We start from the raw sequence: 55602 nt of genomic DNA on the forward strand, positions 1-55602 counted from the left end.
GGGTTGTCGGTGCACGGGTGCATTGTGGCGGTAAGTGCGACGAAAGAAGGGACGGCACCATGTGCTGGATGTGCGATCACCCCGGGCGCACCGTTGGCGAGTGGCTCGCGGAGATTCAGAAAATAAAGTCAAAACACGGTTGGGCGGTGCAATACGTAGAGAGTGACCGGGCGCCCTACGCCTACACGGTCGGCCTGCACGAACAGGGGCTGCCCGAACTGTTGGTCACCGGCCTGCCGCCGCAGCCGACGGCCCGACTGCTCAACACAGTTGCCACGTATCTCATGGATGGCGGACGACCAGTGCCCGGCGAATGGATCTCGGTACCTGATGGGCCGATGCTGGCGGTCGTCCAGGTGGAGCACCCCGACGCGCATATGAACGTGGCGGTCGCGTTCTACGGCCCAGAGCTGCGCGCCCTGCAGCTGGTGTGGGCCGATGACAGTGGCCACCGGCCGTGGTGCCCGGAATTCCGCAACGGTGGGATCCGGCAACCGGTGCTCGGGATACGCCCCGACCTGACCGCGTAGCGAGCCGGTCCCTACCATCAGCGGGTGGACGTCACCGTCGTCGGCAGCGGACCCAACGGGCTCGCCACAGCCGTAATCTGCGCCCGTGCCGGACTGCAGGTTCAGGTGTTCGAAGCCCAGCCGACGTTTGGTGGCGGTGCCCGAACCGCCGCCGACGTCGAATTTCCCGGCGTCTCGCACGACATCTGTTCTGCGGTTCACCCATTGGCTTTGGCGTCACCGTTTTTCGCCGAGTTCGATCTGACCGCGCGGGGTGTACAGCTGACGGTGCCCGAGATTTCGTACGCCAACCCGTTGCCGGGCCGGCCGGCGGCAATCGCGTATCGGGATCTCGAGCGCACCTGCGCGGAGCTCGACGACGGCACGTCGTGGCGACGCTTTCTCGGCTCGTTGGTGACGAATTCGGAAGCCGTCGTCGCTTTCCTGCTCGGCGACAAGCGATCGGTGCCACCTGCACTTGCCACCGTCGTCCGACTGGGGCTGCGGATGGCGGCCCAGGGCACCCCGGCATGGGGAGCATTACCCGGCGATGATGCGCGTGCGTTGTTCACCGGCGTTGCCGCGCACGCGATTACACCGTTGCCGTCGCTGGCTTCCGCCGGCGCCGGGTTGATGCTGGCAACGCTTGCACATGCCGTCGGGTGGCCAATTCCGGCGGGCGGCACCCAGACGATCTCGGACGTGTTGATTGCCGACCTGCGTGCGCACGGCGGGGAGCTGACGAGCGGCGTAGAAGTAACCGAGCCGCCCGGTCCCCCGGGTTCAGTGGTCGTCTTCGATACCGCTCCGAACGCATTGTTGCGGATATACGGGGACGCGCTTCCCCTCCGGTACGCTAAAGCGTTGCGCCGCTATAGGTTTGGATCCGGCGTGAGCAAGGTAGACTTCGTGCTCAACGACGACATCCCGTGGTCGGACTCCCGGCTGCAACAGGCGGCGACGCTTCATCTCGGCGGCACCCGCGAACAGATGGCCCAAGCCGAGGCGGACATTGCGGCCGGCCGTCATGCCGACTGGCCGATGGTGCTTGCTGCCCTTCCGCACATCACCGACCCCGGCCGAATAGACAGCCAAGGCCGTCGCCCGTTCTGGACTTACGCGCATGTGCCCTCTGGTTCCCCGCTCGATGCCACCGAGACGGTGACCGGGGTGGTCGAGCGGTTCGCACCGGGGTTCCGCGACATCGTGGTGGCGGCGCGCGGCGTGCCCGCAGCGCGAATGTCTGAGCACAACGCCAACTACGTCGGCGGCGACATCGGGGTGGGCGGAAACAACGTCTGGCGCGCGGTCGCCGGGCCGACATTGCGGCTAAACCCTTGGAGCACACCGATTCCCAGGGTGTACCTGTGTTCTGCGGCCACCCCGCCCGGCGCCGGCGTGCACGGCATGTCCGGTTACTATGCCGCGCGTACGCTGCTGCGCCGCGAATTCGGCTTGGGAATGCCTAAACTGGCGCCGTGACGAAACTCGCGATCATCTATTACTCGGCCACCGGCCATAACACGTCGATGGCGAATCGCGTGGCTGCGGCAGCCGAAGCCGCCGGCGCCGAAGTCCGCGTGCGACACGTCGCCGAGACCCGCGACCCGGAATCCTTCGCACGCAACCCGGCGTGGACGGCGAACTACGAAGCCACCAAGGACTTGCCGGCGGCTACCGCAGAGGACATCGTCTGGGCCGATGCCGTAATCTTCGGCTCGCCAACGCGGTTCGGCTCCGTCGCCTCGCAGTTGCGCGACTTCCTCGACTCGCTGGGCGGGCTCTGGGCGGAAGGCAAACTGGCCGACAAGGTGTATGCGGCGTTCACGTCGTCCAACACGTTGCACGGTGGGCAGGAAACCACCCTGCTCACGTTGTACGTGACCCTGATGCATTTCGGCGGCATCATCGTGCCGCCGGGTTACACCGATCCGATCAAGTTCGTCGACGGGAATCCGTACGGAGCCAGCCTGGCCTCCACGCATGACAACATCAGCGAGTTCGACGACGCGACAGCCGACGCTCTCGACCATTTGGCCCGCCGGGTGGTGTCGGTCGCCGACCGACTCACCCGGTAGCGCGAACAGACGCAAAATCACCCAACACGCCGAAGAAATAGGGGATTTTGCGTCTGCTCGCCGGGAGTCTAGGCCGTTTCGGTGATCGGGCGGTCCACCCAGCTCATCAGGTCGCGCAGCTTCTTGCCGGTGACCTCGATGGGATGTTCGGCGTTCTCCTTGCGCAGCTGCTCGAGCTGCTTGTTGCCGCCCTCGACGTTGGCGACCAGCTTTTTGACGAAGCTGCCGTCCTGAATGTCACGCAGAATGGCGCGCATTCGCTCCTTCGTATCGGCGTCGATGACCCGCGGGCCGGACAGATAGCCGCCGAATTCCGCCGTATCCGAGACCGAGTAGTTCATCCGCGCGATGCCACCCTCGTACATCAGGTCGACGATCAGCTTCAGCTCGTGCAGCACTTCGAAGTACGCCATCTCTGGCGGATAACCCGCCTCTACCATCACGTCGAAACCGGCCTTCACCAATTCCTCTGTGCCACCGCATAATACGGCCTGCTCGCCGAACAAATCGGTTTCGGTCTCGTCCTTGAAGGTGGTCTTGATAACACCCGCGCGGGTGCCGCCGATGGCCTTGGCATAGGACAGCGCAAGCGCTTCACCGTTACCGGTCGGGTCCTGTTCGACGGCGATCAGGCAGGGCACACCCTTGCCGTCGACGAACTGGCGGCGCACCAGATGCCCCGGCCCCTTCGGCGCGACCATGGCGACCGTGACGTCGGAAGGCGGCTTGATCAGGCCGAAGTGGATGTTGAGGCCGTGACCGAAAAACAGTGCGTCACCGGCCTTCAGGTTGGGCTCGATGTCGTTCTTGAAGATGTCGGCCTGCGCGGTGTCGGGGGCCAGCAGCATGATCACGTCAGCCCACTTGGCGACCTCGGCGGGGGTGTCGACGTCCAGGCCCTGCTCCTCGACCTTGGGCCGCGACTTCGAACCCTCCTTGAGTCCGACGCGCACCTGCACGCCAGAGTCGCGCAGGCTCAACGAATGCGCATGCCCCTGACTGCCATATCCGATCACGCCGACCTTGCGGCCCTGGATGATCGACAGGTCCGCATCGTCGTCGTAGAACATCTCTAATGACACTGCTGTATCTCTCCTTGTTCTGTTAGAGGCTGATTACTTGGCTGTGCCAATGGCGCGCGGGCCGCGGGACAGCGCCACCATGCCGGATTGAGCGATTTCGCGGATGCCGAACGGCTCCAATACTCGCAGCAGGGCTTCGAGCTTGCCGCGATTGCCGGTCGCCTCGACCGTCAGCGATTCCGGGGACACATCAATCACGTTGGCGCGGAACAGGTTTACTGCTTCGATCACCTGGCTGCGGGTGCCCGCGTCGGCGCGCACCTTGATCAGCACCAGTTCGCGGGACACCGAGTTGTCGTCGTCCTGCTCGACGATCTTGATGACGTTGATCAGCTTGTTGAGCTGCTTGGTGATCTGCTCGAGCGGAGTCTCCTCGGCGGACACTACGATGGTCATCCGCGACATGTCCTTCTGCTCGGTGCCGCCAACCGCCAACGACTGGATGTTGAATCCGCGCCGCGAGAACAGCGCCGCAACCCGTGCGAGAACACCGGGCTTGTCTTCAACCAGCACCGACAGCGTGTGTGTCTTGGTGAGCATCAGGCGTGGCCTTCGGTGATGTCGTCGAACAGCGGGCGGATCCCCCGGGCGGCCTGGATCTCGTCGTTGCTGGTTCCGGCGGCCACCATCGGCCACACCTGTGCGTCGGCGCCGACGATGAAGTCGATCACCACCGGGCGGTCGTTGATCGCGCGGGCCTGGTTGATGACGTCGACGACGTCCTCTTCGCGCTCGCAGCGCAATCCGACACAGCCCAGCGCCTCGGCCAGTTTGACGAAGTCGGGAATGCGGTGCGAGTGCGTGGCGAGATCGGTCTGCGAGTAGCGCTCCTCATAGAACAGGCTCTGCCACTGGCGCACCATGCCCAGGTTGCCGTTGTTGATCAGCGCCACCTTGATCGGCGCGCCCTCGATCGCACAGGTGGCCAGCTCCTGGTTGGTCATCTGGAAGCAGCCGTCGCCGTCGATGGCCCAAACCTCGGCGTCTGGACGGGCCAGCTTGGCTCCCATGGCCGCCGGGATAGCGAACCCCATGGTGCCCAGCCCGCCGGAGTTCAGCCAGGTGCGCGGGTTCTCGTACTTGATGAACTGCGCCGCCCACATCTGGTGCTGGCCCACGCCGGCGACGTAGACGGCGTCGGGGCCAGCGATCTCACCCAGTTTCTCGATCACATACTCCGGGCTCAGGCTGCCGTCGCTTTGCGGGCCGTAGCTCAGCGGATAGGTGGCACGAACGCTCTCCAGATATGCCCGCCACTCGGTCATTTCGATGTTCCCGGGGGTGTCATAGTGCTGGAGCATCGCGATCAGATCGGTGATGACGGCCTTGACGTCGCCGACGATCGGCACGTCGGCGTGCCGGTTCTTGCCGATTTCGGCTGGGTCGATGTCGGCGTGGATGACCTTGGCCTCCGGCGCGAACGAGTCGAGCTTGCCGGTGACCCGGTCGTCGAATCGGGTGCCCAGCGCGATCAGCAGGTCGCTGCGCTGCAGCGCCGCCACCGCCGCCACGGTGCCGTGCATGCCGGGCATGCCCAGGTTTTGTCGATGGCTGTCGGGAAACGCCCCGCGCGCCATCAGCGTGGTCACCACCGGGATGCCGGTCAGTTCGGCCAGTTCGGCCAGCTGCTCGGTGGCCTCGCCTCGGATGACGCCACCGCCGACGTAGAGCACCGGTTTGCGGGCGGCGGCGATCAGCTTGGCGGCCTCCCGGATCTGCCGGCTGTGCGGCTTGGTGTTCGGCTTGTAGCCGGGCAGATCCATCCGGGGCGGCCAGCTGAACGTGCACTGGCCCTGCAGCACATCTTTGGGAATGTCGACGAGCACCGCGCCTGGACGACCGGTGGCCGCGATGTGAAAGGCCTCGGCGATGACGCGGGGAATCTCGTCGCCGGAGCGGACCAGGAAGTTGTGCTTGGTGATCGGCATCGTGATGCCCGAGATGTCGGCTTCCTGGAAGGCGTCGGTCCCGATCAGGCCACGCCCGACCTGGCCGGTGATGGCGACCACCGGCACCGAGTCCATCTGTGCGTCGGCCAGCGGGGTCACCAGGTTGGTGGCTCCGGGTCCCGAGGTCGCCATGCACACGCCGACCCGGCCGGTGACGTGGGCGTAGCCGCTGGCGGCGTGACCGGCGCCCTGCTCGTGACGCACCAGGACGTGGCGCAGCTTGCGCGAGTCGAACAGCGGGTCGTATACCGGCAGCACGGCACCGCCGGGGATGCCGAAGATGACGTCGACGTCGAGTTCCTCCAGCGACCGGACCACCGCCTGTGCACCGGTAAGTTGTTCGGGCCCAACATGTTTGGGTTGGGCCACAGCTTTGCCGGCCGGTTTGCCCTGGCCCGGTGCGCCATTGGCCCCCGGTGGCTGAGAGTGTGGCTTGGTCGGTGCGCTCACTGTCCTCTTTGTCCTCTTGGTCCTAATTTGTCTGGGAAGTCGCGTTGCCGGGCAACAAAAAACCCTCGCTGCTGAGCGAGGGTTGCGCGCTGGTGCTGGATCGCTTCAAATGCTGAAGTGCCGGTCAGACACCAACGCGCCGACCGAGTACTACGAGCATTCCGGGCTTTCCGGCGGTATCCATAGCGTCCGACGGTAGCCTTTGCACTGCTCAGCCGTCAAATCCGCGCCATCGGGAACGGCCCTCGAACCCACCTGGGCAATGAATGCAATGATGCGAAGGTGGTCGCTGAATCGCCGCTGGTGCTGAGGATTTCCCCGATAGCGCACCTGGCGGTCGGATTCTTCACCCTCGGCCTGATGATTCCGGTGCTGGCGTGGCCACCGAGCGCACCTCTGCTCGTCATTCCGGTGGTGTTGTCGACGTTGATCGTCCGGTTGCGCACCGTCGCCGACGAGCACGGCGTGACCGTCCGGAAAGTGCTGGGAGCCCAGACGGTGAGTTGGGACGACATCGAAGGGCTGCGCTTCAGCAAGGGATCCTGGGCGCGTGCCCGGCTCAAGAGTGGCGCGGAACTGCGATTACCCGCGGTCACTTTCTCCACGCTGCCGCAGTTGACGGAAGTCAGCTCGGGTCGGGTGCCCAACCCGTATGCGTGACTAGCCCATCGGGTTGACGCCCTTGAGCAGCACCCATACGGCGATACCGGCCCCGACGCCGGCCAACAGCGCCAAGAACGACCCGATGAAGGGCCGATGCGCCCAGCCCCTTCCGGCGTCCAGACCGTAGCGGCCAGGACCACACAAGATCACCGCGACCGCAATGACGATCAGCGTGATCTGGTATTCGTGCCCGTCCGGCAGGAAAAACGAGAAATTGTGCGAATGCGGCTTGGCGTAAACTCCGGCGAGCAAACCGTTGATCAGAAAAGCCAACGCCCCCGCTGCGGCCACCGGGGTGAACAAACCGAGGACCAGCAGCGCGCCCGAGACGATCTCACCGCCGGCACCCACGTACGCCAGGATGTCGGCGTGGTGGTAGCCCACGTCCGACAGTGAGCTCTTGAACCCGGTTACTCCTTGACCGCCCCACCAGCCGAACAACCGCTGCAGTCCGTGGGCCCCCAACACCGCTCCCAGCCCCACACGCAGGATCAGCAGTCCGAGATGCTGGGTGCCGCGACGACCCAGATCGCCGTGGCGATCGTCATCCGCGTCGGAATCGACTGCGGCCGGCTCCGCGGCCGGTATGCCCGCCGGCTGCGGCGGATTGAATGCGTACGGCAGCGGCTCGGGCGAGTCGATCAGGTTATGCGTGTATCCAGGATTACTCGCCTGGTAGGCCGGCAGTCCGGTGGTGGTTCCGAATTCGTCTGGATAGCCGACCGGCGTCAGGTCATCCTCGGGGTCGACCAGACTTGCCGAGGCAGGGCGTCCGGGCAGTGGTTCCGGGACATCACCCGGCCGCCGCCAACTCGAGTCATGCGTTTGACTGGTCACCCGTGCCAGGGTAAGGGCAATTCGTCCGGAATCTGGGATTTGAACGGCGCTTTCACCAGACATTTCACCGGTTTGCTCAGCGACGGCTTCCGGCCGGCGCAAAAGGGGCCCGCCGACGCGCGTCCGGTGACGGAATCGTCGATTCCACGGGCGACCCACCCGGGTATGTGGCGGCGGCGTCCGCAAAGTCCGTAGCCTGTCGGTCATGCGGATACGGCGGTCGGCTCGACGTGCGCTCGCCGCGCTGTGTGCGGCGGCGCTGGTGTCGAGTGGGTGCGCGCGGTTCAACGACGCGCAGTCGCAGCCGTTCACCACGAATCCGGCGCTCAAGCCGCAGCCCAGCTCGTCGCCTCCCCCGCCACCGCCGCTGCCCCCCACGCCATTCCCGAAGGCCTGCCCGGCGCCGGGCGTCATGCAGGGCTGCCTGGAGAGCACCAGCGGCCTGATCATGGGCATCGACAGCAAAACCGCGCTGGTAGCCGAGCGGATCACCGGCGCGATCAAGGAAATCTCCCTGAGCGCCGAGCCGAAGGTGAAGATGGTCATCCCGGTCGACCCGGCCGGGGATGGCGGATTGATGGACATTGTGCGGTCGCCGACCTACAAGCAGGACCGGCTGATGTACGCCTACATCAGCACGCCGACCGACAACCGGGTCATCCGCATTGCGGACGGCGATATCCCCAAGGACATCCTGACCGGGATCCCCAAAGGCGCCACCGGCAACACCGGCGCGTTGATCTTCACCAGCCCCACCACGCTGGTGGTGCTGACCGGCGACGCCGGCAACCCGGCGCAGGCCGCCGACCCCGGGTCCCTGGCGGGCAAGGTACTGCGCATCGAGCAGCCGACCACCGTCGGTCAGGCCCCCCCGACGACGGCGCTCTCGGGGGTCGGTTCCGGCGGTGGCCTGTGCATAGACCCCGTGGACGGCTCGCTGTACGTGCTCGACCGGACTCGCACCGCGGACCGGTTGCAGCGCATCACCAAGAAGTCCGAGGTGTCGACGGTGTGGACGTGGCCGGACAAGCCGGGCGTGGCCGGCTGTGCGGCCATGGACGGGGTGGTGCTGGTCAACCTGATCAACACGAAGCTGACGGTGGCGGTCCGGATGGCAAAGTCGACCGGCGCGGTCACCGGCGAGCCCGACGTCGTCCGCAAGGAGACCCATGGACACGCCTGGGCGTTGAAGATGTCGCCGGACGGAAACGTCTGGGGCGCGACGATCAACAAGACCGCCGGGGACGCCGAAAAGCTCGACGACGTGGTGTTCCCGCTGTTCCCGTCCGGCGGCGGCTTCCCACGCGCCAACGACGACAAGACGTAGCCCGTCGGCGCCCGTCGGCGCCCTTAGGCCTGGTGGCCGGGTTCGATGTCGCCGACGTCGGAGAGACAGAGCAGATCTTCGGAGCCCTCGGCGATCCAGGCATCGAGCGGCTCCAACAAGTAGCCGACATGATCGCCGAAGTCGATGCGATCCAGTGTCTTGCCGACGAACCAGGCGATCGCGTCTTGCAGGATCGGCATGCCGTGCGGACCGGCGTGCCACGAGCAGCGCTCGAACTTGTCGATCCGGTCGCCGGTTTGCCCGCCGAATAGTTCGGCCAGGTCGTGCTGCTGCCGCGAGAGCACATGCACCGCCAGATACCCGGATCTGCTTGCCACGCTGCCGGTGTGGTTGGTCTTGGACATGCCGACCAGGAACCTCTGGGGATCGATGCTGGCCTGGGTGGCGAAGCCCACCAGGCAACCCGATGGGTGTCCGTCGGCCTGCGTCGTGACCACGAACATGGGGTAGTCCAGCATCGACATCAACTCGTCGAACCGATCACCCATGGTTGCAATCAGCCCTGGCCGCAGGCGGCCAAGACGAGTTCGCGTACCCGGGCCGCATCGGCCTGTCCGCGGGTGGCCTTCATCACGGCGCCGACGATCGCGCCCGCCGCGGCCACCTTTCCGCCGCGAATCTTTTCCGCCACATCGGGATTGGCCGCCAGCGCCTCGTCGACAGCGGCCTGCGTCAGCGAGTCGTCGCGTACCAGTTCGAGGCCACGGGCGCTCATCACCTCTTCGGGATCGCCCTCACCGGCCAGTACGCCCGCCACGACCTCGCGCGCCAGCTTGTTGGACAGCTTGCCCTTGTCGACGAGTGCCACCACCTGGGCGACCTGCGCCGGCGTGATGGCCAATTCGTCGAGTCCCACGCCGGCCTCGTTCGCCTTCTGCACCAGGAAGTTTCCCCACCAGGCCCGCGCCGCTTCGCTGGAGGCTCCGTGCTTGACGGTGGCGGTGACCAATTCGACCGCGCCGGCGTTGACCAGATCACGCATCACCTCGTCGGAGACGCCCCAGTCCTGCTGAATCCGCTTGCGGCTCAACCACGGCAGCTCGGGAATGGTTTGGCGCAGCTGCTCGACGAGCTCACGGCTCGGGGCGATTGGCTCCAGATCCGGTTCGGGGAAATACCGATAGTCCTGCGCGGTCTCCTTGGTGCGACCGGGGCTGGTGTAGCCGGCCTCGTGGAAGTGCCTGGTCTCCTGGGTGACGATGCCACCGGAGCTGAGCACGGCTGCCTGGCGCTGCATTTCGTACCGCACGGCAACCTCGACGCTTTTCAGTGAATTGACGTTCTTGGTCTCCGTCCGTGTTCCGAATTCCGTTGCACCGCTTGGCTTGAGCGAGACGTTGGCATCGCAACGCATCGACCCCTGGTCCATGCGAACGTCGGAAACATCCAGCGCGCGCAACAGGTCCCGCAAAGCCGTCACGTAGGCGCGGGCGATCTGCGGCGCGCGTTCTCCGGCCCCCACAATGGGTTTGGTGACGATCTCGATCAGCGGGACGCCGGCGCGGTTGTAGTCGATCAAGGACGCGGTGGCGCCTTCGATCCGGCCAGTCGCGCTGCCCAGATGCGTCAGCTTGCCGGTGTCTTCTTCCATGTGCGCCCGCTCGATTTCCACCCGCCACGTGGTGCCGTCCTCCAGCGGTGCGTCGAGGTAGCCGTTGATGGCGATCGGCTCGTCGTATTGGGAGATCTGATAGTTCTTCGGCATGTCGGGATAGAAGTAGTTCTTCCGCGCGAAGCGGCACCACGGCACGATCTCGCAGTTCAGCGCCAATCCGATGCGGATCGCAGACTCGACGGCGGCCCGGTTTAGCACCGGCAGCGAACCCGGCAGACCGAGGCACACCGGGCAGACCTGAGTGTTGGGCTCAGCGCCGAAAGTGGTGGAGCAGCCGCAGAACATCTTGGTCAGGGTGGACAACTCGACGTGCACTTCGAGTCCGAGCACCGGGTCGAAGCGTGCGACGACCTCGTCGTAGTCCAGTAGTTCCGCCCGCGTAACCGTCATGCGCACGATCCTAAACGGGCGCGGCTTGGCCGGGCGAAGCGCTCAGCGGCCAGGAAACATATCGGCCAGTGCGGCAGCCAACTCCAGGTAGCTGCGCCTGCTCTGCTTGCTCATCCGGTCGAGCCCGATCTCTCTGCCCTCATGCACATGCCGGTCGAACGGCAGCACCACGGTGGCGGCGACCTGAGCGGACAATCCCTCGAGTTCCTTGGCGGCCAAAGGGTCCAGCCGGCCGGGCTCGACGTGGTTGAGGGCAAGTACGGACGATTGCAGCAGTCGCTGATATCCGTTGTTGCACAACCACTCCAGTGTGGTTCTGGTTTTCCGAATAGCGTCCATGGCAGCGCTTGTCACTACCACCAGCGCCCGCGATTCCGGTAAGACCGCTTCCATCACAGTGGAATTCAGCGCCTTGACGCAGTCCACCAGAATGACCGAATAGTGGGCACGCAGGATCGAAAACGTCTTGACCACGTCGCGGCGCTCCGGTCGCCAATCGGTGTGCGCATAGTCGGGCAGGCCAAGCACTTCCAGGCCGAACGTATTCATGTAGGTGTGTGCCCGCACGTCGCTGTACCGCGTCGCCGCGGCGTCGGCGAGCAGGTCGGGCAGGGTGCGGGCACTACGACGGCCGTGTCGCGCGACCAGATCCCCCGCGTCGAGGTCGAGAGCAATTATCCGGTCGTTGCGTACGTCGGCGAAGGTCGAGCCGAGTGCCTCGACCACAGTGGTCTTACCGACGCCACCCTTGAGGCCCAAAACGGCGATCGGAACTGCGGTTCTTACCCCTGTTCGGATGCGTTCCCGCAGGCCACGCTCGTAGATCTCGTCTTTGCCCGGACCGAGATCAATGTGGGTAAGGCGGTAGACCAAATCCCGCCAGCTGAATCTGTCTTGGTCGTCGTGTCGCAGGTCAGGCCAGTCAAGCGCGGTTCCGCCGGGTGTGCGTTCGTTGTCGGCTGCCGCGGGCGCCGGCCCGATTCGGGACGGCGGGACTGGAACCGGAAACCATGGCGGTGCGGGCTGCTGCCGACGCCATAGCCCACGGGGCAACGTAGCGACGTCCGATTCGGGCTTCACCCGCCAACTGCGTGCGGACGGCCTCTTATCCCGCGGATCGGTCGGCTTCACGGACCGATCCGTCGGCTGAACGACTCGGCGAGAATCGCTCATGGTCGGGGGAATAGCCGATTTGCGGCCACAGAAAACCCCTATCCGGTACATATGGCGAAATTGTTGATGACAAGAAGGTTATTGCGCGCGAGCACAATACGGTCCGGTTCAGCCGAAGAAGGCGGCCGCGTCGTCGTAGCGGCTCTGCGGCACCAGCTTGAGTTGGCGCACCGCATCGGCCAGAGGCACCCGGCCGATGTCTTGCCCGCGCAGCGACACCATTTGGCCGTACTCGCCGGCATGGGCGGCGTCGGCGGCGTTGACCCCGAACCGAGTCGCCAGCACCCGGTCGTAAGCGGTCGGGGTGCCCCCGCGCTGGACGTGACCCAACACGGTCACCCGGACGTCTTTGTTGATCCGTTTCTCCACCTCGGCACCCAGTTGAGCCGCCACTCCGGTGAAACGCTCATGGCCGAATTCGTCAATTCCGCCTTCCCGCAACTGAATTGAGCCGGCAACGGGTTTGGCACCCTCGGCCACCACGCAGATGAAATGCGAGTCCCCGCGCTGGAAACGCCGTTTTACGAGCCGGCACACTTCCTCGATGTCGAAGGGCTGCTCGGGGATCAGCGTCATGTGAGCCCCGGACGCCAGCCCGGAGTTCAGCGCGATCCAGCCGGCGTGCCGGCCCATCACCTCCACCAGCATCACCCGCTGATGGGATTCCGCGGTGCTGTGCAACCTGTCGATGGCGTCGGTGGCCACCGTGAGAGCGGTGTCATGGCCGAAAGTCACGTCGGTGCAGTCGATGTCGTTGTCGATCGTCTTGGGCACACCGACCACCGGAACGTTTTCTTCGGAAAGCCAGTGCGCGGCGGTCAGCGTTCCTTCGCCGCCGATCGGGATGAGCACATCGATGCCGTTGTCGTCCAGGGTCTGCTTGATCTGGTTCAGCCCGGCCCGCAGTTTGTCCGGATGGACTCGAGCGGTGCCCAGCATGGTTCCGCCTTTGGCCAGCAGCCGGTCGTTGCGGTCGTCGTTGCGCAGCTGCATACGACGGTTCTCCAGCAAGCCCCGCCAGCCGTCCTGGAACCCGACCACCGACGAGCCGTACCGGGAATCGCAAGTGCGCACCACCGCACGGATGACGGCGTTGAGGCCGGGGCAGTCGCCGCCTCCGGTGAGAATTCCGATCCGCATGTCCTCATCTTGCCCTGTGCCCACTCAGTGGCGCGAGCAGACGCAAAATCCCCATAAACGGCACGTTTCAGGGGGATTTTGCGTCTGCTCGCCAACCGTTAAACGGCCGAGGGCAGCGGCCCACGGGCAGCCTCGTAGGCCGCCCCCACCCGGTAGAGCCGATCGTCGGCCAACGCCGGAGCCATGATCTGCAGTCCCACCGGGAGCTGGTCGTCAGGGGCAAGTCCGGACGGCACCGACATGCCGCAGTGGCCGGCCAGGTTCACCGGCAGCGTGCACAGGTCGCACAAATACATCGCCAGCGGGTCGTCGACCTTTTCCCCCAGCCGGAAAGCGGTGGTGGGGGTGGTCGGCGACACCAGCACATCGACCGAGCGGTAGGCCTCGTCAAGGTCGCGGGCGATCAGCGTGCGCACCTTCTGCGCCTGGTTGTAGTAGGCGTCGTAATAGCCTGCCGACAAGGCATACGTGCCAATCATGATGCGCCGCTTGACTTCCGGGCCGAAACCGGCGGCCCGGGTCAACGCCATCACCTCCTCGGCGCTGTGGGTGCCGTCGTCGCCGACGCGCAGCCCGTAGCGCATCGCGTCGAAGCGGGCCAGGTTGCTCGACACCTCCGACGGCAGGATCAGGTAGTAGGCGGCCAGCGCGTGGTCGAAGTGCGGGCAATCGACTTCGCTGATCTCCGCACCCAGCGCCGTCAACTGGTGCACGGCTGCCTCGAACGAGGCCAGCACTCCTGGTTGGTAGCCCTCGCCGCGGTGCAGTTGTTTCACCACCCCGATCCGGACGCCCGTCAGGTCACCTGCCGCGCCGGCCTTGGCGGCAGCAACCACATCCGGTTTCTCGGCGGCGACGGAGGTGGAGTCGCGGGGGTCGTGGCCGGCGATCACCTGGTGCAGCAGGGCGGTGTCCAGCACCGTGCGCGCACATGGGCCGCCCTGGTCCAGCGACGACGCACAGGCCACCAGCCCGTAGCGGGACACCGTGCCGTAGGTGGGTTTGACGCCGACGGTCGCGGTCAGCGCGGCGGGTTGGCGGATGGACCCGCCGGTGTCGGTCCCGATGGCCAGCGGCGCCTGGAATGCGGCCAGCGCCGCGGCGCTGCCCCCACCGGAGCCGCCCGGAACCCGCTCGACGTCCCATGGGTTGCGGGTCGGGCCGTAGGCGGAGTTTTCGGTCGACGAGCCCATGGCGAACTCGTCCAGGTTGGTCTTGCCCAGGATCGGGATCCCGGCCGCGCGCAGCCGGACGGTCAGCGTGGCGTCGTAGGGAGATCGCCAGCCCTGCAGGATCTTGGAGCCGCAAGTGGTCGGCATGTCGACCGTGGTGAACACGTCCTTGAGTGCCAGCGGCACCCCGGCGAGCGGCGACGGCAGCGGTTCGCCGGCGGCCACGGTTTTGTCGACAGCGGACGCCGCGCTCAATGCCTCCTCCGCGGCCACGTGCAAGAAGGCGTGGTAGCGGTCATCGGTCGCCGCGATCTGATCCAGGCAGGCCTGGGTGATCTCGACCGACGACAGCTCCTTGGCGGCGATCTGCGCGGCCAGCGTCGCGGCGTCGGCTCGGACGATGTCCGTCACTGGCTCTCCCCGAGGATCTGGGGGACGACGAAGCGGCCCTCGGCGGCTGCCGGCGCCTGGGACAGTGCCTGCTCTTGGGTCAGGCACGGCGCCGGCTCGTCGGGCCGCATGACGTTGACGTCCTTGAGCGGGTTGTCGGTGGCTTCGACATCGGTGACGTCGACGGCCTGGATCTGGCTGACGTGGGTAAGGATGGCGTCCAGCTGACCGGCGAAGCTGTCCAGCTCGGCGTCGGTCAACGCCAGCCGGGCCAGCCGGGCCAGGTGGGCCACCTCGTCGCGGGAGATCTGGGACACGAGCGAAAAGCCTAGTCGGATCGAAATGCGGCGCTGGCGCCACGTTGGCCACCGAGTGTGACGCTGGCGTGACGTTCGTCGTCGAGCGTGACGCCGGCGTCACGTTGGGCGCTGCGGGCCGCCCGAAATGCTGCTACCCCGTCGCTGTGCGAAAGTGTTGGCCGTGCCTTCCTACCTACTGCGCATCGAGCTGGTCGATCGCCCCGGAAGCTTGGGCTCGCTGGCCGTGGCGCTCGGCTCGGTGGGCGGCGACATCCTGTCGCTCGACGTGGTGGAGCGCAGCTCTGGATACGCGATCGACGACCTGGTGGTCGAGCTGCCACCGGGAGCGATGCCCGACACGCTGATCACCGCCGCCGAGGCGCTGCCCGGCGTCCGGGTGGACAGCGTCCGTCCGCACACCGGTCTGCTCGAAGCCCACCGGGAGCTGGAGCTCCTGGACCACGTCGCCGCGGCCCGCGACAACGCGTCCAGGCTGCAGGTTCTGGCCAACGAGGCCCCCCGGGTGTTGCGGGTGGCGTGGTGCACGGTGTTGCGCGCTACCGAGGCCGGACTGCAAAGGCTGGCGGGCAGCCCCGGTGCGCCGGAGACTCGGGCGGTGTCGGCGCCGTGGTTGCCGATCGAACGCGCCGCCCCGCTCGACGGCGGCGCCGACTGGGTGCCGCAATCCTGGCGCGACATGGACACCACGATGGTCGCGGCGCCGTTGGGCGACCCGCACACCGCGGTGGTGCTGGGCCGCCCGGGTCCGGAGTTCCGGCCGTCGGAGGTGGCCCGACTGGGTTATCTGGCCGGCATCGTGGCAACTATGTTGCGCTAGCACCAACCGGGTCGTCGTCCTCCCAGAGCAGCAGTTGCCGAACCGCCGGACGGGGCCCGTACGGCCGCAGCATGGTGCTGGCCGGGCGGGGACGTACCCGTTGCGGCCACCAGAACCAGCGACCCAGCAGCGCCGCGATGGACGGCGTCATGAAAGACCGCACGATCAGCGTGTCGAACAGCAGCCCCAGGCCGATGGTGGTGCCGATCTGACCCAGCACGACGAAGCCGCTGAACACGAAGGCGCACATGGTGATTGCGAAAACGAGTCCGGCCGATGTCACCACCGATCCGGTCCCGGCCATCGCGCGGATGATGCCGGTCTTGAGTCCGGCACCGATCTCCTCCTTGAACCGCGAGATCAGCAGCAGGTTGTAGTCGGATCCGACGGCCAGCAGCAGAATCACCGCCAGCGCCAGCACCACCCAGTACAGCTGGACACCAAAGATGTACTGCCACACCAGAACCGACAACCCGAAGGACGCGCCCAATGAAAGAGCCACCGTGCCGACGATGACCAGCGCGGCAACCAGGCTTCGCGTGATGAACATCATGATCAGCAGGATCAACGAGATTGCGGCGATCGCCGCGATCATCAGGTCCCAGGTGGCGCCGTCCTGGATGTCTTTGTACGTGGCGGCGGTGCCGCCGATGTAGACCTTGGCTTCGGCCATCGGGGTGCCCTTGACCGCCTCGTGGGCGGCCTTCCTGATCGGCTCGATGTGCGAAATGCCCTCGGGCGTAGCGGGATCGCCCTCATGCGTGACGATCATGCGCGCGGCCTTGCCGTCGGGCGACAGGAACAATTTCAGACCTCGTTTGAAATCAGGATTGTTGAAGACCTCGGGCGGCAAGTAGAACGTGTCGTCGTTCTTCGCGACGTCGAACGCCCGGCCCAGCGCGGTGGCGTTTTCGATCGCCGACGCGGTCTGGGCGTAGATGCCCGACAGGGTGGCGTAGTTCGCCATCACCAGGTCGCGATTGGTCTGCTGACTGTCGATCTGGGGCGGTATCAACGCGACCAGCTTCGGCTGCAACGCGTCGAGTCGGTCCAAGGTAGCCGTCAGGTCCTCAAATTTCTGGCTCAGGGCGTCGATGCCGTCGAGCGCGTCGAAGATGGACCGCAACGCAAAGCACACCGGGATGTCGTAGCAGTGCCGTTCCCAATAGAAGTAGCTTCGGATCGGCCGGAAGAAGTCGTCGAAATTCGCGATCTTGTCGCGCAAATCGTTGATCGTGGCGATGGTGTCGCGGAAGTTCTCCGCCTCGCTGTGCGTGGTGGCGGCCAGCTCCTGCTGCAGGGTGTACTGCTGCTTCAACAGGTCGATCGTCTTCGCGAGCTCGTTGGCCTGCCTCATCAAGTCGTTGGCCCGATCTCGTTGGTAGGTAAGGTTTTCGGTTTGGTTGGCGCTTTGCGCGCTGATCTGGAACGCGAGTGAGCTGTGTACCAGCGGGGTTCCCAGCGGCCTGGTGATCGCCTGCACCTGGGCGATGCCCGGGGTGTGAAACACGGCCTTGGCCACCCGGTCGAGGATGAGCATGTCGGCCGGGTTACGCATGTCGTGATCGGTTTCGACCATCAACAGCTCGGGCTCCAATCGGGCCCGGGAGAAGTGCCGCTCGGCGGCGGTGAACCCGACGTTGGCCGGTGCACTGGCCGGCATGTACGGGCGGGTGTCATAGCTCGTCTTGTACCCCGCGAGCGACAGCAGGCCGATCAAGGCCAGCGCGCATGCCACGGCAAGGATGGGACCGGGCCAGCGGACGATGCCGGTGCCGATCCGGCGCCAGCCACGGGTTCTCATCGCCCGCTTGGGTTCGAAGAAGCCCGCGGCGGCGCCCAGTGTCAACACGGCCGGAGCCAGCGTCAGCGCGGCGGCGAGCGCGACCAGAATGCCCAGTGCGGCGGGGATGCCGAGGCTCTGGAAATACGGCAGCCGGGTGAAGCTCAGGCAGAATACCGCGCCGGCCACGGTCAGGCCCGATCCCAAGACGATGTGGGCCGTTCCGCGAAACATGTTGTAGAAAGCGGCTTCTCGATCTTCGCCGGCGCTGCGGGCCTCTTGATATCGGCCGACGACGAATATGGCGTAGTCGGTTCCCGCGGCGATGACCAGCAGCGTGAGCAGGTTCGTCGAGTATGTCGACAGCCCGATGATCCCGGCGTTTCCGAGGAAAGCGACGATCCCGCGGGCGGCGGCCATCTCGACCAGGACCGTCAACAACACCAGGAGCATGGTGAGGAAAGAGCGGTAGACGAACAGCAGCATCAGCGCGATCACCCCGACGGTTATCGTGGTGACCTTCGCGGTGCCCTTGCTGCCCACCTCGAACTGGTCCGCGATCAGCGGTGCCGCACCGGTGACATAGGCCTTGACTCCCGGCGGCGCCTTGGTGTGATCGACGATGTCGCGGACGGCCGCGACGGACTCGTTGGCCAGCGCCGAGCCTTGATTGCCGGCGAGGTTCAGCTGCACATACGCGGCCTTGCCGTCGGTGCTCTGCGATCCCGCCGCGGTGAGGGTGTCCCCCCAGAAGTCCTGAACGTGCTCGACATGCTTGCGGTCGGCCTCTAGCTTGCGGATCAGCGTGTCGTAATACCGGTGGGCGTCCGCGCCGAGCGGCGAAACACCTTCCAGGACAACCATTGCCGAGCTGTCGGTATCGAATTCGTGGAACACCTGACCGATGCGTTTGGTCGCTTTCAGCGCCGGTGAATCCGGTGAGCTCAGCGCCACGTTGTGGATTTTGCCGACGTCTTCCAGTTGCGGCACCAGCGCATTCGTCACCGCGGCCAGGGCCACCCACAGCACCAGGGTCGGCACCGACAGGCGCCGGATGGTGTGCGGTATGCGCGGCGGTCGGGGGCTGCTCATCCTGACTTGTCCAGGCAGAAGGTGTAGGCGTCCGGTGTGTTGACGGTCCGTTGGTCTTTCACTTCGCCGTTGACGATGATGCGGCAGCCGATGGTGTCGCCGTTGCCCTGCGCCACCACGTTGCCAAGGACCGCGGGCTCGGTCGTGGTGATAGTGAACGACCAGGGCAAGGGCGCGTCTTTGACCTGCTGCGGCTGAGCGTTGACGTCCAGGTAGTTGATCGTCGCCACCGCCCCCGGCGCGCCGAAGACTTCCAGAACCACGTGTTTGGGGTTGAACGGGACGATCTGGTTGGCGAGGCCACTGTTGGCGGATACGTCGTTGTGCGAGCCGAAGATTCCATGCAAGCGATAGATGCCAAAACCCGCGGCGGCGACGACGGCCACCGCGACCAATGCCATCCATCCTCGCTTGACCAGGGGCGCAACTGAAACCCTGCTCACCCGTTCACCTTTCGACAAGGTCGAGCGACTCAACCACATTCCTGCGACACTTCGGCGCGGTTAATGGGTATGACAGTACGGTACTGGACCGTACTGCACAAGAGACGTGACCGTACACTTTATGTTCGAGCTGGCGGCCGGGCCGCATCACCTGGTGCAGCGCGTCAGGCCGGGAATGATGAAGTTGTCGACCAGCGCTTCCACCGTGCTACGGGTAGGCGGATGGTCCGGGACAAGCGACCGGAAGATCAGATATCCGGGCAACAGGTCCCACAGGTCGTCGGTGATGGCGGTCTTCGCGATCTCACCCCGCGCGACGGCTTCGCGGAGTACCTGCTGCATCAACGCTTTGCGCTGATCGATGAAATTGTGCTGAAAGGCGTCGTTGAGTGCGGGGTGGCGGGCCACTTCGACCAGCACCGCACGGATGGTGCTGGCATGCTGGCGTGCCTGCTGACAACAGATCTCGCCGAGCTTGAGCAGATCGCCGCGCAGCGTGCCGGTGTTGGGCGGGACGGCCACTTGACGCACGCCCTCGGTGAAGGCGGCCAGGACGAGCTCGGCTTTCGAGGGCCAGCGCCGGTAGACCGTGGCCTTGCTGGCGCGGGCCGTATTGGCCAGCGCGTCCACCGTCAACCCGTCATAGCCGTGTTCCTGTAGCAGTTGCAAAGTCACCGCCAGCAGCTCGGCCTCGCGCGGCGACCACGGGGATGCGTCGGCGAACGCGTCGGCAGTCTGCGTCATAGCGCCCACCATAGAACTACAGCCGTCGTTACGGCATCGGTTTACTTTCCCGAGTCGGCAGTGGGGCCGTCGGCCAACAACTTTCGGAATCCGTCCTCGTCCAGAATGGGCACCCCCAGCTCGACCGCTTTGTCGTACTTCGATCCCGGCGAGTCGCCGGCCACGACATACGAGGTCTTCTTCGACACTGAGCCGGCGGCCTTGCCGCCGCGCGCAACGATCGCCTCCTTGGCCTGGTCGCGAGAGAAGCCCGTCAGCGAGCCGGTGACCACGATGGTCAGCCCGGACAGCGTGCGCGGGATGCTGTCGTCGCGCTCATCGGCCATCCGCACTCCGGCCGCTTTCCACTTCTCCACGATGTCGCGGTGCCAATCCACGGTGAACCACTCGGTGACGGCAGCCGCGATGGTGGGTCCGACTCCCTCGACCGCGGCCAACTGCTCGGTGGACGCGTCCCGAATGGCGTCGATGTCGCCGAACTCGGTGGCAAGTGCGCGCGCGGCCGTCGGCCCGACATGGCGGATCGACAGCGCAACCAGCACGCGCCACAGCGGCGCGGTCTTGGCTTTTGCGAGGTTGGCCAGCAGCCGCTTGCCGTTGGCGGACAGCTCGCCGGCCTTGGTCCGGAACAGCTCGGTGCGAAGCAGGTCGTCTTCGGTGAGCCCGAACAGGTCGCCCTCGCTGTTGATCACTCCGGCCTGCAGTAGCGCGACGGCGGCCTCATAGCCCAGCACCTCGATGTCCAGGGCGCTGCGGCTGGCCACGTGAAACACCCGTTCCCGCAATTGCGCCGGGCAGCGCTGTGCGTTGGGGCAGCGGATGTCCGCGTCGCCCTCCTTCTCCGGTGCCAGTGTGGAACCGCACTCGGGACATGTTGTGGGCATGACGAATTCGCGTTCTGATCCGTCGCGCAGGTCGACCACGGGACCCAGCACCTCGGGAATCACGTCGCCGGCCTTGCGGATCACCACGGTGTCACCGATCAGCACGCCTTTGCGCTTGACCTCCGAGGCGTTGTGCAGCGTGGCCTGCCCCACCGTCGACCCCGCGACTTTCACCGGCGTCATGAAGGCGAACGGCGTGACCCGGCCCGTGCGACCGACGTTGACCTTGATGTCGAGCAGCTTGGTCTGCGCTTCCTCGGGCGGGTATTTGTAGGCGATGGCCCAGCGCGGCGCACGCGAGGTGGAACCCAGTCTGCGCTGCAGCGCCAACTCGTCGACTTTGATTACCACTCCGTCGATTTCGTGGTCCACCTCGTGGCGATGCTCGCCCCAGTAGTCGATGCGCTCCTGCACGCCGGACATGTCGTCCACCAAGGTGGTGTGCTCGGAAACCGGTAGCCCCCAAGCCTTTAGGGCGAGATATCCGTCGTGCTGGGTGACCGGGCGGAAACCTTCGGTGTGGCCCAGCCCGTGGCAGATCATGCGCAGCCGGCGACGGGCCGTTACCGCCGGATCCTTCTGGCGCAGCGAACCCGCGGCGCTGTTGCGGGGGTTGGCGAACGGCGCCTTGCCGGCCTCCACCAGGCTTGCGTTGAGCGCCTGAAAGTCCTCCACCCGGAAGAACACCTCACCGCGGACCTCGAGCACCTTCGGAATCGGGTAATCGTCGGTGGCCGTGAGCCTTTCGGGAATGTCGTCGATGGTGCGGGCGTTCAGCGTGACGTCTTCGCCGGTGCGACCGTCACCTCTGGTGGCGGCCCGGGTCAGGCGCCCGTCCCGGTAGACCAGCGACAGTGCGACGCCGTCGATCTTGAGTTCGCACAGGTAGTGCGCGCTGTCGCCGATCTCGGCGTGGACGCGAGCGGCCCAGGCATTGAGTTCGTCGCTGCTGAAGGCGTTGTCGAGGCTGAGCATACGTTCCAGGTGGTCGACCGGCTCGAAGTCGGTGGCGAAGCCGGCGCCGCCGACCAGCTGGGTGGGTGAGTCGGGCGTGCGCAGCTCGGGGTATTCGGTCTCCAACGCCTCGAGCCGGCGCAGCAGCTTGTCGAACTCGGCGTCGGTGATGATCGGCGCGTCCCGCACGTAGTAGCGGAACTGGTGTTCGCGCACCTCCTCGGCCAGGTCCTGCCACGCTCGCAACACTTCCGGGCGCAACACCTCTGGGGAGCTCACTCTGGCAGGCTATCGGAGCGTACCGACAAGCTCGTGTGTGGCCGTCACAGCGATCGCGTCGGGCAGATGTTGCTCGTTGAGTGTGAACACTGGGCGTCGACTGTGAACAGATGGCTTTCGGTGTGAGCCTCGGACTGCATTCGGCGCCATATTCCCGCCCAGGCTGCACGCGCGAATGCCAGGATTCACACCCGACGCCCGAACCCGTCGGTCGGCAAATCCACCGCGACAGCGATTGCCCACCAAGCCAATTGAGCTAGCCGATCCAACACCGCCGGGAGGCTCAATCCTCGACATATGCTCGCAGCCGATCCACCGCGGCATCCCACCGGCGGGACAGCTGGGTGAGGTAGTCGCTGGCCCGGGCCAGCGGCTCGGTCTGCACCGTCCAGACTCGCTCGCGGCCGCGCCGGCTGCTGGTCACCAACCCAACCGACTCCAGCAGTAGCAAATGCTTGCTGGCCGCCTGCCTGGTCACCGGAACTACCTGTGCGACTTGCGAAGTCGAGCTCGGGCCGTCGTCGCACAGCCGCACGATGATGCGCAGCCGGTTGGGGTCGCCGAGCGCGTCGAACAGCGGCGCGCCGACGGCGGCAGCCACGCTCACCGGGTGAGATACCTGCGCACGAGATCGGCCTGGATTGCCCAGCCTTCCGAGTTGGCCTCGAAGGAGGCGTTGCGGCGGGCTTCCGGGATGGCATCGAAGCCGGATTCGACGATGGTGAGCCGCACCCCGTCCGGGGTTTCCGACAGGGTGAATTCGACCAGCGTGGTCGGCTCCTGGTCGTAGTCGACATTCGGGTCGACCGCAAACGGATGCCAGCGGTAGGCGAACCGACGCTGCGGCTCGATCGCGACGATCTGCCAGACGCTTTTCACCCCGGCATACTCTTGTTGGCGTTCGGCGACCGCGGCATCGACAGTGGTCGGAGCGATTGCCGCGGTGACCGTGCCACCCGAGATGAAGGGCCCGTCGAAGCGGACTCCGAACCATTGCCCGAACTCCTCGGCGTCGCTGATCGCGCGCCAAACCCGCTCCAGCGGTGCCCGCAAGACGACTTGCTTCTCAATGCGATCGGTACTCATATGCAACCTCCTGGTTGCGTTTCAGTCCAGCACAGTCGCCGCCAAAACGCAACCTTTTGGTTGCGTATCAGATCGCCTCGGGGTCCTCACCGAACGCGGCGGCGGCCTTGCGGGCCAGCCCGATGGCCACCCGTGCCCACTGCGGAGTGGCGCCGGCCAGACCACACGTCGGGGTGACCCCGATGCGGTCGCGCAGCGCCGTGCGGCCGAAACCGAGCCGATCGGTTACCGCGACCACCGCGCCGGCCACTTCCTCGGCCGACGGCCGTCGGGTCGGGGCGGTCGCAGGAACCACGCCCAGCAGCACGGCGCGGCCCGATTCCACGAATGCGGCCAGGCCGTCCAGGTCGGCGGCTTGCACGTTGCTCGCGTCCACCGAGATCGCACGAATTCCACTGTTCTGCACCAGGTTCCATGGCACCTCGGAGCCGCAGCTATGGAGCAGCACGTCGGCACCCACGCCGGCGACGCAGGTGTCCAGCAGCGCCGCGGCCACCGATTCGTCAAGCGCGGCAACCGGACTCAGCGCGGTGACCCCGCTGAGCCGTCCGCCCAGTGCCGCGGGCAGCGACGGCTCGTCGAGCTGGATCACGACCGGTGTGTCGAGCCGGCGAGCCAGCGCCGCGCGATGTGCGGCAACGCCTTCGGCCAGCGACGCCGCCAGGTCACGCAGGGCGCCCGAGTCGGTGATCGCTCGGTGTCCATTGGCCAGCTCCAGCCCGGCGGCCAGGGTGATCGGTCCCGGCGCCTGCACCTTGACCACCCGCCCGCCACCGCGCAGGCCGGCCGCTTCCCATGCCTCTTCGAGCGCGTCCATATCCTCGTCGAGCAGGCTTACCGCCCTGCGCGTCACCGCGCCCGGCCGCGCCACGATCCGGTAGCCACGTGGCATGGTGTCGATCGCAACGTCGACCAACAGCGCACCTGCGCGACCCAGCATGTCGGCACCGACTCCCCTGGCGGGCAGCTCGACGATATGGGCCAGCGCATCGGCCAGTTCGCCGACGACGACCTCGGCCGCCTGCCGCGCGACGGTACCGGGCCATGATCCGATGCCGGTGGCCTTGACCGCGGCCGATGCGAAATGACTCACCCGCCAACCGTATTCGATCTCACCTCGAACGCCGGTCGGCAGGGGTGTTTCGGGCTGGCGTGCTCAGGTAGGTTCGGGGAGCGGAAGGGTGTCTGATGGCAGGGTTGGCGCGGTCGCTGTTGTGGTGCGGCGCAGGATTGCTCACCGCCGCGTGCACCCAGGTGGTAGGGGGCACTGCCCTGCCCGGATTCGGCCCCGCCGCCAAAGGCATTCAGGGTGTCAACGTCGACCGGATCCTGCTGGAACAGCCTCGGATGGGCGCGATAACCGGCGCCGGCGAGCATCTCACGATCATTCCCACCATGGATGGCCGGTCACCGGTGGACATCGAAGAGCTCGCCCGAACCGCGCCGCGGGCGTGCCGGTTCATCTACGCGGAGACCGCAACCTTCGGGCCCGACGTCGAGGAATTCCACAAGACCACCTTCCAGGACCCGCCGGATGGCGCGCTCATCTCCGAAGGCGCCGCGGCCTATCGCGACGCGGCCGTCGCGCGGCGCGCCTTCGACACCCTGGTGACCACCGTGCACGATTGCGCGGCCACCCCGGACGGCTTGTCGTACACCGGCAGCTGGAAGGCCGATACCGATTCGCTGCATATGCGACCGGGTGGTTGTGGCCGTGACTACCGGGTCTTGTCGGTTGCTTTGCTGGAAGTCACCTTCTGCGGCTTTCCGCCGTCGGTGTCCGACATCGTGATGACCAACATTGCGGCCAATATCCCGCATTGAGGCCTGCCCGGATCCTCGAAGCGCGCAGTGCCCCTTGAGTCGCGTGATCGGTCGAATACGGCGATGCCCAACGACGGGTAAGCTTCCCGTCGTGGAACCCGGGAACCTGGAATCACGCGTCACCGCGCTGGAACACCAGGTCCGCGACCTGAGGATACGAGTGCAGGCGAGCGAACAAGACGCCGCGGCCGCCCGGGTGCTCGCGGGAGCCGCTGACCGCGACGTCGGTGAGTTCCGCGGCGAGCTCCGCGAGTTCCGCCAAGCCACGACGGCAAGTTTCAACGCCATGCGAGAGGACTTTGTCGACCTCCGCCAGGACTTTGTCGACCTCCGCCAGGACTTCGCCGGTCTCCGCCAGGACTTCGCCGGTCTCCGCGAGCATGTCGATCGAGGCTTCATCGAGATGCGGGGCAAATTCGATGCCACCGCGGCGGGCCAACAGCGAATCGTCGAGCTTCTGCACACCATCATCACCGATCACGGACATGACCGGCCGCCCGAATAAGCCGTAGCGCCTGCGCTCAGTCGCGCCCGCGGGTGCCGGCGATGGTCGCGCTGCCCAGCACCTCGTCACCGTCCGGGTCGGGGCGATACAGCACCAGCGTCTGGCCCCGCGCCACCCCGCGCAGCGGGGAACGCAACCCGACGACCAGCTCGTTGTCAACCAATTCGGCTACCGCACTGGCCGTTTCGCCGTGGGCGCGGACTTGAACCAGGCACTCGAGCGGGCCCGGCGGCGGAGCTCCGCCGGTGAAAACCGGCGATCGTCCGGTCAGCTCATACACATCGAGGTCTTGCGCGGCACCGACCCGGACCGTCGCGGTACCGGCATCGATCGCCGTGACGTAGCGAGGGCGCCCATCCGGCCCCGGCCCGGCGATGCCCAGGCCTTTGCGCTGGCCGATGGTGAAACCGTGCACCCCGTCATGCTCGGCCAGCACGGCTCCGTCGGCGTCGACGACGCTGCCCGGCCGGACCCCGATGCGCTCACCCAGAAAGGCGCGGGTGTTCCCGGACGGGATGAAGCAGATGTCGTGGCTGTCCGGCTTGGCGGCCACGGCCAGACCGCGGCGGGCCGCCTCGGCCCGGATCTGTGGCTTTGGGGTGTCCCCGACGGGGAACGCGGCGTGACGTAACTGCTCGGCAGTCAGCACCGCCAGCACGTAGGACTGATCCTTGTCCAGGTCGACGGCGCGGCGTAGCCGTCCCTGTGACAGCCGGGCGTAGTGGCCGGTGGCCACCACGTCGAAACCCAGCGCCAGCGCCCTTACGGCCAGCGCGGCGAACTTGATTCGCTGGTTACAGCGCACGCAGGGATTGGGTGTTTCCCCGCGGGCATAGGACGAGACGAAATCGTCGATCACGTCCGCCTTGAACTGTTCCGCGAAATCCCATACGTAGAACGGTATTCCGAGCACATCGGCGACACGGCGGGCGTCCGCGGCGTCTTCCCTCGAGCAGCACCCGCGAGAGCCGGTGCGCAACGTGCCGGGCGCGCTCGACAATGCCAGATGCACCCCGACCACGTCGTGCCCGGCGTCGACCATGCGCGCGGCGGCCACCGACGAGTCGACGCCGCCGCTCATCGCGGCGAGAACCTTCACCCGGACGACCCCGCGGCGGCCAGCGCGGCCCGGCGGGCGCGGTCGACGGCGCCCGGCAGCACTTGCAGGGCAGCATCGACGTCGGCGTCGACGCTGGTGTGCCCCAACGAAAGACGCAGCGACCCGCGTGCGCTGGCCGGGTCGGCCCCCATCGCGGTCAGCACGTGCGAAGGCTGCGCTACGCCGGCGGTGCAGGCCGATCCGGTCGAACACTCGATTCCGTTGGCGTCCAGCAACATCAGCAGCGCATCGCCCTCACAGCCGCGAAAGGTGAAGTGCGCGTTGCCCGGCAGTCGCAAGTCGCCGCGGGCGCCGTTGAGCCGGACGTCGTCGATCGCGGTCAGCACGCCTTCGACCAGGCGGTCACGCAGCGACCGCAGCCGCATGCTGTTGGCCTCTAGCCCATCCACCGCGATCTGCGCAGCGGTGGCCATCCCGACAGCGCCGGCGACATCGGGTGTACCGGAACGGATGTCACGCTCCTGCCCGCCACCGTGCGACAGCGGCACACAGCTGACGTCGCGGCGCAGCAGCAGCGCTCCAACTCCCGGCGGCCCGCCGAACTTGTGCGCGGCCACACTCATCGCCGAGAGCCCGCTGGCGGGGAAGTCGACCGGCAGCTGCCCCACCGCCTGAACCGCGTCGCTGTGCATCGGAACACCGAATTCGGCCGCTACGGAGGCTAGTTCGGCGATCGGCATGATGGTTCCGACCTCGTTGTTGGCCCACATCACCGATACCAGCGCGACGTCTTCGTAAGCCTCCAGCGCCGCGCGCAGCGCTGCCACCGACACCGAGCCATCGGACCCGGTGGGCAACCAAGTCACTTGAGCGCCTTCGTGTTCGGCGAGCCAGCCCACCGAGTCGAGGACCGCGTGGTGTTCCACTTCGGTGGTGATGATGCGGCGATGCCGGGCCTGGGCATCACGGCGCGCCCAATAGATGCCCTTGACGGCCAGGTTGTCGCTCTCCGTGCCGCCGGCCGTGAAAATCACCTCGGACGGGCGCGCGCCGAGCTTGTCCGCGATCAGCTCACGCGACTCCTCGATCCGCCGCCGTGCTGTGCGGCCGCTGGTGTGCAGCGACGAGGCGTTGCCGACCGTGCCGAGCACAGCCGTCATCGCCTCGACGGCGGCCGGGTGCATCGGGGTGGTGGCGGCGTGATCCAGGTAGACCATGACGCGCCCAGAATACCGGCCGGCCGGAACGACCAGCCCCCTCAGGCCACCAGCACGTGCTCGTCACCCGACTGCCGGGCGGTCCCCGGCTGCACCGCGCTCTGGCAGCGCCTGGCCAGCTCGCGCCGGTCGCTACCCGGTAGCTGCAGGGATTCCACCCGCACCCGCGCCAGTGTGCGGCCCACCGACAGTAGTCGGCCGACGGACCGCAGCAGGGTGTCGTCGCCGACGTAGGCCGGGGCGGTGGATACGGTTCCGTTGGCGTGGTGGTAGGTCAGCCGAAGCGGCTGCACCGGACGGCCGCTGTCGATCGCGGCCTGGAACATCGCGGGATAAAAGCTCCCGGCCCCGCGGTGGGATGCCCGTCCCGGGTCGTCGCCCACAGCACCGCACCAGGTGGTGCCCTCGGGGAAGACCACCACGGTCTGACCGGCGCGCAGCCGGCGGGCGACGGCGTCCACCACTGCGGGCAGTCGTCGCAGGCTGGCCCGCTCGATCGGGATGATCTTCAAGATGCGGGCGACCACCCCGGTCGCCGGCCCGGCGAACATGTCCGCACGGGCCACGAAGGAGCCGGGCAGCACCGCACCGATCGCGAAGGCGTCCAGCCAGGAGATGTGGTCACTGACCACCAGAACACCGCTGAGGTTGCGAATCGGGTTGCCCGACACCGTGATTCGGACGCCGAAGCACCGCAGCACCAACCGGCAGTACGCGCGTTGCACCCGGGTTCTGCCGGGCAGGGGCACCGCCAGCAGCGGCAGCCCCGGCAATAGCAGCAGCCCCGCCATGACCCGGCGCGCCACCCGCAGATGCACCATGCACCGCCGCCATCCGACCGCGTCGCCCGCACGCACACAGCTCACGTCGCAGGAGGCGCGCGGCAACCAGGCATGCCCGGCTACCGGGGAAAGGTTCACCGCGCCGCACCGGCGAGCTGCGCCGCCGCCGATACCGATCGCAACCGCTTCAGGTACCGGCTGTCGGCGTTCTGCTTGCCCAGCAGCACGCAGAAGTCGCCCACGCCGAAATCCGGGTCGTGGGCGGGCTCACCGCAGACCCGCGCCCCCAGGCGCAGGTAACCGCGCATCAGCGGCGGAACCGACGGCCGTCGCGGCGGTGGAATGTCGTCGAGGGCCCTGCCGTTCACCCGAACCGGACGGTACGGGCGCACCCGATACTCTTGCGCGGCGGCATGCCGGCTGAGCACGAAGTCCCGCACACCCCGCAGTTCGGCGCCCGGAACCTGGACACCGTCGACGTCGATAGGCACCGACACGCACCCGGTCACGTAGTCATAGCCGCAGTGGTCCAGGTAGGCCAGGATGCCGGCCCACATGAGCAGCACCACGCCGCCATTGCGGTGGCCTTCGCGTACCGCGGCGCGGCCCATCTCCACCAGCGAGGGACGCAGCGAGTCGAACGCCCGTACATCGAATTCGGTTGCGGTATAAAGTCCCCCGGCGGCGATGGCACCCGTCGGCGGCAGCATCCGGTAGCAACCCACCAGCTCACCGGAGTTGTCCTCGCGGACCAGCAGGTGGTCGCAGTATTCGTCGAACCGGTCGGCATCCCGTTGGCCGTCGCCCGCCAGGGTGAAGCCGGGTGAAGTGCTGAACACCTGGTAGCGCAGCCGCTGGGCCGCCTCGATCATGCCGGGGTCGGTGGTCAGCAGCAGGGAATAGCGCGGCCCGCCCGGCGAACCGGAAACCGCAGACGAGCCACCGGGTTTGTCGCCGGCAATCAGAACAGAAGCAGTGCTCATAGGCACCAACGTGGCGCAGACGATGATCCGGCCGGCATCGCTGCGCTGACATGTCGGTGCACGTCAGATGACTAATTGTGCGGATTCGAGCCGCCGATATGTGATGCGTTCGCCAGCACCGCGCCGGTGTGACGAAGATCGCTCCTCGGCGAGCGGCTGACGGCGCCTAGGGGCTAGCCTTTGCGGGCCTTGATCGCCTCCGTCAGCTGCGGCGCCACCTTGAACAGGTCGCCGACCACTCCGTAGTCGGCGATCTCAAAGATGGGCGCCTCCTCGTCCTTGTTGACCGCGACGATGGTCTTGGAGGTCTGCATGCCGGCCCGGTGCTGGATGGCCCCCGAGATGCCCAGCGCGATGTAGAGCTGCGGGGACACCGTCTTGCCGGTCTGGCCCACCTGGAACTGGCCCGGGTAGTAGCCGGAGTCGACGGCGGCACGTGAGGCGCCGACCGCGGCACCCAGCGAGTCGGCCAGCGCCTCGACCACGCTGAAGTTCTCCGCGCTGCCCACACCACGACCACCGGACACCACCACGGTCGCCTCGGTCAGCTCCGGGCGGTCGCCGGCGACGGCGGGCTCGCGGGCGGTGATCTTGGTGGCGTTCTCGGCGGGTTCGGGCACTTCCACGGTGACCTGCTCGCCCGCACCGTCGGTCGGCTCCGCCTCGACGGCACCGGCGCGCACGGTGATCACCGGAGTGTCGCCATTGGCCTGCGCCTCGACGGTGAACGCGCCACCGAAGATGCTGTGGACGCCCTTGCCGCCCTCCTTGACCTCGACCACGTCGACCAGCAGGCCGGACCCGATGCGCGCGGCCAGCCGACCGGCGATCTCCTTGCCGTCGGCGGTGGCGGCCAGCAACACCGCGGCCGGAGTCGACGACTCGGCCAACCCGGCCAGCACGTCGACCACCGGGGTGATCAGGTACTTGTCGACGACGTCGGATTCGGCGACGTAGATCTTGGCGGCACCGGCCGCCTTGAGCCCGTCGATCAGCGGCGCCGCGGTCCCCGGCGTTCCGACGACGACGGCGGCCGGCTCGCCCAGGGCGCGGGCCGCAGTGATCAATTCGGCGGTGACCTTCTTCAGCGCACCTTCAGCGTGCTCGACCAGCACGAGTACTTCAGCCATCAGTTATTCGCTCTTCTCGTCTCGGGAATGGTCTTGGAGGACTGGTTCAGATGATCTTCTGGGCGACCAGATACTGCGCGATCTGATTGCCGCCTTCGCCCTCGTCGGTCACCTTCTCGCCGGCGGTCTTGGGCGGTTTCGGCGTCGACGACAACACCGTCGATCCGGCGTTGGCCAACCCGACCTCGTCGGGCTCGACCCCGATATCAGCCAGGGTCAGCACCGTGACCTCCTTCTTCTTGGCGGCCATGATGCCCTTGAAGGACGGAAAACGCGGTTCGTTGATCTTCTCGTTGACGCTGACCACTGCGGGCAGCGTGGCTTCGAGAGTGAAGACGCCGTCATCGGTCTCGCGCTCGCCGGTCACCTTGCCCCCTTCGACCGACAGTTTGCGCAGGTGGGTGAGCTGCGGCAGGCCCAGGTACTCGGCGATGATGGCCGGGACCGCGCCCCCGACGCCGTCGGTGGCCTCGTTGCCGGCGATGACCAGCTCGGTGCCCTCGATGGTGCCCAGCGCCCGCGCCAGCGCCCAGCCGGTCTGAATGACGTCCGAACCGTGCATGCCGTCGTCTTTCAGGTGGACCGCCTTGTCGGCGCCCATCGAAAGGGCCTTGCGGATCGCCTCGGTGGCTCGCTCCGGGCCGGCGGTCAGCACGGTCACCGACCCCTCGACACCGTCGGCAGCCTCTCGTTCGCGGATCTGCAGCGCCTCTTCGACCGCGCGCTCGTTGATCTCGTCCAGCACGGCGTCGGCGGCCTCGCGGTCCAGCGTGTAGTCGCCGTCGGTCAGCTTGCGCTCCGACCAGGTGTCTGGGACCTGCTTGATCAGGACCACGATGTTCGTCATGAGTGTGGCTCGTCCTCCTCGAAGGGCGTCCCGCAGCGGTCGGCCGCAGGACCTGGCTAGGCATTCAGCAACCGCAGGCTCGGGTTACTACCGGGTAACTTTGCGCGGTTCGCCTTCACACCATAGCGGGTCGCATCTGCCGAATTGCCCGCTGCTCCTCCGACCGCCGATTCGCCGGACCGCGGGTTCTGTCTCCTCCGATCCACTACCAGGTTCGCGAATCGCCCGGTAGGGGTTAGCCTGCCTATGCAATGAGCGCATTCGTTCCCGAGGTCGGCCGCCGGACCCCCGACGACATCCCATCGCCGGCCGCCCAAGCGGTCCCTGGGTTGACGCTGACGGGTGAGCGCACCATCCCGGACCTGGACATCGAGAACTACTGGTTCCGCCGGCACCTGGTGGTCTACGAGCGCCTGGCGCCGCGCTGCGCGGGCCGGGTGGTGTTGGAGGCCGGCTGTGGCGAGGGTTACGGCGCCGACCTGATCGCCGGCGTGGCCAGCCGCGTCATCGCGGTGGACTACGACGAGTCAGCCGTGGCCCACGTCCGCAGCCGCTACCCCCGGGTCGAGGTGATGCAGGCCAACCTCGCCGCCTTGCCGATGCCCGACGCGTCAGTGGACGTGGTGGTGAACTTCCAGGTCATCGAGCACCTGTGGGATCAGGGCCAGTTCGTCAGGGAATGCCTGCGGGTGCTGCGTCCAGCGGGGCTGCTGATGGTGTCGACGCCCAACCGGATCACCTTCTCGCCGGGCCGGGACACCCCGGTCAACCCTTTCCACACCCGCGAACTCAACGCCGACGAGCTGACCGAGCTGCTGGTCGACGCCGGATTTTCCGACGTGACCAGGTATGGCTTGTTCCATGGTCCGCGGCTGCGCGAGATGGACGCCCGCCACGGCGGCTCGATCATCGACGCGCAGATCGCCCGCGCGATGGCCGACGCGCCCTGGTCCCCCGACTTGATCGCGGACGTCGCCGCGGTGACCACAGCCGACTTCGAGATCGAAACCCGAGACATCGACGACAGCTTGGATCTGATCGCGATCGCGGTGCGCCGGTGAGCACGCCCGACGCATCCTCGAGCCCGGTCGCGGGCCTGTTCACCCTGGTGCTGCACACGCACCTGCCGTGGCTGGCGCATCACGGCCGATGGCCGGTGGGCGAGGAGTGGCTCTACCAGTCGTGGTCGGCGGCTTACCTGCCACTGCTTCGCGTCCTGCGCACCCTGGCCGACGAAGACCGGCACCGACTGGTCACCCTCGGGATCACGCCGGTGGTGAACGCCCAACTCGACGACCCGTATTGCCTCGACGGCATGCACCACTGGCTGGCCAACTGGCGGCTACGCGCCACCGAGGCGGCCAGCGTGCGCACGACTCCCAAGTCAAAGTCGGCCGGCTATGCGGCGTGTACGCCGGAAGCCTTGCGGGCCTTCGGTATTCGCGAGGAGGCGGAGGCCCACGCCGCCCTTGAGGACTTCGCCACACTATGGCGGCACGGCGGCAGCCCGCTGCTGCGCGAACTGATCGACGCCGGCACGGTGGAACTGCTCGGCGGCCCATTGGCGCACCCGTTCCAGCCGCTGCTGGCGCCGCGGCTGCGCGAGTTCGCGCTGCGCGAAGGCCTGGCCGACGCGGCGTTGCGGCTTGCGCACACCCCGACCGGGATCTGGGCGCCCGAATGTGCTTATGCCCCAGGCCTGGAACACGACTACGCCGCGGCCGGCGTGACACACTTCATGGTCGACGGCCCGTCGCTGCACGGCGACACCGCGCTGGGCCGGCCGGTCGGTGCGACCGACGTGATCGCTTTCGGGCGTGACCTGCAGGTCAGCTACCGGGTGTGGTCGCCGAAATCGGGCTATCCGGGCCACGCCGCCTACCGCGACTTCCACACCTACGACCACCTGACCGGCCTCAAGCCGGCCCGGGTCACCGGCCGCAATGTCGCCTCGGAGGCCAAGGCGCCCTACGACCCGGAGCGGGCGGACCGCGCGGTCGATGTCCATGTCGCCGACTTCGTCGACGTGGTCCGCAACCGTCTGCTCGCCGAATCCGAGCGCATCGGGCGTCCCGCTCATGTCGTCGCCGCGTTCGACACCGAGTTGTTCGGGCATTGGTGGTACGAGGGACCGACGTGGTTGGCGCGCACGCTGCGCGCCCTGCCCGCCGCCGGGGTGCGGGTCGGAACGCTCAGCGACGCGATCGAGAGCGGATTCGTCGGTCCTGCGGTCGAATTGCCGCCCAGCTCTTGGGGTTCCGGCAAGGACTGGCAAGTGTGGGCCGGTGAGAAGGTGGCCGATCTGGTTCAGCTCAACACCGAGGTGGTCGACACCGCGCTGAGCACGGTCGACAAGGCGCTGACCCAGACGGCATCGCTGGACGGGCCCATCCCCCGCGATCATGTCGCCGACCAGATCCTGCGCGAGACGCTGCTCACCGTGTCCAGCGACTGGCCGTTCATGGTCAGTAAGGACTCCGCCGCAGGCTATGCCCGTTACCGCGCCCACCTGCACGCACACGCCACCCGCGAGATCGCCGGGGCGCTCGCCTCCGGGCGCCGCGACAACGCGCAGCGGCTGGCCGACGGATGGAACCGCGCCGACGGGCTGTTCGGCGCCCTGGACGCGCGGAGGCTGCCGCGATGAGCTGCGTCGCCCGCGAGCGTCCTGATATGTACGTCGAAAGGCCGGTATTCGCGGCATTTTGGGGACACTCGCAGGTCCGCAAATGAAGATTCTGATGGTGTCGTGGGAGTATCCGCCGGTCGTGATCGGCGGGCTGGGCCGGCACGTGCATCACTTGTCCACCGCGCTGGCGGCGGCCGGTCACGACGTCGTCGTGCTGTCCCGCCGTCCCACCGGCACCGATCCCAGCACGCACCCGTCGTCCGACGAAATCAGCGAGGGCGTCCGGGTGATCGCGGCCGCGCAGGATCCGCACGAGTTCAGCTTCGGCAAGGACATGATGGCCTGGACCCTGGCGATGGGCCATGCCATGATCCGCGCCGGGCTGTCGCTGAAGAAACACGGAACCGACCGTCCGTGGCGACCAGACGTGGTGCACGCGCACGACTGGCTGGTAGCCCACCCGGCCATCGCTCTCGCCGAGTTCTATGACACGCCACTGGTTTCCACGATTCACGCGACGGAGGCGGGACGGCATTCGGGCTGGGTCTCCGGAGCGCTCAGCCGCCAGGTGCACGCCGTCGAATCGTGGCTGGTGCGTGAATCCGATTCGCTGATCACGTGTTCGGCGTCGATGAGCGACGAGATCACCGAGTTGTTCGGCCCCGGTCTGGCGGAAATCACCGTGATCCGCAACGGTATTGACGCGGCGCGCTGGCAGTTCGCGCCCCGCCGACCGCGCACCGGACCGCCCGAATTGCTCTTTCTCGGGCGGCTGGAGTACGAGAAGGGTGTGCACGACGCGATCGCGGCACTGGCCCGGATCCGGCGCCGTCACCCCGGTACCACCCTGACCATCGCCGGCGAGGGCACTCAACAGGACTGGCTGGTGGAACAGGCGCGTAAACACAAGGTGCTCAAGGCGACTCGATTTGTCGGGCACCTCGACCACAACGAACTGCTCGCTGCGCTGCATCGGGCCGACGCCGCGGTGCTGCCCAGCCACTACGAACCGTTCGGCATCGTGGCCCTGGAGGCGGCCGCGGCCGGCACTCCGCTGGTGACCTCGAACATCGGCGGTCTGGGTGAAGCGGTGATCAACGGGCAGACGGGGGTGTCCTGTCCGCCCCGCGACGTGCCCGCCCTGGCGGCCGCCGTGTGCAGTGTGCTCGGCGATCCGGTTGCAGCGCAGCGACGAGCGCGTGCCGCCCGCCAACGGCTCACCTCGGACTTCGATTGGAACACCGTTGCGCAGCAGACCGCCCAGGTTTATCTGGCCGCCAAACGGGGCGAACGCCAACCACAGTCGCGTCCACGCATCGTCGAGCACGCATTGCCCGACCGCTGAGCCGGTAGCGTCGTGACATGGGCATCGAATACTCCAGCGTCATCGACGCGCCGCGCGACGAAGTCTTCGCCTGGCATGCCAGGCCGGGTGCGTTCGAGCGGCTTTCTCCCCCCTGGCAGCCGCTGCGGCTGCTCACCGAGGCGGCCTCACTCAAGGATGGTCGCGCGACGCTGGCGCTGCCCGGCGGTTTGCGCTGGGTCGCCGAACACCAGCCGGAACTCTACGACCCACCGCGTCGTTTCGTCGACACCATCGGCAGCGACGGGCCGGCTTCGGTGCCGGCTCGAATCATGGTGCGGTGGCGGCACACTCACGAATTCGAAGAAGTCTCCGCTTCACGAACCCGGGTGATCGACCGCGTCGAGACGCCGGTGCCCGAGGCGGCCCTACGGTCCATGTTCGTCTACCGGCACCGGCAGCTGGCCGACGATCTGGCCGCGCACCGGTTGGCGACCGAGCATGGCCTAGCTCCGACAACCGTCGCGGTCACCGGGTCGTCGGGCCTGGTCGGTTCGGCATTGACCGCGTTTCTGAGCACGGGCGGCCATCGGGTGATCCGGCTGGTCCGCCGCGCCCCGCGCACCGCGGATGAGCGGCGCTGGAAACCCGACGACCCGGACCCGCAACTGCTCGCCGGCGTCGACGCAGTGATCCATTTGGCCGGAGCCTCGATCGCCGGGCGGTTCACCGACGAGCACCGGAAGGCGGTGCGAGACAGCAGGATTGGCCCGACGCGCCGACTGGCCGAACTGGTGGAGGGTTCCTCCGTCAAGGTGCTCGTGTCCGCTTCGGCGATCGGCTATTACGGCTACGACCGCGGGGACCAAGCGCTCACCGAAGACAGCGAGCGCGGTGACGGGTTCCTTGCCGATGTCGTCGCCGACTGGGAGGACGCCACCGCGCCGGCGCAGCAGGCCGGGGTGCGAGTGGTGAAGGTGCGCACCGGCATCGTGCAATCCCCGCGCGGCGGAACGCTGCGGTTGATGCGTCCGCTGTTCAGCGCCGGGTTGGGGGGTCGGCTCGGCGGCGGCCGCCAGTGGTTGTCGTGGATCGGGATCCATGACCTGGTCGACATCTATCACCGCGCGCTGTGGGACACCACGCTGTCCGGATCGGTGAACGCGGTTGCGCCGCATCCGGTTCGCAATGTCGATTACACCCGGACCCTGGCCCGCGTTCTGCGCCGGCCCGCAGTGCTGCCGGTGCCGACGTTGGGACCGCGGCTCCTGCTCGGCGAGCAGGGCGCCCGCGAACTCGCGTGCGCCAGTCAGCGCGTCGTCCCCAGCCGCCTTAACCAGGCCGGGCACCGATTCCGTCAGCCCGACCTCGATCAGGCGTTACGGCATCTGCTGGGCCGCAGCCGCTGAAGGAGATCCCTTAATTCGCTTTCCTGCCCTCGCGGCTGCGTCGGTAAGCGCGTGCCCGCAGATCCGTGAGCCATTCGGGAAAGAGTTTCAAGCCCGGGGCGGTGTTGACAACCGGATCGAACGATACGTCCTCGCCCTGCGGTAAGACACGGGTGAGCGTCAGTCGGGCCAGTCTCCCGAAATCGGATCTGCCACAGGCCTGATCGAGCACCACTTCGAGCCCACCGTGTTCGATCCGCTCTCGCACGGCGTCCAGCGATACGCCGAATCCGGTGATCTCGCTGACGATTCGGGCGCGCAGCCACCAGTATTTCCCGCCGTAGCGAAGCGGCATCAGAGTGCTCATGTTGTGGCCCGCCCACGACGTCACCGGCCGCAACGCCAGCGTGCGGCCCACGATCCCGGAGCCGGCCGACACCAGCAGGATGTCCCACGGTGTCCCGCTTTCCTGCGCCGGAACCCGCAGAGCCAAACCAATGAAGTCGGGCAGCGCGCCGGGAGTCCCGGTGGCTTTGGACAGCCGGGCGACCACGCCCGACGACGGGATGGGCAACCCGCTGGCCGGCGGCGCGATGCGTTCGACAGTTCCCTCGGCAAGCACGCCGAGCGGATGGAAGAAGCGTTTCCCCCGAATGGCCGATCCCCAGGCGAAGGGGCGCGCAACCAGATCGGAAATGTTCACCGGCGGCGAATTCCCGATCTGAGATGGCCGAAACCAGATCGTCCACCGCACCGTTCCACGAGATGGTCAATATGACCGCTCGCCGACCTGGCCTGCGTTGCGCCGATAAGCTAATCGGCGTATCGCGAAGAAGGATGCGGATAGGTGACCAAGCGCGGCGCTGCTGACCGTCGACCAGATCGAGCCGAACTCGAAAAGCTGATGTCGGCCGACCTGCGGGCTCTCACGGCGCAAGCCGATCGCATCGGACGCCACTTTGCGCGCGGACATGACGTCAGCGGCAGCGATTTTCATGCCTTGCTGCACATCATGGTCGCCGAGACGGCCGGCACGCCGTTGACGCTGGCGCAACTGCGACAGCGGATGGATATGTCGGCTCCTGCGATCACCTACCTGGTGGATCGCATGATCGACTCCGGCCACATTAGACGCGAGGCTGACCCGGCAGACCGGCGTAAGTCGCTGCTGCGCTACGAGAAGGCCGGAATGGCATTGGCGCGTGCCTACTTCACGCCGCTTGGCGGCGAACTACGCTCTGCGATCGCCGATCTGCCCGATCGTGATCTGGCCGCCGCGCATCGGGTTTTCACCGCGATGATCGAGGCGATGACAGCGTTCGAAGCCAAAGCCGTCAAACCGGCCAAACGGTCGGCGACCGATGCCAAGCGCACGACGACGAAGGCCCGCCGCCGCGCGGCTCGCTAGCGCTTTCCCCATGACGGCGGGGCTATCCGGTCCCAGCCCCGGTGACGGGCGCGTCAGTTTCGTCGATTGGCGTCGACGTGACCGCGGTGACCTGAGATCGACGCTGCGCAGAGCGCTGCCGGAACTTCCACGCCGAAACCACCGCCAGAACCGCGAGTGCGAGGACGGTCGGCCAGAACAGTACCTGCGCCAGCCACAAACGTCTTTGCACCCGTACCACTTTGCGTTCCGCACGCAACATCCGTCGCGATGCGGCTCTCACGTCCACGTCGCGCAGATACCCGGACGCCGGCGGTTCAAAACTCTTCGCCGTGCGCTGCCGGCCGGTGAGACCACAATCACGAGGTTCGGCATCTGCTGAGCTAGCGCCCATTCGGCGGGGCGCGCGCGGCGCATTTGCGGGCGGGCCGATGTTTGGCGAACAGCGCCCAGCGGGAATCGACAACTATCGGCGGGCAAGAATTCATCGACGCCCCCTACCAAGAGAGATCAGGAGGCAGATGTGGCAGAGCGAAGTGGACCCCTGGAGGCCGTCAGCGGCATCGTCGAGGGCATCAAGGGCAAGGTCAAGGAAGTCGTCAGCATTGTGACCCGCAACGACCAGCTGGGTCGCGAGGGCAGGGCTCAGCAGGACAAGGGCCAGGCGCAACGCGACGCGGCCAAGCGGGAAGCTGAGGCCGAGTCGGCCCGCGCCAGCGCCAAAGCCGCAGAGGAACGGCAGAAGAGCAACCAGTAGCTGACTTCTCTTCACGCGATGGGCCCAGCCGGTTCTCCGGCTGGGCCCATCGCTATTCCGCGCCAAATCCGTCTGGACAGCGAGCCCTACTATTCAGTAAGTTAATGTTTAAGATGCTGAACTTATGCGACGGCCCGGGGGTCAAGCCACGGCAGCGGGTCGAAGCGGCTCAACTTAGCCAGATGTCCGGCGTTTAGCGCTGCTCGAGCAGGGTGTGATCGCGGTTGTTTGAGCCACTCAGAGCCACGTCGGTCACCCCATCCGAAGGGAGTTCCGCGGGAGATGCGTGCTGCTTCACCGAGGATGGGGCTGGTCCCCACGCCGGCCGGCTGGTCCGTCGCCGGCGACTTCGCCGCGTGGCGTTCGAGCGTGCGCAGGGCCGTGCTTGCCGCGCTCGGTGATTTTGTCGCCGTCCGTCGCGCCGCTGAGTTGGACGGCGTCTGCATCGATGCTGCCGGCGACATCTTGGTGGAGTTCGTCCGAGACGGCAAATGCCTGCGTTCGACCTTCATGTACCTGGGCTGGTTGTGCGGCGCGCCGCCCAGTGACGCGGCGTTACGTGCCGCGGCCAGCTTGGAATTGCTGCATGCCTTCGCGCTTCTGCACGACGATGTGATGGACGATTCGTCGCAACGACGCGGCCGTCCTTCGGCGCACCTTCAATTCGCGAGCTGGCACCGCGAACGCGGATTGTCCGGCTCGGCGCGGCGCTTCGGCGAGTCGTCGGCCATCCTGTTGGGCGATCTTTGCCTGATCTGGGCCGAACAGATGTTGCGGGAAAGCGGTGTTGACCCGCGATGTCTTCGGCGAGCCTGGTCGCGCTACGACGCTATGCGCACCGAGCTTGCGGTAGGCCAGTTCGGCGACCTGATGTCGGACGCCCGTCAGATGCCCACCCTGAAGACCGTGCTGGACGTGGCCCGGCGTAAATCCGGCAATTACACCGTGCGCCGTCCGCTGGAGATCGGCGCGGCGATGGCCGACTGCGACCAGCGCACGATGTCCAGTCTGGGCCGCTACGGCGTCGCGGTCGGCGAAGCCTTCCAGCTTCGCGACGACCTGCTGGGAGTCTTCGGCGCACCCGCTGTCACCGGCAAGCCCTGCGGTGGAGATCTACTGGAACGCAAGGCGACCAGCGTCGTCGTGGCCGCGTACCAGATGGCCGACCCGCCGACCCGACGAGAACTGACCGAGCTCGCGGAATGCGTCATGCTCGACGATGCGGCCGTAGAGCGGTGGAAGGCATTGATTCTCGCGACCGGGGCGGTGCAGTGGATCGAAGACATGATCGGTCGTCGCGTGGTCGCCGCCCGAAAAGCGTTGACCGACACCGCCATCGACGACTCGATTCGCTCCGCCTTGGCTGATATGGCCGTCGCGTGCACGGAACGCTGCGAATGACCAAGCGGACGATCGACGGACCCAGCGACCACGTGATCGTGGTCGGCGCGGGCCTGGCCGGCCTGTCGGCGGCGCTGCACCTGGCCGGCCGGGGACGGCAGGTCACCGTCGTCGAACGTCACCCGTGGCCAGGCGGACGGGCCGGTCGCCTGGATGTCGACGGCTACCGAATCGACACCGGCCCGACCGTGCTCACCATGCCCGACATCATCGACGACGTGTTCGCGGCCGTCGGCGAAAACCGGTCCGGCCGGCTGGATCTGCTGCCGGTGGATCCCGCTTACCAAGCGGTGTTCGCCGACGACAGTTCGTTGCGCGTCCACGCCGACGTCGGCCAAATGGCCGCAGCCGTCGAAGAATTCGCCGGAGCTGAGCAAGCGGCGGGCTACCTGCGGCTGCGGGCCTGGCTGGAATCCCTGTACCGCACCGAATTCGACGGGTTCATCGCCGCCAACTTCGATTCCCCACTGGGCCTGCTCACCCCGCAATTGGCTCGGCTGGCCGCGATCGGCGGCTTTCGCAAGTGGGACCGAATGGTCAAGCGCTACATCTCCGACCCGCGGTTGCAGCGGGTCTTCACGTTCCAATCGCTCTACGCCGGGGTGGCTCCCCGCGACGCGTTGGCGGCCTATGCGGTCATCGCCTACATGGACACCATCTCGGGCGTGGTGTTTCCGCGGGGGGGCGTCCGGGCGCTCCCCGACGCGCTTGCCGCGGCAGCCGTGGATGCCGGTGTCCGGTTCTGCTACAACACGATGGTCACTGGCTTGGAGACCGGCGGTGGGCGGGTGCGGGCCGTGCACGCCGGCCAAGAGCGCATCGCCTGCGACGCGGTGGTGCTGACCACCGAGCTGCCGCAGACCTATGCACTGCTGGGCAGAAGGCCGCGCCGCGCCATCCCGCTGCGCCCGTCGCCGTCGGCCGTCGTGGTCCACGCGGGGTGCCGCAACGTCGAACCGCAGACGGCACACCACACCATCTTGTTCGGCGACGCATGGAATGACACCTTTACCGACATCATCGACGACGGGCAGCTCATGCGGGATCCGTCGGTGCTGGTCACCCGTCCTACCGCGACGGATGCGACGCTGGCTCCTACCGGACGCGATCTGCTGTACGTGCTGGCACCCGCGCCCAACCTCACCCGCGGCGGCATCGATTGGGACGACGTCGGCAAACCCTACGCGGACCAGCTTTTCGAGTGCGTCGAGCAACGCCTGATGCCCGGTCTACGGGAACACGCAACGGTTTTCGACATCGTCACGCCCGCCGACTGGGCCCGTCAAGGCATGGCGGCCGGTAGCCCTTTCGCACTCGCCCACACCTTCGCCCAGACCGGCCCGTTCCGGCCGTCCAACATGGTGCGCGGGATCGACAACGCGGTACTTGCCGGGTCGTCCACGGTCCCCGGCGTCGGCGTGCCCACCGCCCTGATCTCCGGGCGACTGGCCGCAGATCGCGTCACCGGCACCCGCACCCGGCCGACGACGCACCTCGACATGAAAGCCCGACAACCATGATCCGCAGCGAGCTTGACGCCGCCGGGATCACCGTTCCCCGGTTGCGCGACGGCTACCGCCGCTGCCGGGAACTCAATGCCGCTCATGGCCGGACCTTCTTTCTGGCCACCCGGTTGCTCGCTCCGGATCAGCGCCCGGCGGTACACGCGCTCTACGGCTTCGCGCGGTACGCCGACGACATCCTCGACGAGCTCGACCCCGACATCGGCGCTGAGATACGGGCCCGACGGCTACAGCAGCTTTCCGATCAGTTCTTCGACAACTCCGAAGAGCAAACGAATCCGGTACTCGTCGCGGTTACCCACACCGCGCGCCGCCACCAGATCGGCACCGAATTGTTCGAAGACTTCCTGGCTTCGATGCGAATGGACCTCACCGTCACCGACTATCCCGACCGCCACGCGCTCAACCTCTACATGCGCGGCTCCGCCGAAGCCATTGGACTGCAACTACTTCCGATACTGGGCACCAGGTCCACCCGCGAAGAGGCTGCCCCCTACGCGGCAGCGCTCGGCAGGGCATTTCAGCTCACCAATTTTCTGCGCGACGTCGACGAGGACCTGCTGCGCAACCGAATCTATTTGCCCGCTGACGAACTGAGTGCGCACGGCGTCGACCGGGACCTGCTGATGTGGTGTCACACGCACCGGCGCACCGATCGCCGGGTCCGCTCCGCCCTGGCCGCACAACATGACATCGCCCGGGAGACTTATCGGTTCGCCGACGCCGGGATCGAGATGCTGGCACCGCGGTCCCGGCCGTGCGTGGCAACCGCGAGCGCGCTGTATGCGGAAATACTGGACCGCATCGAAGCAAGCGACTTCGCAGTGTTCAGTCACCGGGCGACCGTTGGCAGAGCCCGACGGCTGCAGGTCGCCGGGGCGGGCCTGATCCGGGCGTGGCGGGCACGGAATGAGGCCGCATGAGCGATCATTGGCAATACCTTCTGGTCCTGGCTGCATGCCTGGTGATCACCGCACCGCTGGAATTGTTCGGTAGCGGCGTCTACCGCCGCTGGCGACGCGCCGCCCGCGCCGTTCTGCCGGTCGCGGTGCTGTTTCTCGTCTGGGACGAGCTAGCGGTCGCAGCACATGTCTGGAGCTACGACAGCCACTATCTCACCGGCCTGAGCATCCCGTTTGGAATCCCGATCGAAGAGGTGTTGTTCTTCCTGGTCATCCCGCTGTGTGCGCTGCTGACCTACAACGCGGTGAGCACCATCCTGCATCGGTTGAAGCGTCGATGACCGGCCTTGGCTACACCGTCCCGGCCGCTGCGGCCGTCGTCATCGTCTGCGCGACGGAACTGATGTTTTTGCGTACCGGGCTGTTTCGGCGCCCGGCCTATTGGCTGTCGATGCTGATCGTGCTCGGCTTCCAGATCCCGGTCGACGGCTGGCTGACGAAGCTGAGCTCCCCTATCGTCAGCTACCACCAACGCCAGATCAGCGGTCTGCGTTTTCCGTTCGACATTCCAATCGAAGATTTCCTGTTCGGCTTCGCGTTGGCCACCGCGGTGCTGCTGTTGTGGGAACGGCAACATGGGCGTCGATGAAACGCGCTTGCATCCCGGGGACTTGTCGGCGGCATTCGACGTCGGCGCCGCCGCATATGACCGGTTGGTCGGGGCCAGCCCGGGCTACCACGCCGATTTGCGGCTCTCGGCGCGCCGCATGCGGATCCCGTTGCGCGGCAGGGGTTTGTGGCTGCTCGACGCCGGATGCGGGACCGGCGCGTCGACTGCCGCGCTACTTGCCAGCGCCCCCGAAGCCGACATCATCGCGGTAGACGCGTCGCGCCGAATGCTCGACATGGCGCTCGCGAAGAATTGGCCGGAGTCGGTGCGTTTCGTGCACACACCCGTCGAGCAGCTGGAAGAGCACGGCATCACCGGACCGTTCGACGCCATCCTGGCCGCGTACCTGGTGCGCAACCTAGCCGACCGGGACAATCAACTGCGGCGCTTCCGCACGCTGCTCCGGCCGGGCGGCACCTTGGCCGTGCACGAGTATTCGGTGCGGGACTCCCCTGCGGCGACGCGACTTTGGCGGGCGGTGTGCTGGGGCATCATCATCCCGGCCGGATGGTGGTACACCGGCGACACCGAGCTTTATCGCTACTTGCTGCGCAGCGTGGTGGAATTCGACGGCGCGGCACGGTTTCGGCGCCGCCTTGCCGACGCCGGGTTTACCGCCGTACACAGCGAAACGATGCCTGGCTGGCGGGCCGACATCGTGCACACCTTTCTGGCGGACGCACCATGAGGACCGACCGCCGACGCCAAATCCATCCCGCGCCAGCGGGATTGTTCAGCCCCGCGGCGGCGCAACCCAGGGCCGTCGTCGTCGGCGCCGGGATCGCGGGGCTGACCGCCGCTACCGGCCTGGCCGAGCGCGGCGTCGCCGTCGATGTCATCGAACGCGAACATTACCTCGGTGGGCGCGTCGGCGGCTGGACCGAGCACCACGACGGCACGGACCTGGCGATGAACCGCGGATTCCACGCATTCTTCCGCCAGTACTACAACCTGCGAGAACTCCTGCGACGCGTTGATCGGCAGCTGCGCATGCTTACGCCGGTCGACGACTATCCGCTGATCGACGGCACCGGCCGGCGAGACAGCTTCCGCGGGCTCCCGCGCACCCCGCCGTGGAACGCGCTCGCGTTCGCCGCACGCAGCCCGACGTTCCGGCTACGCGACTTCGCGCACATCGATGCTCGGGCTGCCGCGCCGCTGGCTGCGGTGTCAGTACCGGAAATTTATTGGCGGCTCGATCACCTGGATGCGGAGACGTTTCTGAAGAGCATCCGTTTCCCCGAGGCGGCAAGACATCTCGCCTTCGAGGTGTTCTCCCGTAGCTTCTTCGCCGACCCGACCCAGCTCTCGGCCGCCGAGTTGGCGACGATGTTCCATATCTACTTCCTGGGTTCCAGCGAGGGACTCATCTTCGATGTCGCCAACGCGAACTACGACACCGCCCTGTGGCAGCCGCTGCAACGCTATCTCGAGCGGCGCGGGGTGCGGTTCCGGCTCGGCACCTGCGTCTCGCGCGTCGAGAGGCACAGCGCGAAAAGCTTTCGCGTGCATACCGATTCCGATGAGCATACCGATACCGACGCCGTGATACTCGCCACTCACGTCGCAGGCCTGCAGCGGATCGTCGCTGCGTCATCGGATTTGGCCGACGACACCTGGCGGGCACGCATCGCAGCCATGCGCACCGCGCCGTCGTTCGCGGTGCACCGGCTATGGCTTGACCGCCCCGTCGCCCACAACCGCCCGGCATTTCTGGGCACGGCGGGCCACCCGCCGCTCGACAACATCAGCGTGCTGGAGCGTTACGAACATCAAGCCGCGCAATGGGCCCGAGAGCACCACGGTTCCGTGGTCGAACTGCATTCCTATGCCCTGGAATCGGAACCGTCCACGACCGTCGCGATACGTCAGCTGCATCGCCTGTATCCGGAAACGACGGCGGCGCAGGTGGTCTGCGAACGGGTGCTGCATCGCAGCGACTGCCCGCTCTTTGCGCCCGGGACATATGCAGACCGGCCGGGAGTGGTCAGCCCGGTACCCGGACTGGTACTGGCCGGCGACGCAATCCGGGTCGATCTGCCGGTGGCACTCATGGAGCGTGCCGCCACCACCGGCTGGTGCGCCGCCAATCGATTGCTGCGGCAATGGAACCTGGCCGGGCACCCGTTGCACACGGTGCCCAACCACGGCCGCGTGCCGCTGCTGCGCTGGCTCGCCAACCATGAAAGATCAAACCGACGATGAATCTTCTGCAACGCCTCGGCCGGCGATGGCCCAAAGACCTTCCGCTGCAGCTGGTCCCGCGAACATCATGGACCGAACAACGCCCCACGTATCGGGAGGCACAACCTTCGATCATCGACGGCGCGCTGATGCGATCGCAGTCAAAACCGACCGGCAATTGGTACGCGTTCGCCGCCAGCCGCGCCATCCGGGCCGGAAAACCATTCGGTTCCTGTGTCGGCGGAACCGAAATCGTCGCGTGGCGCGACCAGCAGAACCGGTTACAGGTCGGTCCCCGAAGTTGCCCGCACCTTGGCGCGGACCTGGCGACCGGCACCGTGCACGGTGGCTTGCTGATCTGCCGATGGCACGGACTGGCCCTGGACGGCAGCGGCTGCGAGTTCGGCTGGACGCCGCTGCCCAGCCACGACGACGGCGTCCTGGCCTGGGTGCGTCTTGACCGGGTCGGCGGCGAGACGCCGCTGGACGAGCCTCTGATTCCGGCCCGACCCACCGGGGACACGATTGCAGCGGTCACCCGGCTAATCGGTGTGTGCGAACCACCCGACATCATCGCCAACCGACTCGATCCCTGGCACGGCGCATGGCTGCACCCATATTCGTTCACCCGACTCCAGGTGCTCACCACACCGACCGAGCAAGCCGACGAATTCCTGGTCGCGGTGACCTTCCGGATCGGCCGGGCGGGCGTACCCGTCATCGCCGAGTTCAGCTGTCCTGACGCGCGCACCATCGTGATGCGCATCGTGGACGGCGAAGGAATAGGCAGCGTAGTCGAAACACATGTTGCGCCAATCGGTTCGGGAGAGGACAGCCGCCCGCGTACGGCAGTGCTCGAAGCGACGATCGCGCATTCGGACCGTCCGGGTTTCAAACGGGCACGCCTGGCCGCGCCGTTGGTCTCACCCCTGATGCGCTACGCGTCCACCCGGCTGTGGCGCGACGACCTCGCCTACGCCGAACGCCGCTATCACCTGCGCTCCTGCTTAGCCCGGCGCGGGACGGGGTAGACACAACCATGAAAACTCGATCATTTGGTTCGGCCCAGCGGGCCACCGAATCCGGTTCTGCCGCTGACACATCGAGAACCGGAAGTTCGCCGTTCACCAAGCTCTCCGCGGCCTGGTGGGCGCTTGTCGTCGGCCTGCTGGTCCTCGCCGTCTTACTGATATTCGTCGCGCAGAACACCGACCCCGTGCCCGTGCACTTCCTCGGATTGCATTGGAGCTTGCCCGTCGGTGTGGGCTATTTGTTGTCCGGTGTGGCGGGGGCGAGCGTCACCATGCTGGTCGGCGCTGCACGAATGATCCAGCTCCGCAGGGCGGCGCGGCGAACGATCAGGCCGGTTTGACCTTGGCGTCCGGATTGCGCCGCGTAGCGGCACGTGCTGCCGTCGTTCTATTTACTTAACTATTAAGCTGATGAACGGCAGCATGCCAGCCGAAAGGATAGCGATCAGATGGACACACCCAAGCGCGCCACCGTTCGGTTGAGCATCAAGCGCACTGGCGAACAACCGATGCAGACGAGCTACGACGGCGAGGCCAGGCGGGCCGCTGTCGAGGCCGCGGGGAAGATGTCCGAGGCGCTGGAGACGATCGAGCGCGCACGTGGACACCTGTATGCGTTTCATCAGCTGACCGGGCGCGCCGACTTTCAACTCGACGCAGTGGTGGAGCAGCTGTCCGAGCTTGGACACACCGATTTGGCCGAGCGCATCCGCCACGAACTGCTCGGTCGCAATGTGCTGCCCGGACGCTGGAGTTTCCAGGTCGTCGACGACTACGACGACGGCTATTACCAGTGCTTCCAGCAGATTGAACGGTTGACCAGAGCCCGGCTCACCGGCGGGCGGCGCCATGTCTTCGAAGCCGAGATGAAACAGCGCCGGCGGACCGCCGGTCACCCCGCTCATACCGCAGCGCCCGACGACGACCCGACGGCCTAGTCAACGCCTACTCGATCGGCGTGACACCAAAGCGACGCAGTGCCGGCAGATCTGGTGCGCCGCACCCATGCAGACAGATGCGAAGCTCGTCGACGAAGTGCTGCAACCATGCCGTCGCCGCCGCGTCGGACTCGATCGCGGCCCCGAGCAACGGACGCGCGATCGCCACCACGTCGGCCCCCAGTGCGATCGCTTTGGCCGCATCCATACCGGTGCGGATCCCACCGGAGGCCACCAACGGAATGCCTGGCAGCGCGGCACGCACCTCCGATATCGCTTGGGCCGTGGGTATTCCCCAATCGGCCAGCTCCGGATGGCGCAACTCGCCGTAGCGAACCAGTTGCTCGACCCGCGACCATGAGGTGCCACCGGCGCCGGCGACATCGATGGCCGCCACCGGCGAGTCACCGGTATACCGCAGCAATTCAGCGACGGCGGCAGCGCCGATCCCGTGCCCTACCTCCTTCAGCAGCACCGGATAGCCGAGCATGGGAACGACGTCGTGCAGCCGGTCCACCGAACCGCCGAAGTCCGTGTCGCCATTGCGCTGCATCGCCTCTTGCAACGGATTAGTGTGCACTGCAAGGGCATTAGCACCCACCCGGTCGAGCGCCTGGACGATGTCGGGCACTGCATCCTTGGTCAGTTGTGCGAGTCCGATGTTTCCGAACAACAAGACGTCGGGTGCGACATCACGCACGGTGAAGCTCGCGGCGGCGCGCTCCCCCCTTGCGCTGTCGAGCATGACCCGCTGCGACCCGAGCATCATCCCGACGCCGAGCCGCTGAGCGGCGGCGGCCAAATTCCGGTTGATGGTTCCAGACAACTCCGCGCCGCCGGTCATGGCGCCGACCAGTACGGGGGCTCGCAACCGTACACCGAAAAATTCGACGGACAGGTCGATGTCGTCGAGGCTGGTCTGGGTCAGGGCGTTGTAGGGCAGGCGATAGCGTTCCAGGCCGGTCGTGACAGCGCGATAATCCACGTCGCCCTCTAGACAGACGTCGATGTGGCGTCGCTTGCGAGTGGTCAGCTCGGCCTTGTTATCCGCCATTACTTAGTTAAGCACATGAATCTTTCATCAGCTTAACTAGTGCGTATTTTGCACGCGAGTCAGCCTGTATCAGACCACATTTCACTGGGAGGAACTAACGATGCTGATGTTCGGTCGCCGTCCAGCCGGCAATGCGCACCGGTCCCCTCCCCGGCGACTGGCCATCGATGTACAGCTGCTGCATGACCGCCTGCCAGGACTCCGCCGTGGGACCCGAACCCGCTGTGCCCTCGTACAATCCGACGATCACGGCACGGTTGTCCTCGGTCAAGGTGTACACCGGTCCGCCGGTGTCACGTCCGTCGGAGGCCACACCGGTAATGGCAAATCGGTTGTTGTTCACCGTCCCGACCCGGCCACACGTCTCGCCGGTCGCGATGCCGTAATGGCATACCCAATCACCTTGCTGCGCGCGCGCTCCCGGCTTGGACTGCAATTGGCGTCCGGTGGGCAAGACATCCGATGCCCGCACGTCGTCGGCCAGCTTGACGACTTCGTACTCCACCTCCGACGACGAGCCGTCTGCAGCGGGGGTGGCGGCGTCGTGGCGCGCGGTTACCACGCCGCCAAGTACATTTCCGTGGCTGTCGGTCACCACCGACCCGCCATCGCATTGACCGGTGGCCAACGCAATCCGCAGCGTCATCTCGACCATTCCCAGGGTGCATACCGTGCTGCCCTGCCGAATTTCCATACCGGGAAATATGTTGGCGACCGGGTCGGCCCATGTCGGCGGGGCGACACCCACCGCAGCGGCGGCGAGTGCGCTTGCCAGGCAACATGACGCCCGGTGCACCGCTTTCATTGATCCGCACCGCCCTCGCGCCGGAAAAGGACAAACTCCAAACTTGTCATTCGGGCCACACCTGCCATCCAGTTCACGCCGAATACCCGGTACTCATTGGCCCAAACCGCCGACAGATAGACGAATTCAAACTGATTCCTCAAGGGTACCGAAGAACACGATTTCCCGACTCTTTTCACGTATATGCCGGGCGTGTCAGGATGCGTAGCACACCTAAGATCGGAGCCGCAGGATGAAATCAGCCGACGAAAATGGCCGCTACTTTCCGTATCGCTACGATTCCCGGCTGGCTCCGATGTGGCTGCCCTTTCGGTGGCCTGGACCGCAAGGGGTGACCCTCACCGACGACGGCCGTTTCCTCGCCCGCTACGGCCCCTTTCGGGTGGAGGCTCCGCTGACTTCGGTGGTCGACGCCCACGTCACCGGCCCGTATCGATGGTGGACGGCCGTCGGGCCCCGGCTCTCGATGGCCGACGACGGGCTCACCTTCGGGACCAATGCCAGTGCCGGAGTATGTGTCCATTTCGATCCGCGTATTCGCCGCGTCATCGGCTTCCGCGACCACTCGGCGCTGACCGTCACGGTCGCCGATACCGCTGGGCTGGTCGCGGCGCTCAAGGGCGCTAAGTAACTGCGTCTTCCGGCCCGGGGGCGCCGAGCCCAGCCTGGAACCGGCGCATGGCAGCGGTCAGCGCAGTGAAGACCCGATGCGCGGCCGCCAGATCGGCTTCGGGCAAGCCGCTCAGCTCCTCGTGGGTGAACGTCCTCAGCGGATCGAAGAACGACCGCGCCGCCTCGAGGCCGGATTCGGCGTAGCGCAGGATGACTTTGCGCCGGTCGTTGGGGTGCGAGTCGCGCCGGACGTGGCCGGAGTCGATCAGCCGGTCCACCAGGTAGGTGATCGCGCCGCCGGACAGCCCCATCCGCTGGCTGAGATCTCCCGAAGTCATCGGCCGGCCGGCGGTTTCGGCGACCATGATGTGAAGCAACGCGCGAAAGTCGGTCGGCCGCACCCGATGCACTGCCGCGAACAGCCGGCCGATCTGGTCCGATTCGGCAGATATCTCGCGCAGGTCGGCCGTGATCAGCGACTCCAGCTCACTGCGGGCCCGAGCATCCATAGCGTTGTGCAGCATAGCCCCGTGCGCAAAATAACTTAAGTTGATTAATGTTTTATTTATTGAAATGCTTGGCTGCGTGGTGTGGGAACGTCTCGCGGCGGCCGTGACGGGCCGTCGTTCCTGGCTGCCGGCATCAGGCCTGGTGCTAGTGGCGTGCGTTTTCATGCTGGCGGTCGGCGGCAACGCCGCGGCGGGACAGCCACCGCCGCAGCTGCCCGCCGGTTCGGACACCGCCCGGGTCGAGGCACTGGCGCGCAGCTTCCCCGGCGGCGACGAAGTTCCGGTGATCGTCGTGGTCACCCGCGGCGACGGTGCGGTGCTGGGCACCACCGACCTGGCGGCCGCCCAGCAGGCCCGCGACCGGATGCAGGCCGTGCAACAGCACATTCCCGCGCCTGGCCCGCCGATCGTGTCCGCCGACGGCAAAGCCGCGATCGGCATGGTGTCAATCGGAGCTGACGTGACGGGTCTGGCCCTCAACAACCGCGTCGCCGAGTTGCGCAACGCCGTGCGCGCCGGCCTGCCAGCCAGCCTCGAGGCGCACGTCACCGGCGGACCAGCGTTCGGCGCCGATATCGCCAGCGCTTTCACCCATGCCGACATCACCTTGCTGGCGGTGACGGCGTCGGTGGTCGCGCTGCTACTGATCGCCACTTATCGTTCACCGGTGCTGTGGCTGGTGCCGCTGCTGGTGATCGGATTCGCCGACCGGACCGCGGCCGCCGTGGGCACCGCCGTGGCGTCGGCAACCGGTTTGAGCTTCGACGGCGCCACCTCCGGGATCACCAGCGTGCTGGTGTTCGGTGCCGGTACCAACTACGCGCTGCTGCTGATTTCCCGCTATCGCCAAGAACTTCGGCGTCACGCCGAGCACCGCCAGGCACTGCGCCAGGCGGTGCGAATGGCTGGACCGGCGATCGTGGCCAGCAACGCCACCGTGGTGCTGGCGCTGCTCACCCTGATCCTGGCGGAAAGCCCCAGCACCCGAAGCCTAGGTGCCCTGGCGGCGTGTGCCCTGGTGGTGGCCGCGGTGTCGGTGCTATTTGTGTTGCCACCGCTGCTGGCGCTGTTCGGCCGACGATTGTTCTGGCCTTGTGTGCCGCAACCTGACGCCGAAGCCGCACTCGTGGAGTCGGGACCCTGGCACCGCATCGCCGAACGGGTGGCCCAGCGTCCAGTGCTGGTCGCCGGCACCGCGATCGCGTTGCTGGGCGTGCTGGCGACCGGTTTGCTGGGTACCGACGTCGGTCTGTCGCAGACCCAGCAGTTCCGCGTGGCGGCCGACTCTGTGTCCGGATTCGACACCGTGGCAAGGCATTTCCCTGCCGGCTTGACCAACCCGACAGTGGTGGTCGCTGCGACGGACCGCGCGCAGCAAGTGCAGCAAGCCGTAAGTGCCACTCCCGGCGTCGTCTCGGTGACCGAGACCGGCCGGTCGACTTCCGGGCTGACCCGGTGGTCGGTGGTCATCGATGCGGCCCCGGCATCCGACCAGGCGTTCAAAACCATTGCGGCACTGCGTCATTCGACTAAGAACGACGCGCTGGTGGGCGGACCCGACGCGCAGGCCCTCGATGTCCGCGACGCTGCACGACACGACCGACTGATGCTGATCCCCGTGATATTGGTCGTGATTTTGCTGGTCCTGTATGCGTTACTGCGATCGGTGTGGGCGCCGCCGACGCTGCTGGCCGCGACGATCCTGGGTGCGCTGGCCGCGCTCGGCATGGGCGGCTGGGCCAGCGTGCATGTGTTCGGCTTTCCCGGCCTGGACCAAAGCACGCCCTTGTTCGCATTTCTGTTTCTGGCCGCCCTCGGCGTGGACTACACCATCTTCCTGGTCACCCGCGCCCGGGAAGAATCCGCGGACCACGGCGCCGCCCGGGGGATGGTCCGTGCGGTGTCGGCCACCGGAGGCGTCATCACCAGCGCCGGAATCGTTTTGGCCGCGGTCTTCTGCGTGCTGGGCGTATTGCCGTTGATCGTGTTGACCCAGTTGGGCATCATCGTCGGCCTGGGCATCCTGCTCGACACATTCGTCGTGCGCACGCTGGTCATTCCCGCGCTGTTCGCGCTGATCGGTGACCGCATCTGGTGGCCCAATGACCCGACCACCCCCAAAACCGTTGAGCAGCAAGCGGAATCAGCACAACCCACACGCGCCGGAGGCCCTCGTGAATAAGTCCACATTGACCGGCACCACGCTGGCGGTCGCCGCGACGGCAGTCAGCGGCAGCATTGCCAGCCCAAGCCGCACCGCCGGCTGGTATGCCCGCGTGCGCAAGCCTTCGTATCAACCGCCCAGCACCGCCTTCCCGATCGTCTGGACAACCCTGTACGGCGACATCGCGGCCACCTCGGCGATGACGATCGACAAATTTCGGGCAGCGGGCCGACACGACAAGGCACGCCGGTACATCACCGCGTTGAGCATCAACCTGACACTCAACGCGGGATGGAGTTGGCTGTTCTTTCGCTACCACAAACTCGGTGCGTCCGCACTCGGCGCCGCCGCGCTGACGGTGAGCAGCGCCGACCTGGCCAGGCGGGCCGCCGAGGCCGATCCGCGGGGCGGAGCTGCGCTGTCGCCGTACCCGCTGTGGTGTGCCTTCGCCACCGTGCTCTCCACCCACATCTGGCTACTCAATCGCTGAAACATGCCGACGCTCTTATGGTTTCGACGTGACCTGCGGCTGCAGGATCACCCGGCGCTGGCCGCTGCGGCCGATGGCGAGGATGTCCTGGCCTGCTTCATCCTGGACCCGCGGCTGGTGGCGTCGTCGGGTCAGCGGCGGTTGCAGTACCTGGGTGACGCGCTGCGGCAGCTAAGTGACGACCTCGACGGGCGGCTGTTGGTGACGGATGGTCGGCCCGAGGAGCGAATTCCTCTGATCGCCAGGGAAATCAGTGCGTCCTCGGTGCACATGTCGCAGGACTTCGCGCCGTACGGACGGCGCCGCGACGAGCGGGTGCGCGCGGCGCTGGGTTCGGTGCCGCTGATCGCCACCGGGTCACCGTATCTGGTTTCCCCTGGGCGTGTCCGGAAAGCGGACGGCAGCCCCTACCAGGTGTTCACACCGTATCTGCGAGCTTGGCGCGACGCCGGATGGCGGCCGCCGGCGCGATCCGGGGCCGGCCTCGCGCGTTGGCTCGACCCGGCCGAGTTGAGCGTGGACCGTTGCGAAATCCCGGACCCCGGCGTCACTCTCGCCGTTGCGGCCGGTGAAGAGGGAGCGCGCTCGCAATGGGCGGCGTTCGTCGCCGACGGACTGGGTCGCTACGCCGACTGTCGTGACCGGCCCGACCTCGAAGCCACCAGCGGCATGTCGGCGCATCTCAAGTTCGGCACCATCCACCCGCGAACCATAGTCGCGGATCTGGACCTGCGCCACACCGGTTCGCAACAATACCTGCGCGAGTTGGCCTTTCGCGACTTTTATGCGGCGGTGCTGTATCACTGGCCGGACAGCGCGTGGCGCAATTGGAACGGTGATTTCGACGCCATCCAGACCGACACCGGGGCAGAGGCTAAGCGGCGCTTCGAGGCCTGGAAGGCCGGTGAAACCGGCTTCCCGATCGTCGACGCCGGAATGCGCCAACTGCGCGCCACCGGTTTCATGCACAACCGGGTACGGATGATCGTCGCATCATTCTTGGTCAAAGACCTGCATCTGCCGTGGCAGTGGGGTGCCGCGTGGTTCATGGATCAGCTCACCGACGGCGATCTGGCGAGCAATCAGCACGGGTGGCAGTGGTGCGCGGGATGCGGCACCGACGCCGCGCCGTATTTCCGGATATTCAACCCCACGACGCAAGGCGAAAAGTTCGATCCCTCAGGCGATTACATTCGGCGCTGGGTTCCGGAGCTACGCGACGCGGACGCGTCGGGCAAAGGTGAACGGCCGCAACAGTATCCGGCGCCGATCGTCGACCATCGCGCCGAGCGCGCCGAGGCATTGCGGCGCTACCAGGAACTGGCCTGAGCTACCGGGACGCTTTCTTGCGTTCGATGTCGGCCAGCGCGGCGGCCAGTTCGGCGCGCTGCGCTGCCGAGCTCTCCCATGACAGCTTGCGATTCTTGACGATCTTGGCCGGCGCGCCGACCGCGATCGAATAGTCCGGGATGACACCGCGGACCACCGCGTGCGATCCCAGTACGCAGCCGCGTCCGATGGCTGTGCCGCGCAGGATGGTCACCTTGGTCGCGATCCAGGTGTCCGGTCCGATCCGCACCGGGGATTTGACGATGCCCTGATCCTTGATCGGGACGTTGATGTCGTCCATCCGGTGGTCGAAGTCGCAGACGTAGACCCAGTCGGCCATCAGCGCCGAATCGCCGAGCTCGATATCCAGATAGCAATTGATGACGTTGTCACGCCCCAACACGACCTTGTCGCCGAACCGCAGCGAGCCCTCGTGGGCGCGGATGGTGTTCTTGTCGCCAATGTGCACCCAGCGGCCGATCTCCAGCTGCGCCAGCTCCGGTGTGCAGTGGATTTCGACGCCCTTGCCGAGGAACACCATGCCGCGAGTGATGATGTGCGGGTTCTGCAGCTTGAACTTCAGCAGCCGCCAATAGCGGACGAGGTACCAGGGGGTGTAGGCGCGGTTCCGCAACACCCACCTCAGCGAAGCCAGGGTGAGGAAGTTTGCCTGACGCGGATCTCGTAGCCGCGAGCCACGCCAGCGGCGATGCAGCGGCGCCCCCCACATGCTCGTCATGGCCCGAAAGCTTAGCCCGGCGACGATGCGCGCCGGAACGGCGGGCCAGAGCCAGTCGATACGACAGCGGCCGGAGTTCACGCGTTACCCTCACCTGTACTCGATAGCTGCTCGTGACGAAGCGTGTCTCAGACCCGATACGAAAGGAATTCCGGAACACTGCGAACCCAAGAGGTGTTTGCGCGACGTCTGCCGGCGGCCGGGGTCGCGGTCGCGCTCGTGGTCGGGCTCGGTGGATGCG

Annotated in this window: 58 protein-coding genes (1 of these 58 only partly in view); 29 read left to right on the plus strand and 29 right to left on the minus strand. The window is 66.7% G+C overall.

Annotated elements, in window-relative coordinates; all coding sequences use genetic code 11:
• Positions 1-68: 68 nt before the first annotated feature.
• The 3 genes from AC5Y2L_RS13385 to wrbA are packed head-to-tail and all read left to right on the plus strand — an operon-like array spanning position 69 to position 2587.
• Positions 69-530: a DUF4262 domain-containing protein gene (locus AC5Y2L_RS13385; RefSeq protein WP_499944076.1), complete on the plus strand. Its 462-nt coding sequence runs from the start codon at positions 69-71 to the stop codon at positions 528-530.
• 24 nt (positions 531-554) lie between these two features.
• Positions 555-1991: a phytoene desaturase family protein gene (locus AC5Y2L_RS13390; RefSeq protein WP_499936172.1), complete on the plus strand. Its 1437-nt coding sequence runs from the start codon at positions 555-557 to the stop codon at positions 1989-1991.
• Complete coding sequence (gene wrbA, locus AC5Y2L_RS13395) at positions 1988-2587, plus strand: NAD(P)H:quinone oxidoreductase (protein ID WP_499936170.1); 600 nt, start codon at positions 1988-1990, stop codon at positions 2585-2587. Before AC5Y2L_RS13390 ends, wrbA begins: the two co-directional genes overlap by 4 nt.
• Before the next feature lie 68 nt (positions 2588-2655).
• On the opposite strand, the gene ilvC is transcribed toward wrbA, so the two are convergent.
• The 3 genes from ilvC to AC5Y2L_RS13410 are packed head-to-tail and all read right to left on the minus strand — an operon-like array spanning position 2656 to position 6068.
• Positions 2656-3657: a ketol-acid reductoisomerase gene (gene ilvC, locus AC5Y2L_RS13400; protein ID WP_499936215.1), complete on the minus strand. Its 1002-nt coding sequence runs from the start codon at positions 3655-3657 to the stop codon at positions 2656-2658.
• 45 nt (positions 3658-3702) lie between these two features.
• Positions 3703-4209, minus strand: coding sequence for an acetolactate synthase small subunit (ilvN, locus tag AC5Y2L_RS13405; RefSeq protein WP_499936168.1), 507 nt, complete (start codon positions 4207-4209; stop codon positions 3703-3705).
• Positions 4209-6068 carry an acetolactate synthase large subunit gene (locus AC5Y2L_RS13410; protein ID WP_499936166.1) on the minus strand — a complete coding sequence of 620 codons (1860 nt, stop codon included), beginning with the start codon at positions 6066-6068 and terminating at the stop codon, positions 4209-4211. The genes ilvN and AC5Y2L_RS13410 overlap by 1 nt, the downstream gene beginning before the upstream one ends.
• Before the next feature lie 300 nt (positions 6069-6368).
• Between AC5Y2L_RS13410 and AC5Y2L_RS13415 the strand changes: the two genes are divergently transcribed.
• Complete coding sequence (locus AC5Y2L_RS13415; RefSeq protein WP_499936213.1) at positions 6369-6728, plus strand: PH domain-containing protein; 360 nt, start codon at positions 6369-6371, stop codon at positions 6726-6728.
• Here AC5Y2L_RS13415 and AC5Y2L_RS13420 read toward each other — a convergent pair whose 3' ends face one another.
• A complete protein-coding gene (locus AC5Y2L_RS13420) occupies positions 6729-7568 on the minus strand; it encodes a DoxX family protein (protein ID WP_499936164.1) in 840 nt (279 codons plus the stop codon).
• A 205-nt stretch (positions 7569-7773) separates the two neighbouring features.
• On the opposite strand from AC5Y2L_RS13420, the gene AC5Y2L_RS13425 reads away from it, so the two are divergent.
• Entirely contained in the window at positions 7774-8895 is a 1122-nt protein-coding gene (locus AC5Y2L_RS13425; RefSeq protein WP_499936162.1) for a PQQ-dependent sugar dehydrogenase, read from the plus strand.
• 23 nt (positions 8896-8918) lie between these two features.
• Here AC5Y2L_RS13425 and AC5Y2L_RS13430 read toward each other — a convergent pair whose 3' ends face one another.
• The 6 genes from AC5Y2L_RS13430 to gatC all read right to left on the minus strand — a co-directional run bounded on the left by AC5Y2L_RS13430 (position 8919) and on the right by gatC (position 15113).
• Positions 8919-9404 carry a flavin reductase family protein gene (locus AC5Y2L_RS13430; protein ID WP_499936161.1) on the minus strand — a complete coding sequence of 162 codons (486 nt, stop codon included), beginning with the start codon at positions 9402-9404 and terminating at the stop codon, positions 8919-8921.
• Positions 9405-9412: 8 nt separating this feature from the next.
• Positions 9413-10921, minus strand: a complete 1509-nt coding sequence (gene gatB, locus AC5Y2L_RS13435; RefSeq protein WP_499936159.1) for an Asp-tRNA(Asn)/Glu-tRNA(Gln) amidotransferase subunit GatB — start codon at positions 10919-10921, stop codon at positions 9413-9415.
• 42 nt (positions 10922-10963) lie between these two features.
• Positions 10964-12001: a MinD/ParA family ATP-binding protein gene (locus AC5Y2L_RS13440; protein WP_499936158.1), complete on the minus strand. Its 1038-nt coding sequence runs from the start codon at positions 11999-12001 to the stop codon at positions 10964-10966.
• Positions 12002-12202: 201 nt separating this feature from the next.
• A complete protein-coding gene (locus tag AC5Y2L_RS13445; protein ID WP_067375885.1) occupies positions 12203-13234 on the minus strand; it encodes an ATP-dependent 6-phosphofructokinase in 1032 nt (343 codons plus the stop codon).
• A gap of 98 nt (positions 13235-13332) precedes the next feature.
• Positions 13333-14817, minus strand: coding sequence for an Asp-tRNA(Asn)/Glu-tRNA(Gln) amidotransferase subunit GatA (gene gatA, locus AC5Y2L_RS13450; RefSeq protein ID WP_499936156.1), 1485 nt, complete (start codon positions 14815-14817; stop codon positions 13333-13335).
• On the minus strand, positions 14814-15113 hold the full coding sequence (gene gatC, locus AC5Y2L_RS13455) for an Asp-tRNA(Asn)/Glu-tRNA(Gln) amidotransferase subunit GatC (RefSeq protein ID WP_499936155.1): 300 nt from the start codon (positions 15111-15113) through the stop codon (positions 14814-14816). Before gatC ends, gatA begins: the two co-directional genes overlap by 4 nt.
• A 163-nt stretch (positions 15114-15276) precedes the next feature.
• On the opposite strand from gatC, the gene AC5Y2L_RS13460 reads away from it, so the two are divergent.
• Positions 15277-15933 (plus strand): ACT domain-containing protein, encoded by a 657-nt coding sequence (locus AC5Y2L_RS13460; protein ID WP_499936154.1) that lies wholly within the window; start codon positions 15277-15279, stop codon positions 15931-15933.
• On the opposite strand, the gene AC5Y2L_RS13465 is transcribed toward AC5Y2L_RS13460, so the two are convergent.
• From AC5Y2L_RS13465 to AC5Y2L_RS13495, 7 genes are all read right to left on the minus strand, one after another.
• Entirely contained in the window at positions 15920-18808 is a 2889-nt protein-coding gene (locus tag AC5Y2L_RS13465; RefSeq protein ID WP_499944033.1) for an MMPL/RND family transporter, read from the minus strand. The two genes, AC5Y2L_RS13460 and AC5Y2L_RS13465, sit on opposite strands and share 14 nt — an antisense overlap.
• Positions 18805-19209 carry an MmpS family transport accessory protein gene (locus tag AC5Y2L_RS13470; protein ID WP_499936212.1) on the minus strand — a complete coding sequence of 135 codons (405 nt, stop codon included), beginning with the start codon at positions 19207-19209 and terminating at the stop codon, positions 18805-18807. Before AC5Y2L_RS13470 ends, AC5Y2L_RS13465 begins: the two co-directional genes overlap by 4 nt.
• A 189-nt stretch (positions 19210-19398) precedes the next feature.
• Entirely contained in the window at positions 19399-20007 is a 609-nt protein-coding gene (locus tag AC5Y2L_RS13475; protein WP_499936152.1) for a TetR/AcrR family transcriptional regulator, read from the minus strand.
• 29 nt (positions 20008-20036) lie between these two features.
• Positions 20037-22112: an NAD-dependent DNA ligase LigA gene (gene ligA, locus AC5Y2L_RS13480; protein ID WP_499936151.1), complete on the minus strand. Its 2076-nt coding sequence runs from the start codon at positions 22110-22112 to the stop codon at positions 20037-20039.
• 283 nt (positions 22113-22395) lie between these two features.
• Positions 22396-22719 carry an ArsR/SmtB family transcription factor gene (locus AC5Y2L_RS13485; RefSeq protein ID WP_499936150.1) on the minus strand — a complete coding sequence of 108 codons (324 nt, stop codon included), beginning with the start codon at positions 22717-22719 and terminating at the stop codon, positions 22396-22398.
• A complete protein-coding gene (locus AC5Y2L_RS13490) occupies positions 22716-23198 on the minus strand; it encodes an SRPBCC family protein (RefSeq protein WP_499936148.1) in 483 nt (160 codons plus the stop codon). Before AC5Y2L_RS13490 ends, AC5Y2L_RS13485 begins: the two co-directional genes overlap by 4 nt.
• A 67-nt stretch (positions 23199-23265) precedes the next feature.
• Complete coding sequence (locus tag AC5Y2L_RS13495; RefSeq protein WP_499936147.1) at positions 23266-24291, minus strand: uroporphyrinogen decarboxylase/cobalamine-independent methonine synthase family protein; 1026 nt, start codon at positions 24289-24291, stop codon at positions 23266-23268.
• 95 nt (positions 24292-24386) lie between these two features.
• Here AC5Y2L_RS13495 and AC5Y2L_RS13500 point away from each other — a divergent pair, with 95 nt between their 5' ends.
• Positions 24387-25022, plus strand: a complete 636-nt coding sequence (locus AC5Y2L_RS13500; protein ID WP_499936146.1) for a sensor domain-containing protein — start codon at positions 24387-24389, stop codon at positions 25020-25022.
• A gap of 91 nt (positions 25023-25113) precedes the next feature.
• Positions 25114-25527, plus strand: coding sequence for a hypothetical protein (locus tag AC5Y2L_RS13505; protein WP_499936144.1), 414 nt, complete (start codon positions 25114-25116; stop codon positions 25525-25527).
• A gap of 16 nt (positions 25528-25543) precedes the next feature.
• Here AC5Y2L_RS13505 and mnmA read toward each other — a convergent pair whose 3' ends face one another.
• The 6 genes from mnmA to AC5Y2L_RS13535 form a co-directional block, all read right to left on the minus strand.
• Positions 25544-26626 (minus strand): tRNA 2-thiouridine(34) synthase MnmA, encoded by a 1083-nt coding sequence (gene mnmA, locus AC5Y2L_RS13510; RefSeq protein ID WP_499936143.1) that lies wholly within the window; start codon positions 26624-26626, stop codon positions 25544-25546.
• Positions 26623-27804, minus strand: a complete 1182-nt coding sequence (locus AC5Y2L_RS13515) for a cysteine desulfurase family protein (RefSeq protein ID WP_499936142.1) — start codon at positions 27802-27804, stop codon at positions 26623-26625. Before AC5Y2L_RS13515 ends, mnmA begins: the two co-directional genes overlap by 4 nt.
• Positions 27805-27845: 41 nt before the next feature.
• Positions 27846-28724, minus strand: a complete 879-nt coding sequence (locus AC5Y2L_RS13520) for a lysophospholipid acyltransferase family protein (protein ID WP_499936140.1) — start codon at positions 28722-28724, stop codon at positions 27846-27848.
• Entirely contained in the window at positions 28721-29569 is an 849-nt protein-coding gene (locus AC5Y2L_RS13525; RefSeq protein WP_499936138.1) for a GNAT family N-acetyltransferase, read from the minus strand. Before AC5Y2L_RS13525 ends, AC5Y2L_RS13520 begins: the two co-directional genes overlap by 4 nt.
• 173 nt (positions 29570-29742) lie before the next feature.
• Complete coding sequence (locus tag AC5Y2L_RS13530; RefSeq protein ID WP_499936137.1) at positions 29743-30699, minus strand: electron transfer flavoprotein subunit alpha/FixB family protein; 957 nt, start codon at positions 30697-30699, stop codon at positions 29743-29745.
• Between the two features lie 46 nt (positions 30700-30745).
• Positions 30746-31546, minus strand: coding sequence for an electron transfer flavoprotein subunit beta/FixA family protein (locus AC5Y2L_RS13535; RefSeq protein WP_499936136.1), 801 nt, complete (start codon positions 31544-31546; stop codon positions 30746-30748).
• A 251-nt stretch (positions 31547-31797) separates the two neighbouring features.
• Between AC5Y2L_RS13535 and AC5Y2L_RS13540 the strand changes: the two genes are divergently transcribed.
• The 4 genes from AC5Y2L_RS13540 (at position 31798) to AC5Y2L_RS13555 (ending at position 36887) form a co-directional block, all read left to right on the plus strand.
• Positions 31798-32607: a class I SAM-dependent methyltransferase gene (locus tag AC5Y2L_RS13540; RefSeq protein ID WP_499936134.1), complete on the plus strand. Its 810-nt coding sequence runs from the start codon at positions 31798-31800 to the stop codon at positions 32605-32607.
• On the plus strand, positions 32604-34193 hold the full coding sequence (locus tag AC5Y2L_RS13545; protein WP_499936133.1) for a 1,4-alpha-glucan branching protein domain-containing protein: 1590 nt from the start codon (positions 32604-32606) through the stop codon (positions 34191-34193). Before AC5Y2L_RS13540 ends, AC5Y2L_RS13545 begins: the two co-directional genes overlap by 4 nt.
• 82 nt (positions 34194-34275) lie before the next feature.
• On the plus strand, positions 34276-35520 hold the full coding sequence (locus AC5Y2L_RS13550; protein WP_499936131.1) for a glycosyltransferase family 4 protein: 1245 nt from the start codon (positions 34276-34278) through the stop codon (positions 35518-35520).
• A gap of 17 nt (positions 35521-35537) precedes the next feature.
• Positions 35538-36887 carry a TIGR01777 family oxidoreductase gene (locus AC5Y2L_RS13555; protein ID WP_499936130.1) on the plus strand — a complete coding sequence of 450 codons (1350 nt, stop codon included), beginning with the start codon at positions 35538-35540 and terminating at the stop codon, positions 36885-36887.
• A gap of 10 nt (positions 36888-36897) precedes the next feature.
• Here the strand turns inward: AC5Y2L_RS13555 and AC5Y2L_RS13560 are convergent, their stop codons facing one another.
• On the minus strand, positions 36898-37569 hold the full coding sequence (locus tag AC5Y2L_RS13560; RefSeq protein ID WP_499936128.1) for a phosphodiesterase: 672 nt from the start codon (positions 37567-37569) through the stop codon (positions 36898-36900).
• Positions 37570-37713: 144 nt separating this feature from the next.
• On the opposite strand from AC5Y2L_RS13560, the gene AC5Y2L_RS13565 reads away from it, so the two are divergent.
• Positions 37714-38274: a MarR family winged helix-turn-helix transcriptional regulator gene (locus AC5Y2L_RS13565; protein ID WP_499936127.1), complete on the plus strand. Its 561-nt coding sequence runs from the start codon at positions 37714-37716 to the stop codon at positions 38272-38274.
• A gap of 22 nt (positions 38275-38296) precedes the next feature.
• Here AC5Y2L_RS13565 and AC5Y2L_RS13570 read toward each other — a convergent pair whose 3' ends face one another.
• Complete coding sequence (locus AC5Y2L_RS13570) at positions 38297-38485, minus strand: hypothetical protein (RefSeq protein ID WP_499936126.1); 189 nt, start codon at positions 38483-38485, stop codon at positions 38297-38299.
• Between the two features lie 291 nt (positions 38486-38776).
• Here AC5Y2L_RS13570 and mbp1 point away from each other — a divergent pair, with 291 nt between their 5' ends.
• The 11 genes from mbp1 to AC5Y2L_RS13625 all read left to right on the plus strand — a co-directional run bounded on the left by mbp1 (position 38777) and on the right by AC5Y2L_RS13625 (position 47659).
• Positions 38777-39010, plus strand: coding sequence for a microaggregate-binding protein 1 (gene mbp1, locus AC5Y2L_RS13575; protein ID WP_499936124.1), 234 nt, complete (start codon positions 38777-38779; stop codon positions 39008-39010).
• Between the two features lie 303 nt (positions 39011-39313).
• Complete coding sequence (locus AC5Y2L_RS13580; protein ID WP_499944078.1) at positions 39314-40411, plus strand: polyprenyl synthetase family protein; 1098 nt, start codon at positions 39314-39316, stop codon at positions 40409-40411.
• On the plus strand, positions 40408-41931 hold the full coding sequence (gene crtI, locus AC5Y2L_RS13585; RefSeq protein ID WP_499936120.1) for a phytoene desaturase family protein: 1524 nt from the start codon (positions 40408-40410) through the stop codon (positions 41929-41931). The genes AC5Y2L_RS13580 and crtI overlap by 4 nt, the downstream gene beginning before the upstream one ends.
• A complete protein-coding gene (locus tag AC5Y2L_RS13590) occupies positions 41928-42857 on the plus strand; it encodes a phytoene/squalene synthase family protein (protein ID WP_499936118.1) in 930 nt (309 codons plus the stop codon). Before crtI ends, AC5Y2L_RS13590 begins: the two co-directional genes overlap by 4 nt.
• Positions 42854-43177, plus strand: a complete 324-nt coding sequence (locus AC5Y2L_RS13595; protein ID WP_499936117.1) for a lycopene cyclase domain-containing protein — start codon at positions 42854-42856, stop codon at positions 43175-43177. The genes AC5Y2L_RS13590 and AC5Y2L_RS13595 overlap by 4 nt, the downstream gene beginning before the upstream one ends.
• Entirely contained in the window at positions 43174-43485 is a 312-nt protein-coding gene (locus AC5Y2L_RS13600) for a lycopene cyclase domain-containing protein (protein ID WP_499936116.1), read from the plus strand. Before AC5Y2L_RS13595 ends, AC5Y2L_RS13600 begins: the two co-directional genes overlap by 4 nt.
• Complete coding sequence (locus AC5Y2L_RS13605; protein ID WP_499936115.1) at positions 43472-44194, plus strand: class I SAM-dependent methyltransferase; 723 nt, start codon at positions 43472-43474, stop codon at positions 44192-44194. The genes AC5Y2L_RS13600 and AC5Y2L_RS13605 overlap by 14 nt, the downstream gene beginning before the upstream one ends.
• Complete coding sequence (locus AC5Y2L_RS13610; protein WP_499936113.1) at positions 44191-45711, plus strand: hydroxysqualene dehydroxylase; 1521 nt, start codon at positions 44191-44193, stop codon at positions 45709-45711. Before AC5Y2L_RS13605 ends, AC5Y2L_RS13610 begins: the two co-directional genes overlap by 4 nt.
• On the plus strand, positions 45708-46721 hold the full coding sequence (locus AC5Y2L_RS13615; protein WP_499936112.1) for a DUF5914 domain-containing protein: 1014 nt from the start codon (positions 45708-45710) through the stop codon (positions 46719-46721). The genes AC5Y2L_RS13610 and AC5Y2L_RS13615 overlap by 4 nt, the downstream gene beginning before the upstream one ends.
• An 8-nt stretch (positions 46722-46729) precedes the next feature.
• Complete coding sequence (locus AC5Y2L_RS13620) at positions 46730-47062, plus strand: LapA family protein (RefSeq protein WP_499936110.1); 333 nt, start codon at positions 46730-46732, stop codon at positions 47060-47062.
• Between the two features lie 168 nt (positions 47063-47230).
• Complete coding sequence (locus tag AC5Y2L_RS13625) at positions 47231-47659, plus strand: hypothetical protein (RefSeq protein WP_499936211.1); 429 nt, start codon at positions 47231-47233, stop codon at positions 47657-47659.
• 7 nt (positions 47660-47666) lie between these two features.
• Here AC5Y2L_RS13625 and fni read toward each other — a convergent pair whose 3' ends face one another.
• Together fni and AC5Y2L_RS13635 are read right to left on the minus strand one after the other, a co-directional pair.
• A complete protein-coding gene (gene fni, locus AC5Y2L_RS13630; protein WP_499936109.1) occupies positions 47667-48713 on the minus strand; it encodes a type 2 isopentenyl-diphosphate Delta-isomerase in 1047 nt (348 codons plus the stop codon).
• Positions 48714-48807: 94 nt separating this feature from the next.
• Positions 48808-49518, minus strand: coding sequence for an Rv1815 family serine proteinase (locus tag AC5Y2L_RS13635; RefSeq protein ID WP_499936107.1), 711 nt, complete (start codon positions 49516-49518; stop codon positions 48808-48810).
• 232 nt (positions 49519-49750) lie between these two features.
• Here AC5Y2L_RS13635 and AC5Y2L_RS13640 point away from each other — a divergent pair, with 232 nt between their 5' ends.
• Positions 49751-50149, plus strand: a complete 399-nt coding sequence (locus AC5Y2L_RS13640) for a hypothetical protein (RefSeq protein WP_499936106.1) — start codon at positions 49751-49753, stop codon at positions 50147-50149.
• Here AC5Y2L_RS13640 and AC5Y2L_RS13645 read toward each other — a convergent pair.
• Positions 50142-50654 carry a MarR family winged helix-turn-helix transcriptional regulator gene (locus AC5Y2L_RS13645; protein WP_499936105.1) on the minus strand — a complete coding sequence of 171 codons (513 nt, stop codon included), beginning with the start codon at positions 50652-50654 and terminating at the stop codon, positions 50142-50144. The genes AC5Y2L_RS13640 and AC5Y2L_RS13645 overlap by 8 nt on opposite strands.
• 61 nt (positions 50655-50715) lie before the next feature.
• Here AC5Y2L_RS13645 and AC5Y2L_RS13650 point away from each other — a divergent pair, with 61 nt between their 5' ends.
• Genes AC5Y2L_RS13650 through AC5Y2L_RS13660 form a run of 3 tightly spaced genes read left to right on the plus strand, consistent with a single transcriptional unit; the run spans position 50716 to position 54622 of the window.
• Positions 50716-52821, plus strand: coding sequence for an MMPL family transporter (locus AC5Y2L_RS13650; protein WP_499936103.1), 2106 nt, complete (start codon positions 50716-50718; stop codon positions 52819-52821).
• Complete coding sequence (locus tag AC5Y2L_RS13655; protein ID WP_499936102.1) at positions 52814-53293, plus strand: TspO/MBR family protein; 480 nt, start codon at positions 52814-52816, stop codon at positions 53291-53293. Before AC5Y2L_RS13650 ends, AC5Y2L_RS13655 begins: the two co-directional genes overlap by 8 nt.
• 3 nt (positions 53294-53296) lie before the next feature.
• Positions 53297-54622, plus strand: a complete 1326-nt coding sequence (locus AC5Y2L_RS13660) for a cryptochrome/photolyase family protein (protein WP_499936101.1) — start codon at positions 53297-53299, stop codon at positions 54620-54622.
• Between the two features lies 1 nt (position 54623).
• Here AC5Y2L_RS13660 and AC5Y2L_RS13665 read toward each other — a convergent pair whose 3' ends face one another.
• Positions 54624-55361, minus strand: a complete 738-nt coding sequence (locus AC5Y2L_RS13665; protein ID WP_499936099.1) for an acyltransferase — start codon at positions 55359-55361, stop codon at positions 54624-54626.
• Between the two features lie 174 nt (positions 55362-55535).
• On the opposite strand from AC5Y2L_RS13665, the gene AC5Y2L_RS13670 reads away from it, so the two are divergent.
• Positions 55536-55602: the 5' portion of an outer membrane protein assembly factor BamB family protein gene (locus AC5Y2L_RS13670; RefSeq protein WP_499936209.1), read on the plus strand. It continues 1238 nt past the right edge of the window; 67 of the gene's 1305 nt are visible here — the first part of the coding sequence; its start codon is at positions 55536-55538; the stop codon falls past the right edge of the window.

Source organism: Mycobacterium sp. NGS66 (genome assembly GCF_059812225.1).

Excerpts from the sequence above, each read along its gene's own strand:
- AC5Y2L_RS13620 (WP_499936110.1), top strand. The coding sequence starts at position 46,730 with ATGAAAACTCGATCATTTGGTTCGGCCCAGCGGGCCACCGAATCCGGT.
- AC5Y2L_RS13580 (WP_499944078.1), top strand. The coding sequence starts at position 39,314 with ATGGGGCTGGTCCCCACGCCGGCCGGCTGGTCCGTCGCCGGCGACTTC.
- ilvN (WP_499936168.1), bottom strand. The coding sequence starts at position 4,209 with ATGCTCACCAAGACACACACGCTGTCGGTGCTGGTTGAAGACAAGCCC.
- crtI (WP_499936120.1), top strand. The coding sequence starts at position 40,408 with ATGACCAAGCGGACGATCGACGGACCCAGCGACCACGTGATCGTGGTC.
- AC5Y2L_RS13515 (WP_499936142.1), bottom strand. The coding sequence starts at position 27,804 with ATGGTCTACCTGGATCACGCCGCCACCACCCCGATGCACCCGGCCGCC.
- AC5Y2L_RS13475 (WP_499936152.1), bottom strand. The coding sequence starts at position 20,007 with ATGGTGGGCGCTATGACGCAGACTGCCGACGCGTTCGCCGACGCATCC.
- AC5Y2L_RS13530 (WP_499936137.1), bottom strand. The coding sequence starts at position 30,699 with ATGGCTGAAGTACTCGTGCTGGTCGAGCACGCTGAAGGTGCGCTGAAG.
- AC5Y2L_RS13470 (WP_499936212.1), bottom strand. The coding sequence starts at position 19,209 with ATGGCATTGGTCGCGGTGGCCGTCGTCGCCGCCGCGGGTTTTGGCATC.
- AC5Y2L_RS13660 (WP_499936101.1), top strand. The coding sequence starts at position 53,297 with ATGCCGACGCTCTTATGGTTTCGACGTGACCTGCGGCTGCAGGATCAC.
- AC5Y2L_RS13465 (WP_499944033.1), bottom strand. The coding sequence starts at position 18,808 with ATGAGCAGCCCCCGACCGCCGCGCATACCGCACACCATCCGGCGCCTG.
- AC5Y2L_RS13610 (WP_499936113.1), top strand. The coding sequence starts at position 44,191 with ATGAGGACCGACCGCCGACGCCAAATCCATCCCGCGCCAGCGGGATTG.
- AC5Y2L_RS13665 (WP_499936099.1), bottom strand. The coding sequence starts at position 55,361 with ATGACGAGCATGTGGGGGGCGCCGCTGCATCGCCGCTGGCGTGGCTCG.
- AC5Y2L_RS13635 (WP_499936107.1), bottom strand. The coding sequence starts at position 49,518 with ATGAAAGCGGTGCACCGGGCGTCATGTTGCCTGGCAAGCGCACTCGCC.
- AC5Y2L_RS13595 (WP_499936117.1), top strand. The coding sequence starts at position 42,854 with ATGAGCGATCATTGGCAATACCTTCTGGTCCTGGCTGCATGCCTGGTG.
- AC5Y2L_RS13615 (WP_499936112.1), top strand. The coding sequence starts at position 45,708 with ATGAATCTTCTGCAACGCCTCGGCCGGCGATGGCCCAAAGACCTTCCG.
- AC5Y2L_RS13535 (WP_499936136.1), bottom strand. The coding sequence starts at position 31,546 with ATGACGAACATCGTGGTCCTGATCAAGCAGGTCCCAGACACCTGGTCG.
- gatB (WP_499936159.1), bottom strand. The coding sequence starts at position 10,921 with ATGACGGTTACGCGGGCGGAACTACTGGACTACGACGAGGTCGTCGCA.
- AC5Y2L_RS13640 (WP_499936106.1), top strand. The coding sequence starts at position 49,751 with ATGAAATCAGCCGACGAAAATGGCCGCTACTTTCCGTATCGCTACGAT.
- AC5Y2L_RS13525 (WP_499936138.1), bottom strand. The coding sequence starts at position 29,569 with ATGAGCACTGCTTCTGTTCTGATTGCCGGCGACAAACCCGGTGGCTCG.
- fni (WP_499936109.1), bottom strand. The coding sequence starts at position 48,713 with ATGGCGGATAACAAGGCCGAGCTGACCACTCGCAAGCGACGCCACATC.
- AC5Y2L_RS13445 (WP_067375885.1), bottom strand. The coding sequence starts at position 13,234 with ATGCGGATCGGAATTCTCACCGGAGGCGGCGACTGCCCCGGCCTCAAC.
- AC5Y2L_RS13430 (WP_499936161.1), bottom strand. The coding sequence starts at position 9,404 with ATGGGTGATCGGTTCGACGAGTTGATGTCGATGCTGGACTACCCCATG.
- AC5Y2L_RS13550 (WP_499936131.1), top strand. The coding sequence starts at position 34,276 with ATGAAGATTCTGATGGTGTCGTGGGAGTATCCGCCGGTCGTGATCGGC.
- ilvC (WP_499936215.1), bottom strand. The coding sequence starts at position 3,657 with ATGTTCTACGACGACGATGCGGACCTGTCGATCATCCAGGGCCGCAAG.
- AC5Y2L_RS13555 (WP_499936130.1), top strand. The coding sequence starts at position 35,538 with ATGGGCATCGAATACTCCAGCGTCATCGACGCGCCGCGCGACGAAGTC.
- AC5Y2L_RS13490 (WP_499936148.1), bottom strand. The coding sequence starts at position 23,198 with ATGAGTACCGATCGCATTGAGAAGCAAGTCGTCTTGCGGGCACCGCTG.
- AC5Y2L_RS13500 (WP_499936146.1), top strand. The coding sequence starts at position 24,387 with ATGGCAGGGTTGGCGCGGTCGCTGTTGTGGTGCGGCGCAGGATTGCTC.
- AC5Y2L_RS13625 (WP_499936211.1), top strand. The coding sequence starts at position 47,231 with ATGCAGACGAGCTACGACGGCGAGGCCAGGCGGGCCGCTGTCGAGGCC.
- AC5Y2L_RS13425 (WP_499936162.1), top strand. The coding sequence starts at position 7,774 with ATGCGGATACGGCGGTCGGCTCGACGTGCGCTCGCCGCGCTGTGTGCG.
- AC5Y2L_RS13645 (WP_499936105.1), bottom strand. The coding sequence starts at position 50,654 with ATGCTGCACAACGCTATGGATGCTCGGGCCCGCAGTGAGCTGGAGTCG.
- AC5Y2L_RS13590 (WP_499936118.1), top strand. The coding sequence starts at position 41,928 with ATGATCCGCAGCGAGCTTGACGCCGCCGGGATCACCGTTCCCCGGTTG.
- AC5Y2L_RS13540 (WP_499936134.1), top strand. The coding sequence starts at position 31,798 with ATGAGCGCATTCGTTCCCGAGGTCGGCCGCCGGACCCCCGACGACATC.
- AC5Y2L_RS13385 (WP_499944076.1), top strand. The coding sequence starts at position 69 with ATGTGCGATCACCCCGGGCGCACCGTTGGCGAGTGGCTCGCGGAGATT.
- AC5Y2L_RS13605 (WP_499936115.1), top strand. The coding sequence starts at position 43,472 with ATGGGCGTCGATGAAACGCGCTTGCATCCCGGGGACTTGTCGGCGGCA.
- AC5Y2L_RS13600 (WP_499936116.1), top strand. The coding sequence starts at position 43,174 with ATGACCGGCCTTGGCTACACCGTCCCGGCCGCTGCGGCCGTCGTCATC.